This is a genomic window from Pseudomonas sp. NBRC 111140 (assembly GCF_001320885.1).
In the GTDB taxonomy this organism is placed as follows: Bacteria; Pseudomonadota; Gammaproteobacteria; order Pseudomonadales; family Pseudomonadaceae; genus Aquipseudomonas; species Aquipseudomonas putida_P.
In genome coordinates, this window is record NZ_BCBQ01000041.1 from 1 (window position 1) to 48495 (window position 48495).

Sequence of the window (48495 nt, forward strand, 5' to 3'; positions counted from 1 at the left end):
CCGGTATCCAGACCCTGGTCAGCCTGTCGGCGCCCACTGGCCTTGCCCTGCAATGGGCACGCAAGCACAACCTCAACCTCATCCATTTGCCCAAGCACAGCGCACCGCGGGTCTACAGCCCAGCGGCGGAGTCGTAACAGCCGTGACCTCGTACCAGCACCTTCCGGACAACGCCCCAGCCTCTACCCCTCGCTACAAGCCCTACCACGGCCCCGCCGGTGGCTGGGGCGCACTGCGCAGCGTGGCCAAGGCCTGGGTCGGCAGCGATAACGCACTGAAGAACATTCGCGCCCTGCTCAAAACCAACCAGAACGGCGGTTTCGACTGCCCCGGCTGCGCCTGGGGCGACTCGCCGGAAAACGGCATGGTCAAGTTCTGCGAGAACGGCGCCAAGGCGGTGAACTGGGAGGCGACCAAGCGCCGTGTCGATGCGGCCTTCTTCGCCCGTTACAGTGTCACCTCGTTGCTGCAGCAGAGCGATTACTGGCTGGAATACCAGGGGCGCCTGACCGAGCCGATGGTCTACGACGCACCCAGCGACCGCTACCTGCCTATCCGCTGGGAGGCCGCATTCGCCCTGATCGCCCGCGAGCTGAACAAGCTGGCCAACCCGGACCAGGCCGAATTCTATACCTCGGGGCGCGCCAGCAACGAAGCGGCGTACCTGTACCAACTGTTCGTGCGCGCTTACGGCACCAACAACTTCCCCGACTGCTCGAACATGTGCCACGAGGCCAGCGGCGTGGCCCTGGGGCAAAGCGTCGGGGTTGGCAAGGGCACCGTCACCTTCGACGACTTCGAGCATGCCGATGCGATCTTTGTCTGGGGCCAGAACCCCGGTACCAACCACCCTCGCATGCTCGACCCGCTGCGTGATGCGGTGAAACGTGGCGCCCAGGTGGTGTGCGTAAACCCGCTCAAGGAACGTGGCCTGGAGCGCTTCCAGCACCCGCAGAACCCGCTGGAGATGCTGACCAACAGTGACCGGCCAACCAACACCGCGTTCTTCCGCCCGGCGCTGGGCGGCGACATGGCGATGCTGCGCGGCATGGCCAAGTTCGTCCTGCAATGGGAACGCGAAGCCCAGGCCAAAGGCGAGCCGGCCGTGTTCGACCATGCCTTCATTGCCGAGCATGGCCATGGCGTCGACGAGTACCTGGCAGTGGTGGATGCCACGCCGTGGGAACACATCCAGGCGCAGTCCGGCCTGACCCTGGCCGACATCGAGCTGGCCGCGCGCATGTACTGCCGTGGCAAGCGGGTGATCATGTGTTGGGCAATGGGCATCACCCAGCACCGCCATTCAGTGCCGACCATCCAGGAAATCGTCAACCTGCAGATGCTGCGCGGCAACATCGGCGCGCCAGGCGCCGGCCTGTGCCCGGTGCGCGGCCACAGCAACGTGCAGGGTGACCGTACCATGGGCATCAACGAGCGCCCGCCGGTGGCCCTGCTTGACGCCCTCGAAAAGCGCTTTGGCTTCCCCGTGCCCCGGCACAATGGCCACAACACCGTCGAAGCCATCCACGCCATGCTCGACGGCCGCGCCAAAGTATTCATCGGCCTGGGTGGCAACTTCGCCCAAGCCACGCCAGACACCGAGCGCACCGCCCAGGCATTGCGCAACTGCGAGCTGACCGTGCACATCAGCACCAAGCTCAACCGCAGCCATCTGGTCCACGGCAAGCAGGCGCTGATCCTGCCGTGCCTGGGCCGTACCGACATCGACCTGCAGGCCGACGGGCCACAAGCGGTGACAGTGGAGGACTCGTTCAGCATGGTGCACGCCTCCAACGGCCAGCTGAAGCCGCTGTCGACGCAAATGCGCTCGGAACCGGCAGTCGTTGCCGGCATCGCCGCCGCCACCCTGGGCAAGCAACCGGTGGACTGGCACTGGCTGGTGGCTGACTACGACCGAATCCGCGATCTGATCGGCGATACCATCGCCGGCTTCAGCGGTTTCAACCAGCGCCTGCAACACCCAGGTGGCTTCTACCTGGGTAACAGCGCCGCCAGTCGCGAATGGAAGACCAGCACCGGTCGCGCCAACTTCAAGGCCAACCTGCTGCCGGATTCGCTACTCGATGAGCGCGTGCGCGCCAGTGGCCAACTGCCGGACCTGATCATGCAGTCCATGCGCTCGCACGATCAGTACAACACCACCATCTACGGCCTGGACGACCGCTACCGGGGCGTGCGCGGCCAACGTGAGGTGCTGTTCGCCAACGAAGCCGACATCATCCGCCTAGGCTTCCAGCCAGGGCAGAAAGTCGACATCGTTTCGCTGTGGGGAGATGAACATGTGCGCCGGGTGCAAGGCTTTACCTTGCTGCCTTTCGACATCCCGGCCGGGCAGGCGGCGGCGTATTACCCCGAGGTGAACCCGCTGGTGCCGCTGGAGAGCATTGGCGATGGCAGCCACACACCGACATCGAAGTTCATCGCGATCAAACTGGAGCGCGCGCGGGACGACGGGCGCATCCTGTAAAAACGAAAAAAGCCCTGTTCCGTTGGGGTTCAGGGCTTTGTCATAAAGGTCTCAGACAGCCGAAAATCGATAAAGTTTCACAGCAAATACAGTAACTTAGAGAATTGTGTACAACTCGTGTTACTCGTCGGATTTCCGTTGCCAGCCAGGCCGCTTAGCCTCAAATTCGCCTCGTCATCCCTATGAGGCTCTCTTGATGAAGAAGTACTCCTCGATTCTGTTGTTGTCTTTCAGCTTGCTCAGCGGCGTTGCCATGGCAGGCGGCACCACCGAGGCCGGCATTGGCGGCGCATTGGGTGGGGTACTGGGCTCAGTGGTGGGCAACTCCATCGGCGGTAGCACCGGCGGCGCCATTGGTGCCGGCCTGGGCGGCGCGGCAGGCGGTGCCCTGGGCGCGGACAAGCGCCAGCGCGGTGAGGCCGCTATCGGCGGCGCACTGGGCGCGGCAGGCGGTAACGTGGTAGGTCGCTCGGTGGGCGGCACCACCGGTAGCTACATTGGCGCGGCAGCCGGCGGTGGTGCCGGTGGCGCACTGGGTAACTACATGGGCAACAAGGCCGACGAAGACGAGCGTCATGACGATCGCCGCTACCGTCGCGGCTACGACGACCGTCGCCACTACGACCGTGGCCACCATTACGGCCACCGCAAGCACAAGCGCCACTGGCGCGACTGATGCCTGAGGGCCTCGCCCCGGCAGCAAAAGCCCCGCCCCTTGTGGCGGGGCTTTTTTATGCCTGTGGCTCCAGTACAAGGCCGGACAGGATCGCCTGAAGCGCCTCTGGCAGTGCCACAGGCCGGCCACTGGCACGCTCGATGAACACCTGCACCACCGTGCCCGCCGCACACGCCTCTGATTCGCCTGGACGGTAAAGCGCCAAGCGGTACTCCACCGTGCTGCCCGCCAGGCGCGTCACTCCCAACCCCACCTCCAGCACGTCCGGGAAGCCCGGTAGTGCGTAGAAGTCCGCCGCCGAACTGACCACGAAGGCCGCCAGTTCGCCGTCACGCAGGTCCAGTTCGGCCTGTTCGACGAAAAATGCCTGGATGGCGGTTTCGAAAAAGCCATGCACGGTAGCCCCGGCGATATGGCCGTTGATGTCGTTGTCCGAAGGGCGGGTGAGGACGGTGTGGAAGTGGGAGAAGGCAGTGCGCTGAGGGGATTCGGTCATCTGTCTGGCTCTTGTCTTCGCAATTGATGCTGACAGTGAATCAGAAAATCCAGGTTTGCGCTGCCTGCGCTCCCCTGTGGGAGCGGCCTTGCTGATTTGCAGGAACAAAAAAGCCGCCCCTGGGGGCGGCTTTCTCGTTGCGGCTGGCTCAGCTTACAGCTGTGGACCAGCGGCCTTGATGGCGTCGGAAACTTCGAACTTCTTGAAGTTTTCGATGAACAGCTTGGCCAGGCCTTTGGCGGCCTCGTCGTAGGCAGCTTTGTCAGCCCAGTTGGTGCGCGGGTTGAGCAGCTCGGTTTCAACGCCCGGAACAGCCTTCGGCACGTCCAGGTTGATGATGTCCAGGTGCTCGGTTTCGGCACCGACCAGCGCGCCGCTCTGGATCGCAGCGATCACGGCACGGGTGGTCGGGATGCTGAAGCGCTTGCCAACGCCGTAGCCACCACCGGTCCAGCCGGTGTTGACCAGGTAAACCTTGGAGTTGAAGCCGTTGATGCGCTTGATCAGCAGCTCGGCGTACTCGCCAGCCGGGCGCGGGAAGAACGGTGCGCCGAAGCAGGTGGAGAAGGTCGACTTGATGCCGCCGCCCGAACCCATTTCGGTGGAACCGACCAACGCGGTATAGCCGGACAGGAAGTGGTAGGCCGCCTGCTCGTTGTTCAGGATCGAAACCGGAGGCAGTACACCGGTCAGGTCGCAGGTCAGGAAGATGACTGCGTTAGGCTCGCCGCCCAGGTTCGCTTCGGAGCGCTTGGCAACGTGCTCCAGCGGGTAGGCCGCACGGCTGTTCTGGGTCAGGCTGACATCGGTGTAGTCGGCGTGCTTGTTGGCGTCGAGCACGACGTTTTCCAGCACCGCGCCGTGCTTGATGGCTTTCCAGATGACCGGCTCGTTCTTCTCGGACAGGTCGATGCACTTGGCGTAGCAGCCACCTTCCATGTTGAAGACAACGCCTTCGCCCCAACCGTGCTCGTCGTCACCGATCAGGTAACGGCTTTCGTCGGCAGACAGGGTGGTCTTGCCGGTGCCGGACAGGCCGAAGAACAGGGTCACATCACCTTCTTCACCGATGTTGGCCGCGCAGTGCATTGGCAGCACGTCGGCAGCCGGCAGCAGGAAGTTCTGCACCGAGAACATGGCTTTCTTCATTTCACCGGCGTAACGCATGCCAGCGATCAGCACCTTCTTCTGGGCGAAGTTGATGATCACGCAACCGTCGGAGTTGGTGCCGTCACGCTCAGGCTCGCAGACGAAGTTGGCGACGTTCAGGACCTGCCACTGGTCGCGGCCAGCCGGGTTGAACTGCTCCGGGTTGATGAACAGGCAACGGCCGAACAGGTTCTGCCAGGCAGTCTGGGTGGTCATCTTCACTGGCAGGTAGTGCTCGGCAGCCGCCCCTACGTGAACATAGGAAACGAAGTGATCCTGGGCGTTGTTGAACGCCTCGACGCGAGCCCACAGGGCATCGAACTTGTCGGCCGGGAACTTGCGGTTGATCGGGCCCCAGGAAATGGCGTCCTGGGTGGAAGGTTCTTCGACGATGAAACGGTCAGCCGGCGAACGGCCAGTACGGTGACCGGTCTCTACGACCAGTGCGCCAGTATCGGCTAGTACGCCTTCACCGCGTTGCAGCGCTTCTTTTACCAGCTCATCGACGCTCAGGTCGGTGTACACGGTGTTGTTGGCTTGCGTCATGAGATACCCCATCCGGCCCGAGGCCGAGTGCTCCAAACGTTTTGTAGTTGTCTTGAAAAAACTACTACAGCGAAAAAAGTGGCCGGATTATGCCAGAAACGCCCAAAAAAAGTAGGCCCCTCCTGTCAGAACTGCGCTTTTGCGCAATTCGACAGGAGATTGTCCTGTGATTAACCGTTTCAGTGGCGAGTTTCTGAGGCCACGTCAGTGCCGCCACCAGCAAACAGTTGCGCTACATCGCTGGCATCGAAGAAATAGCGCTCGTTGCAGAACTGGCAATCGATCTCCACCGTCCCACCGCACTCTTCTACCAGCGCCTTGGCATCGTGCTCGCCCAGGCTGACCAACGCATTGCCGGAGCGCTCGCGCGAACAGCTGCAATTGAAGCGCAGCGGCTGGATATCGAACAGGCGCACGGCATCTTCGTGGTACAGGCGGTGCAACAGGGTTTCGTTGCCTTCGGCCCACTCTTCGGGCTTGAGGGTCTTGGCCAGGGCCACCACGTGCTGCCAGCTGTCCTCACGCTCTTCATCATCCGGCTGGCGATCACGCGGCAGCTGCTGCAGCAACAAGCCACGGGCCTTGCCGCCTTCGGCATTGAGCCAGAAGCGCGTATTCAACTGCTGCGACTGAATGAAGTAGTTGGTGAAGCATTCCGACAGGTTGGCGCCATCGAGGTCGACGGTACCCTGGTAGCGCTGGCCCTTGACCGGGTCGATGGTCAGGGTCAGGTGGCCGTCGGGCATCAGTTGCGACAGGCTGGCATCCGCCGGGATCTGCTCTGCTTCGTAGCGGGCCATGCCGCGAATTTCGCGGTCACCGGAGCATTCCACCATCAGCAGCGGAATCGGCCCTGCCGAGCGCGCCTGCAAAATCAGCAAGCCATCGAACTTCATCGCGCCGACCAGCAAGGCGGTGGCGGCCATCAGTTCGCCGAGCAATGCCTTGACCGGCTGTGGGTACTCATGGCGCGCCAATACTGCGGCGTAGCTGTCATCCAGAGACACCCACTCGCCGCGCACATCGCGCTCGTCGAAGATGAAACGTTGGGTGAAATCGGTATCAGGCAAATCGCTCATAGGTTTTGGCTATCTAAAAATGATGACAAAATGGTTACAAGGGTTATCGGAAACCTGCGAGAACCCGTGACAGAGCGCTCACAAGGCGCTCCGATTCCTGTTTGCAATAGAGGTATTTTATGGACAATCGACCACTGTTCCAAGCAAGGTGGTCTTTGGGGCCATTGGCAGCCTGTACGCTGCTTCCCATCGCTCTACTGTGTTTCTGGTTATGGCCCATTGGCCAGATCCTGTGCCTGACTTTCGACGAGTGGCTGTTTCACAGCCTGAATGCGCCGCTGGCCGACAACACCACTTGGCGCTACATCTGGACCGTCGGCAGCCTGCGCCCGTTCGACATCGTCGTCGGCCTGATCCTGCTGACAGTGCTCATCCGTGGTGACTGGGTGTTCAAGGCAGCGCAAGTTCGCCAGGCATTTTTCGGCTTTCTGGTCACGCTACTCCTCTTAGTGGTGATTCGCGCACTGTTTTCCAAGTGGGTGGATGCAGCCGGCTGGCAACACAAGAGCCCGTCGATGATCTTCGACGACGTCGTGCACCTCAGTGACTACTACCCCAACCTGGAGAAGGCCTGGGAGCTCAAGGACCGTTCCAGCAAGAGCTTCCCGGGCGATCACGCCTCGGTGTTGCTGATCTGGGCGCTGTTCATGAGCGTGTTCTGCCGCCGCCTGGTGCAGTACCTGGTGGTCTGGGGGCTGGCGCTGCTGTTCATGCTGCCGCGCCTGGTAGCGGGCGCTCACTGGGGGCAGGATGACTACATTGGAGGTTTACTGATGGCGGTGCTGGCGTTGGGCTGGAGCTATTACACGCCGCTGGCGGCCAAGGGCAGCGAGGCGCTGATGCGTTGGACGGCGCCACTGTTCACGATCGCGGCCAAGTTACCGTTGGTCGGCAAGTTGGCGGTAGTCCGCTAAACCCTGGGGCTGCTGCGCAGCCCATCGCGACACAAGGCCGCTTCCACGTCGAATGGTGTGCGCAGGTCCATTGTGTCGCGATGGGCCGCAAAGCGGCCCCGGCTATTCAAAGCTCCCATGCAACTGGTGAATCTGCCGCCGCTGCTTTTTGGTCGGTCGGCCATCGGTAGTCACCCCCATCGCCCCCGCCTTACGCAGGTCGGCCGCCTGCTCACGGCGACGCACACTTTCTTCGGTTTCCTCGTACAGCGTCTGCGCCTCTGGCGCCCCACGCCGCACCACCGACAACGCTTTCACCACCACAGTACGTTCATCGAACCCGGTGCGCAGCACGAACTCGTCGCCCACCCGCGGTTCTTTGCCCGGCTTGCATCGCTCGCCCCGGCAATGCACCTTGCCGCTTTCGATCGCGGCCTTGGCCAGCGCTCGCGTCTTGTAAAAGCGCGCCGCCCACAGCCATTTGTCCAGACGAACCTTATCGTCGTCTTCGGCTTTTTGTGCCATCCCGTTACCTCGGATTCTGTCTTTCATCGAACTGTACTACCTTCACATACGGATGCAAAAAGTCCCCGCCGTGCTTACAGTTCACCACCTCATTCGCAGGGTGTGCTTCGTGAAGACATTTGACCATTTGACTGTGATCGGCCTGCGCGAGTGGGTCGCCTTGCCTGACCTCGGCGTGGCCGGGCTGCGCGCCAAGATCGACACCGGTGCCAGCACCTCCAGCCTGCACGCCACAGAGGTGGAACCGTTCGAGCGCGATGGCCAGCCCTGGGTCCGTTTCACCGCGCACCTGGGCTCGGTGGTGCAACTGCGTCACCGCCGCTGCGAGGCGCCGCTGGTCACCATGAAAACCATCAAAAGCTCCAACGGCCAGGCCCAGACCCGCTATGTCATCCGCACGTCACTGGCGCTGGGCGATGGTGTGTGGGAGGTGGAGTTCACCCTGGCCTGCCGCAAGAATATGCGCTACCGCCTGTTGCTTGGTTCCAAGGCCCTCATACACGGCCAATTGGTGGTCAACCCCGGCCTGAAATACGTACAAGACAAACCGGCCTTCCCGGCCACCCTTTCCCCTGTCACAGGTGCTGCATGAAGATCGCTGTGCTGTCGCGCAATCCGCGTCTGTATTCCACCCGCCGCCTGGTCGAAGCCGGTATCCAGCGTGGCCACGAAATGGTGGTGATCGATACCCTGCGGGCCTACATGAACATTGCCAGCCACAAGCCGCAGATCCACTATCGCGGCAAGCCGCTGGAAGGCTTCGATGCGGTGATCCCGCGCATCGGTGCTTCGGTTACCTTCTACGGCTGCGCAGTACTGCGCCAGTTCGAAATGATGGGCGTGTACCCACTCAACGAGTCGGTGGCCATTGCCCGCTCACGCGACAAGCTGCGCTCGTTGCAGTTGTTGTCGCGGCGCGGCATCGGCCTGCCGATCACAGGCTTCGCCCACTCGCCGGACGACATCCCCGACCTGATCCAGATGGTCAACGGTGCCCCTTTGGTGATCAAGGTGCTGGAAGGCACTCAAGGCATCGGCGTGGTGCTGTGCGAAACCACCCAGGCGGCCGAGTCAGTGATCGAAGCGTTCATGGGCCTCAAACAGAACATCATGGTTCAGGAGTACATCAAAGAGGCCGGTGGCGCCGACATTCGCTGCTTCGTAGTGGGCGACAAGGTGATTGCCTCGATGAAGCGTCAGGCCAAGCCGGGCGAGTTTCGCTCCAACCTGCACCGTGGTGGCGTTGCCAGCCTGATCAAGATAACCCCTGAAGAGCGGATTACCGCGATTCGCGCGGCCAAGGTGATGGGGCTGAGCGTGGCGGGCGTGGATATCCTGCGCTCCAACCATGGGCCGCTGGTGATGGAGGTGAACTCGTCGCCGGGGCTGGAAGGCATTGAAGTGACCACCGGCAAGAACGTGGCCGGGATGATCATCGAACACCTGGAGAAGAATGGCGGGCCGAATCAGACCCGGACCAAGGGCAAAGGCTGAGATTTTTGGGGCCGCTTTGCGGCCCCAGCAATCACACGGCATTACGCGGTAGCAGCAGCCCCAATGGCAGCCTGACCCGCGCTTCGATCCCGCCACCAGACCGGTTACGCAATTCCACATTCCCGCCATGCTGCGCCGCGATCCGTTTGACGATCGCCAGCCCCAGGCCTGTGCCCTTGCCACCCCGCGCCCGGTCACCTCGAATGAACGGGTTGAAGATGGTTTCCAACTCCGACTCGTCGATCCCGGTGCCGCGGTCCAGCACGCTCAGCACCACGTACGGCGCACTTTCGTCACCCGACACATAGGCCGCCACCTCGACCCCCTTGCCAGCATGGTGCAAGGCGTTGCCGATAAGGTTGCCCAACATGCGCTTGAGCGAAACCCGGCGCAGCGGGAACGGTGGAATCGGCTCCAGGCACAGGCGCACGCGCTCTTGTGGCTGGTTGTACGGCGCCACCACCTCGCGTACCAGGTCAGCCAGGTCGACCTCTTCCACCGGTTCGTCACGGCCATCGCGGATAAACGCCAGGAACTGATCGAGAATCGCGTCCATGTCCTCGATATCGCGGACCATGTCGTCACTCAAATCGCTGTCGCTGTTCAGCAGTGACAACGACAGCCGCAGACGTGTCAGCGGTGTGCGCAGGTCATGGGAAACCCCAGCCAACATCAGCTCGCGCTCGCGCCCGGCCTGCTCGACATCCTCGGCCATCTGGTTGAAGGCCTTGTACACCTCGGTCATCTCGCTGGGCGTATCGCTGATCGGCAGGCGCACACTGCGCCCCTGGCCAAGCTGGCGAGCGGCAAACACCAGGCGCTTGAGCGGCTGGTTCAGCTGGCGCACGAAAATCCACGCCGAAGCGGTAGACAACAGGCCGATGGCCAGGAACCAGCCCAGCACGTTCCAGATTTTCTGCCCACGCAACGGGTGCGGGTACAGCGGCACTTTCAGCCAACCAGGCCCAAGGCTTGGCGCGTTGACCCACAACGCTGGCGGCGCGTGAATGCGCAGCCGAACTTCGGTGTCGTCACCCAGTTCGGCCTGCATCTGCCGTTGGTAGATTTCGCTGTAGGGCCAGTGCTGCTCCCCTTCGGGCACGCCCGAGCCGGTCACGCGGATAAGGCCTGCCGCCTCGGCGATCTTGTCGCGGTTTTCTTCGTCGGCGGCCCAATAGGCGCGCAAGGTCAGCGCCACCCCGTGGCTGTACTGACGGTCGACCAGCACGTCCTCGTTCATCAGCAGGTAGACCAGGGTCAGCGCCTTGGAGAACAGGACGACGATCAACACCAGCCACAGGGTGCGGGCGAAGAAGCTTTGCGGAAACCAGACCGGTGTTTTCATGAAGGGCGCGGCATCATTTACCGGCGTTTCCGTCCGGTACGAACACGTAGCCCACGCCCCATACGGTCTGGATGTAACGCGGCTTGGACGGGTCCGGTTCGATCATGCGGCGCAGGCGCGAGATCTGCACGTCGATGGAGCGCTCCAGTGCATCCCACTCACGGCCACGGGCCAGGTTCATCAGCTTGTCGCGGGTCAACGGCTCGCGGGCGTGCATCACCAGGGCCTTGAGTACGGCGAATTCACCGGTGGTGAGCATGTGCACTTCGTCGCCACGCTTGAGTTCGCGGGTGGCCAGCGAAAGCTCGTAGTCGCCGAAGGTGACCGACTCGTCTTCGCTGCCCGGCGCACCCGGTACGCTGGGCGCCTGGCGACGCAGCACAGCCTTGACCCGCGCCATCAGTTCGTCCGGGTTGAAGGGTTTGCCCAGGTAGTCGTCGGCACCCAGTTCCAGGCCTTTGATGCGGCTGAGCTCATCGCCCTTGGCGGTCAGCATGATGATCGGGATCTGGTTGTTCTGCTGGCGCAGGCGCTTGCACGCAGACAGGCCATCCTCACCTGGCAGCATCAGGTCGAGTACCACCAGGTTGAACACTTCGCGCTGCAACAGACGGTCCATCTGCTCGGTGTTGGGCACCGCGCGGGCACGGTAGCCCTTGCTGGTGAAGAAACGTTCCAGCAGGCTGCTCAGCCCCGGATCGTCGTCGACGATGAGAATCTTGTCACCTTCAGCGGTGTTTGGCGTGCCGGTCATGAATAACTCCTCTGATTTCGCCGCGCATTATGGCGTAGCCATTGCTGCACGTTGCGTGAGCATTGTTAGCAGATTTTTCCCCCGGCGCCAGTTCCGGCTGGCCGGGCGCCATCACCGCAAGGCGTTTGCGATGGGTATAATGCGCGCCTTTCATCCAGCGCCGCCGGGCGAAAAGCCCACAGGCGACCCCCGTATTCACAAATGTCAGGTGGTTTACATGGACAGCATCAACAGCCGTATCGCCGAGGAACTGGGCGTACGCCCCCAGCAGGTCGAGGCGGCCGTGGGCCTGTTGGACGAAGGCTCGACCGTGCCCTTCATCGCCCGTTACCGCAAGGAAGTGACCGGTAGCCTGGACGATACCCAGTTGCGCCATCTGGAAGAACGCCTGCGCTACCTGCGCGAACTCGACGAGCGCCGCGCCAGCATCCTGTCCAGCATCGAGGAGCAGGGCAAACTGACCCCGGAACTGGCCCGCGAGATCAAGCTGGCCGACACCAAGACGCGCCTCGAAGACCTGTACCTGCCGTACAAGCAGAAGCGTCGCACCAAGGGCCAGATCGCCCTGGAAGCCGGCCTTGGCGAGCTGGCCGACGGCCTGTTCAACGACCCCACCCTGGCACCGGAAAGCGAAGCCGCACGCTTCGTCGACGCCGAAAAGGGCGTGGCCGACGTCAAGGCGGCACTGGAAGGCGCCAAGTACATCCTGATGGAGCGCTTTGCCGAAGACGCCGCCCTGCTCGACAAGCTGCGCAGTTTCCTCAAGCAGGAAGCCGTGCTCAGCGCCCGCCTGGTGGCCGGCAAGGAAGAAGAAGGCGCCAAGTTCCGCGATTACTTCGCCCACGACGAACTGCTGCGCACTGCGCCGTCGCACCGTGCGCTGGCCATCTTCCGCGGGCGCAATGAAGGTGTTTTGAGCGCATCGCTCAAGGTCGGCGAAGAGCTGCCCGGTACCCTGCACCCATGCGAACTGATGATCGGCAGCCACGTCGGCATCGAAAACCGCGGCCGCCCGGCCGACAAATGGCTGGGCGAAGTGGTGCGCTGGACCTGGAAGGTCAAGCTGTATACCCACCTGGAAACCGACCTGTTCGGCGAGCTGCGGGACAACGCCGAAGGCGAAGCGATCAACGTGTTCGCCCACAACCTGCACGACCTGCTGCTGGCCGCCCCGGCTGGCCCACGTGCTACCCTGGGCTTCGACCCGGGCCTGCGCACAGGCTGCAAGATCGCCGTGGTCGATGCCACCGGCAAGCTGCTGGACTACACCACGGTCTACCCGCACGCGCCGAAGAACGACTGGGACCGCACCCTTTCCATCATGGCTGCACTGTGCGCCAAGCACTCGGTGGAGCTGATCGCCATCGGCAACGGCACCGCCAGCCGTGAAAGCGACAAGCTGGTGGCCGAGCTGGTTAAAAAATACCCAGCACTGAAAATCACCAAGATCATGGTCTCCGAAGCCGGCGCGTCGGTGTATTCGGCCTCGGAACTGGCCGCCCGCGAGTTCCCGGACCTGGACGTGTCGATCCGTGGTGCCGTGTCGATTGCTCGCCGCCTGCAGGACCCGCTGGCCGAGCTGGTGAAAATCGACCCGAAATCCATCGGTGTCGGCCAGTACCAGCACGACGTGTCCCAGCTGAAACTGGCGCGTGGCCTGGACGCCGTGGTCGAGGACTGCGTGAACGCCGTGGGTGTGGACGTGAACACCGCCTCGGTGGCGCTGCTGACCCGTATCTCCGGCCTCAACGCCACGCTGGCACAGAACATCGTTGCCCACCGCGATGCCAACGGCCCCTTCGCCACCCGTGCAGCGCTGAAAAAGGTCAGCCGCCTGGGTGAAAAAACATTCGAGCAAGCCGCCGGCTTCCTGCGTGTGATGAACGGCGACAACCCGCTGGACGCCTCTGCGGTGCACCCTGAGGCCTACCCGCTGGTGCAGCGCATCGCCGCCGACACCGAGCGCGACATTCGCTCGCTGATTGGCGACAGCAGCTTCCTCAAGCGTTTGGACCCGAAGAAGTTCACCGACGAGTCCTTCGGCCTGCCGACCGTCACCGACATCCTGCAAGAGCTGGACAAGCCTGGTCGCGACCCACGCCCCGAGTTCAAGACCGCCACCTTCCAGGACGGCGTCGAAGACCTCAAGGACCTCGAACCCGGCATGATCCTGGAAGGCGTGGTGACCAACGTCACCAACTTCGGCGCCTTCGTCGACATCGGTGTGCACCAGGACGGCCTGGTACACATCTCGGCACTGTCGGAGAAGTTCATCAAAGACCCGCGTGAAGCGGTCAAGGCCGGCGATGTGGTCAAGGTCAAAGTCATGGAAGTGGATATCCCGCGCAAGCGCGTCGGCCTGTCCATGCGCATGAGCGACACCCCCGGCGAAAAGGTCGAAGGCAACCGTGGCGGCAATCGTGGCAATGGCGGCAACCGCCAGCAGCAGGCCCCGCGCCAGCGTGAAACCACCACTGCCGCACCGGCCAACAATGCCATGGCCTCCCTGTTCGCCAACGCCAAGCAGTTGAAGAAGAAGTGATGGACGTACCGCGCGAATACGTCGAAAGCGCCTTCAGCCAACTGCTGGGCTGCCGCCTGCAACGCCTGGATACCGGTGTTGCCGAGGTGGCCCTGGCCCTCGAGCCGCATTTGCGCAACCGTGGCCAGAAGCTGCACGGCGGGGCCATCTTCAGCCTGGTGGACATCGCCATGGGCCTGGCCTGCTCGGCCAGCCATGGCTTTGACCAGCAAAGCGTCACCATCGAGTGCAAGATCAACTACATGCGCGCCGTCAGCGACGGTGACGTGCTGTGTACCGCCCGTGTACTGCACGCCGGGCGGCGCACCCTGGTGGTCGACGCTGACGTAGTCCAGGGCGACAAGCTGGTGGCAAAAGCGCAAGGAACCTTCGCGGTTCTCTAGCTCACCAAGCCGTATCTGCGGTATTTTCAGCAGTGCGCTGGCACTGCTGGATCCGCGTAAACCAGGCGACAACGCCAGTTCCTTTCTTCCTACCCTTGTAGACCGTTATCTCTACCCCCATATTGGGGCGACTGACGCGTGAAGGAATACATCTTGAGCGACCTCCTCAACCGCCGCCTGAGCCTGCTCGGCGCCAATCTCCCCCTGCTCAAGCAGTGCCTGCACGGCATTGAGCGCGAATGCCTGCGCGTGACCGACGAAGGTCGCCTGGCCCAGACCCCGCATCCAGACGCACTGGGATCGGCGCTGACCAACGAGCAGATCACCACCGATTATTCCGAGTCGCTGCTGGAGTTCATCACCCCAGCCCTGCCCGACCCGGCCAAGGTGCTCGAAAGCCTCGAAGAGACCCACCGTTTCGTCTACAGCAAGCTGGGCGACGAATACCTGTGGAGCCCGTCGATGCCGTGCACGCTACCGGCCGAGGAGGACATCCCGATCGCCGAGTACGGCACCTCGAACATCGGCAAGCTCAAGCACGTCTACCGCAAGGGCCTGGCCCTTCGCTACGGCCGCACCATGCAGTGCATTGCCGGTATCCATTACAACTTCTCGCTGCCCGAGGCGCTTTGGCCCCTGCTGCGCGAAGCCGAAGGCAGCACTGAAGACGACCGCGACTACCAGTCGTCGGCCTACATCGCGCTGATCCGCAACTTCCGCCGCTACAGCTGGCTGCTGATGTACCTGTTCGGCGCCTCGCCGGCCCTGGACAAAGGCTTTTTGCGTGGCCGCCCGCACCAGCTCGAAGAGCTGGACGCCGAGACCCTGTTCCTGCCCTACGCCACCAGCCTGCGCATGAGCGACCTGGGCTACCAGAGCAACGCCCAGGCCGGCCTTACGCCGTGTTACAACAACCTGGCCAGCTACACCGACAGCCTGCGCAAAGCAGTGGGCACGCCCTACCCGCCTTACGTTGAAGTCGGCACGCATGTGGACGGCGAGTGGGTGCAGCTGAACACCAACATCCTGCAGATCGAAAACGAGTACTACTCGAACATTCGCCCCAAGCGCGTCACCTACACCGGCGAACGGCCGATCCAGGCCCTGACCTCGCGGGGCGTGCAGTATGTAGAGGTGCGTTGCCTGGACATCAACCCGTTCCTGCCCGTGGGCATCGACCTGACCGAAGCGCGCTTCCTCGATGCGTTCCTGCTGTTCTGCGCCCTGGAAGAAAGCCCGCAGCTGGACAACGGCGAGTGCGGCCAGTGCACCGACAACTTCTTGACCGTGGTCAAGGAAGGCCGTCGTCCGGGGCTCGAGCTGCACCGCGATGGCCAGCCTATCGGCCTGAAAGACTGGGCCAGCGAGCTGATCGAGCGTATCCGCCAGTTGGCCGACCTGCTCGACCAGGCCCAAGGTGGCGAAGCCCACGCCAAAGCCCTGGATGCCCAGCAGGCCAAGGTCGACGATACCTCGCTGACCCCATCGGCCCAGGTGCTGGCACGCATGACCGAACATGACGAAAGTTTCGTCCAGTTCTCGCTGCGCCAAAGCCGTATCCACGCCGAAACATTCCGCGAGCAACCGCTGAGCAGCGAAAAGCAGCAGGCATTCGAAACGCTGGCCCGCGAGTCGCTTGCCAGGCAATCAGAGCTGGAGCAAGACGAAGTCGGCGACTTTGACCTGTTCGTCGGTGCTTACCAGGCCAGCATCCTGGCAATCAGCAACTGATGAACCGCACCGCCACCCCACGCAAACCGCGCGCCAGCAGCCAAGCCAGGATCGAAGCGATCCTGGCGGCTGCGCGCGAGCTGCTGGCCGAACAAGGGGTAGCGGCACTGTCCATCTACAGCGTTGCCGAGCGGGCACAGATTCCACCGTCGTCGGTGTATCACTTCTTCGCCAGCGTACCTGCGTTGCTGGAAGCACTGACGGCCGACGTACACCGTGCGTTTCGCGAGGCCTTGAGTGCCCCCATCGACAGCCTTGCCTTCACGACCTGGCACCAACTGTCGCGGCTGATCGAGCAACGCATGCTCGCCATCTACAACGAAGATGCTGCTGCACGCCAGTTGATCCTCGCCCAGCACGGGCTGAGTGAAGTGGTGCAGGCTGACCGCCAGCACGATATGGAACTGGGCGAACTGATGCACAGCCTGTTCGACCGGCATTTCCAGCTGCCGGCGATGCCGGGCGATGTGGATGTGTTCGCGCTGGCCATGGAGCTGAGCGACCGTGTCTACGCTCGCTCAATGCAGCTGTTCGAACAGATCACGCCGCGCATGGCGGAAGAAGGCATGCGCGTGTTCGAAGCCTACCTGTCACTCTACCTGCCCCCCTTCCTGCCCAAGCGCAATGGCGCCTGACCCTAAACATCTACCACCCAGCACAACCAAGTGATCGTTTCAATGAGGCTTGCGCTAGCGCGCCCCCTCAAAGAGACCATTGCTCATGCCCACAGCCAGCAGTTCGCAAACCGATTACGTCAAAGCATTACCCCTGACAGACACAGACACCTTCGACCGCCAGCTAGCCGGCAGAGGCAACATGCTGGAGGCAGCCAGACCCGCGCAGCGTCGTGCCGCCACTGCATTACGCAACCTGTTGAACGGTGCCCCCACCGTGAAACAAACACTGCAAGCCACGCTACACGCTCACCTCGGCATCGACCCCTACACCTGCGGGCTGCAAGACGGCGACAGCCAGGTCACCCTGATGACTTTTGCCGCACGCCTGCTGGCCAGCCCACTATTCGCCACCGCCTATACGACGTGGACCACATGGGGGTTGGACGACTCACAGGCGCAAACGAAATGGGCTGGCAGTGACTGGCTCAGCGAACTCGGCCCTGTAGTGAATGCAGCCCACTTTCAAGCCACCCATGACTACTGGAACGGCCGGATGCCGGGTACAACCCTCTCGCGCCAAAAACATGCAAGCAACCTGCTGCGCCAACACTTTAAGAGCAACCTGGATATGGCGTTTGGCACCGGCAAACTGGACATCGATAACTGGCAACAAGGCCATCAGCCTGACTTGCAATATGCTCAACTGGACTGCCAGCTTCCTAATGGCGCGAGCCTTACCAGCACGGCGGCATTGCTGATTGCACCTCAGCCGAAAGGTTCACGCTGGCTGATGTACAGGCCGGGCGCGCAAACCCCGCTACTGACGTTCGACAATCAGCAAAGCCTGCGCAACTGGGTGCATCAGAACCATTTCTGGTTCTGGTCAGATCCGAGGTATTCGATCACCACGGGCTCGAACGAAAACGTCATCGTCTCACCGATCGCGAACGATGGCTTCAGCGTGTTATTGGATGAGCACCTGCTGCGCATCCAGGCAATTTCCGACCATTTTTTATTCAAGGCCAGCAAAGAGCCTGCAACTCAGCCCCTGGATTGGAGTGACCTGCAGGATTGGGAAGCACAGCGAGGTTCGATCATTTCAGATTCCCTCGACGCCACGACCGACAACACCATTGACGACCTGATCGCTGCCGATGCCGCACTGGCGAACGAAGAGCTGCATTTTGACAGCCTTGAGCAGTACCTGCCGACAAGCTGGCGGCGGCAGCGCATCGAGCGCCAGGAAGCACTGCTAGAGCAGTATCTGGGAGACGATACAGAGCCCTCCTCGGTGGAAGTTACCTGGCTGCGAGAGCAACTGGAGCAGTTGGTTAAGCTTCAGGATTCGCTGAACCTCTTCCTGCTGGAGCTTCCCGACCAAGTCGCTGCCGATGACTGGCAAGCGCCTCATGAGGAACAGACTCGCATAGCGCGAATCAGCCATGAACTATCTCAGGGCTTGCTGCTGGAGGCATGCTTGCAGCACGCCATGGGTGAGCTTTCAGCCACCCACCTGGGCTGGGTGGAAGCGCTCGTTGACAGACCCAGGCCAAGCCTCCAGCGCCCTGTGCAAGCCAGCACCCTCATGCTGGGCACCGGTGATCGTAGCTGGGCGCTATCTGGCTACATGACATTCCGCGCAGCCGTCGGGGACACTGACGACACCTTGGACTATTCACTGCTGCTATACCGCCCCGGTCAACAGGGTGGCCTGATGGCTTTCGAGGATGAAGCCACGCTCACCAGACACCTGCTGGCAACGCTGTGCGGCGCCTGGCCAGACGCGATACTGGACTCGGTGCACGCAGCGGATGCGGTGCAACTGCTAGAGGCACTCTCCAATGCGCCCGCAGTCACACTCGATCAAACGCCCATTCCCGCGCACTTCATGCAGCACTGCGTGCAAACCATCGTCGAGTCACTACCCGCGAACACATCACGAGAGCAAGCCCGGCAGCGGCTGTGCATGAGTGAGAACCAGGCCAGGGCCATCGCCTTGGAGCGGTTCGCTGAGCTGAACCGCAGCAGCCGTGTCCAGACACTTCTCATGCCACTGCAGCACCTTGGTGCCGATGAGCTCACCGAATTGATTGCCCAGGTGAGCGCATACCAAGACGCCGTCCGCGCCGCGGGTGAACTGCTGAAAGTAAGCCTGCCATCGCGCCAGCAGTTCACATGGCACATGCTGGAACACCACGTGTGCAATGAGTTCGGCCTCCAGACCATGCCGAACATAACCCTGAACATTGCCAACAGTGTCACGGTAAAAAAGCAAGTGACCGGCCAATCCGCAGCGGGCGGCGCAGGTTCACGCGACGTGCCAGTGTTCAGCGAGGCGCGCAGTGATGTCAGCCTTGAATCTTTCATCCTCGTGGCGCTTGACGATGAGCGACGGCTCTTGCTGGATAATGCAATCATCACGCTCGATCCGGCCACCCACCCGACGCTGCAGCAAGCACTCACGCCCGCTTACATTGCCGAGCTGATCACCCGGCTAGACGCCGCCGGCAGCTATGAAAACCGCATCGTCAATGCATACCTGGGCTTCGAGCAAGAAACCCCTTGGCAAGTTGAGTGGCGCCACGAAACGCTTCGTGCTCCCTACGCGTATCGGCTGCGCTTGTTGGCACTGTGCAAACCGGCCAGCCTCGATGCTGATGGGCAGCGACTGCTGGAAACCTTCTGCCGCGAACAGGTCAATGCTGTTTCTGCCAGAACGGTTCAATACCTGTCCCTGGTGCTTAGGCCAGGAACCGCAGCAGACGGCTCCAGCGACAGTGTGGGGTTGTCGGCCATACATGTCATAACAGACGCCAATGGCCCAGTGCTGTTGTACATGCCTGGCGCGCCCAATGGCAGTGTCGTTAGCCAGCATGCCAGCACCAGCGCAGCGTGCGAGGCGTTACAGCGCATGGCGCTGGACCCGAAGATGGCCCGCTACCTCGCAACCCAGGCCCAGTCCGGCAACCCAGACCATCATGAAAGTTACATCAACACTGCGCTGCAACAGGGCTTCCGGGTGTTCATAGAGATGGGCGCGTCGCGCTCGGAAACCTTGCCCACGCATGAGTGCCGTCAGGACATGGGCGACCTCATCCGCAGCCACCGCGCGACGTCGCGCAGCCAGGCCGACATGGTGCTTGCAGCGCCCGACGTTTTCGATCGTTACTTCTTCCTGGGGCTGAGGCTCGTGCTTGGCCTGTTGCCCGGCGCAGGCACGGCCTTGGCGCTGTACGATGGCTGGCACACGGCGAATGCTGCGATCACGGCTTTTGCCAAGGGCAACCTGGAGACAGGCATCCAACACCTGGTCAGCCTGCTGCAATCGCTGACCGACGCCATCCTCACGCTCGCGCCGTTGGCAGCCAGCCAACGCAACCCTGCAACTGCAGCGCGTCTGCTTACCCAGCGACGCCAGCGCCTTGATCCGCTGCGGCCAATTACCAGTACTCGCAAGGCGCCTCCTAGCCCGTTCACCGGTTATGAAGCAGGATTGCCTGCTGGCCCAATGGTGCGTTCCACACTGCCGCAGGGTGCTGGCGTGTTCGAGCATGTGGCCACAGGACAACGCTATATTTCCCGCAACAACGCCTGGTATGCAGTGACCTGGGACCCCGCTTACTTCACCTGGAGGCTCAAGCCACAGGGTCTTCGTACCTATCGGCAACCCGTGCGCCTGAGTGAGCAGGGCGTTTGGGGGACACCAGGCAGGCTGAGCGGCTTGCTGGTCGACAATGGCCTAGCGGGCGGCGGCGGCGTACTTACCACCCTTTACGAGAATGGTGTTGCCTACTGGCGTGTGCTGCTTCGCCGCCAACCCCAGCAGTTGACCGGCATGGCGCTGGCACACGACATCAACGACGAACTGAAACGCATCGTCACACGCATGCGCGCAAAACATGAGGCCTACCGCTCGGCCAAGCGAGTAGTGGCCGAAGGGGGGGCACTGAGCGACGCTCAGCAGGCAGTAATCGCCAATGCACGCCAGCAGCTGAGCGATGAGTTGATGCAGAACATCGAGTTCAATGCGCGCAGCCTTGCTCGCCTCAAGGAGCAGCGCTCGACGCTGAGCAGATCGGACTACACCCGGTTCACCTCACTGTGCGAGGCCAACATCAGTGAGATGAGCGTACTCGATATGCATCTGGTGGCCGACCGCTTCACCTTGGCCACGCAACAGTCAATGCGTGCAACCAGTGCCATCCAGGCCCTGCCACTGCCCTCGGTACCCACCCATGTGGTGAGGCGCGCCACGCAGGACTCGCTGCGGGCGAACCAGGAAATGATCGAAACGCTGCAGGAGGTGGAGCGCCTGGCCATTCGTCATCATGCCAGGTGCAACCAATTGCAGGGCAAAGCACTGACCGATTACCTGGCAAAAGTCACAGGCACGGGCCTGACCCTCGATGTAGCCAATACCCGGCTCGTTCGAGCGTCCATCCTGTCGTCGACACTGTTCACCGCAAACGCCGTTGAACACCCACAAATGGCGGCATTCATGGCGCACTTCAACGAACAGGGGGCAGCCTTGCGCAGCACGCTTTTCAGCCATCTTCAACTACAAAGGGCCGGCCTTAGCCGAGCTCAGGAGCGCACCTTCCTGGCCAGCGTGCAAGGCCGCTATACGCGCTTTATTGGCCATGTAACCGCATGGCAAGACACGTTCCAGGACTTGCTGTCGACCAACGAAACACGCTCGTTGCGCCAGTTGATGCGCCAGCTTGTCAGCGATATTGAGGATAGTCTCAATAGCGTCACTGCAAACCGGCAGCGCCCTGCGGTACAGCCCGCTCGCGGTCCAAGCCGTCCACGCCTGTTCGAAACCGCCGAGGGGCCGCTTATCGGCAACGAGTACGTCGAACGGGGGCAGACACGCATGCGCATCAACCACCCCAACTCGGATCAACCTCATACGGTTTATGCCAGGAACGAGGCGGGAGAATGGCTGTTATCCACGCCCGAGCGTGCGGCCCCCACCGAGACGATGTCGAGCCTTGTGGAAACCGCTACTGCCCGGCTGGACGATATCCCGAGGCAACAAACCCGGTTGCGCCAGTACCAGACACCTCAAGCAGTGCCCGTCGACCTGGAGGACATCGCTCAAGGCCATGCACAGCAACTGCGTTTCATCGCCGACAGGATTCGGCAGAAAGCAGGTGGCACGCTCAACCCAGAGCAAACCGCGCTGACGCATAGGCTGGAAACGACCGCCCAGCAGGTACAAGCATTTGGTCGCCAGCTACGAACGGCCCAGACCAAAGCAACCGGCAAACCCACCGTGGGCTATCTGGAAGACCTGCTTGAACAGAATGAAGTGGAAATCGTTTGGTCACGCACACTGAAGCCGAAGACGGACCGCAAGGGCAACCCTGTCGAATACCTGGAGGAGTACCGCATCAATGACCTGGGTACCCAGCAGCCATTGTGGTACGCGCACTTTCACTTCCGCCAGCAACCGGCACAAGGCTTCACTCGGCTTGAAGCAGGTCACCTGAAACTGGCCAGTGAACGCGACATCGGGGAAGGCGCGTGGCGTGGCAGCATGAGCGAGGCACAAGCCAACAGGCTATTCGGCAACCTGCGGCCGGCCAGCTGACAATACATCACCCCCAGAGCTGCAAAACAGCCCTGGGGGTGAATGCTTACAACTTGGCAATGGACACTTCAGTCGACTTCACAAAGGCAATCACTTCGCTGCCAACCTGCAGCTCCAGCTCCTTTACAGAGCGGGTGGTGATGACCGAAGTAACGATACCCGAGGCCGTCTGCACGTCGATTTCCGACAATACTGGCCCTTCGAGGATTTCTTTCACGGTGCCTTTGAACTGGTTGCGGACGTTGATGGCTTTGATGGTCATGATGTTATTCCTTCTCTATGGCTTCAGTCTGGTAAGTGGGTCATTCAGTGCGCCCAACGCAACTGCGTGGGCAGAGGGGCTACAGGATCCGGCTCGGGCGCAGTGCCCGGGGCCGACAGAACACGGTTGAGCACTTCGCTTTCCAGTGCCGCCAGGCGGTGTGAACCACGCGCCCGAGGCCGCGCCAGGTCGACGGTGAGGTCGAGCCCGACTTCGCCGTCCTCGATCAGGATCACCCGGTCAGCCACGGCAACCGCCTCACTGACGTCGTGGGTGACCAGCAGCACGGTGAAGCCATGCTGACGCCACAGGCGTTCGATCAATTGCTGCATCTCGATACGGGTCAATGCATCCAGCGCGCCGAGCGGCTCATCCAGCAACAGCAGGCGCGGCTGGTGAATCAAGGCGCGGGCCAACGCCACGCGCTGCTTCTGGCCACCCGAGAGGGCTGCCGGCCATTCATTGGCGCGATCGGCCAGGCCTACCGCCTCCAATGCATCCAGCGCACGCGGGCGCCAATCGCCAGACAGGCCAAGGCCAACGTTGTCGATTACCTTCTTCCATGGCAGCAGGCGTGCGTCCTGGAACATCAGGCGAGTCTCTTCGCGAGCCTCTTCCAGCGGCGCAGCGCCGGCCAGCAACTGGCCGGCTGTGGGCTGGTCGAGCCCGGCCAGCAGCCGCAGCAAGGTGCTCTTGCCGCAGCCGCTGCGGCCGACGATGGCCACGAACTGGCCGGCCGGAATGTGCAGGTCGATGCCCTTCAACACTTCGCGCTGGCCAAAGGTTTTGCGCAGGCCATTGGAGGCCAGCGGGATGCCACGCAACAGGCGTGGCGGCTGTTCCTTGAGCACGGTCATGCGCCCTCCTTCTTGGCCACTTGGTAGGCTGGGTGCCAACGCAGCCACACGCGTTCCAGGCCACGAGCGGCGAGGTCGGCGAGTTTGCCGAGCACGGCATACAGAACGATGGCCAGCACCACCACGTCGGTCTGCAGGAACTCACGGGCGTTCATTGCCAGGTAACCGATACCGGCGTTGGCCGAGATGGTTTCGGCAACGATCAACGTCAGCCACATGAAGCCCAGAGCGAAGCGCACGCCCACCAGGATCGAAGGCAGCGCCCCCGGCAGGATCACCTGGCGGAACAGGCCGAAGCCGGACAAGCCGTAGCTGCGTGCCATTTCCACCAGCGCCGGGTCGACGTTGCGGATGCCGTGGTAGGTGTTCAGGTAGATCGGGAACAACGTGCCTAACGCGACCAGGAAGATCTTTGCCGACTCGTCGATACCGAACCACAGGATCACCAGTGGGATCAGCGCCAAGTGCGGCACGTTGCGGATCATCTGCACCGAGCTGTCGAGCAGGCGTTCGCCCCAGTTCGACAGGCCGGTGATGAAGCCCAGCACCAGGCCGATGCTGCCGCCGATGACGAAGCCCAGCCCGGCACGCCAGCCACTGATGGCCAGGTGGGTCCAGATTTCGCCGCTGCGCACCAGCTCGACACCGGCGCTGACCACTGCGCTGGGCGCCGGCAGAATGCGCGTCGACAGCCAGCCAGCACTGACCGCCAGCTGCCAGGCTGCCAACAGCAGCACCGGCAACGCCCAGGGCGCCAGGCGCTGGGCCAGGTTGGAGGAAGTTGCACGACTCATGGCCCGGCCCTCAGCTCTGCGATACGGACTTGGGCAGGATGTCGTTGGCCACCATCTCGCCGAACGGGCTCACGTAACCACCGGTCTTTGGTTGCTCCGGGCGCTGCACATCCAGGTGCGGGAACAGCAGTTCGGCCACGCGGTACGACTCTTCCAGATGTGGATAACCGGAGAAGATGAAGGTATCGATACCCAGCTCGGCATATTCCTTGACCCGCGCCGCCACAGTCGGGCCATCGCCTACCAGCGCGGTTCCCGCCCCACCACGTACCAGCCCGACACCCGCCCACAGGTTGGGGCTGACTTCCAGGTTGTCGCGGTTGCCGCCGTGCAGGGCAGCCATGCGCTGCTGGCCCACCGAGTCGAAGCGCGCCAGCGAGGCCTGGGCGCGGCTGATGGTGTCATCGTCCAGGTGCGAGATCAGGCGGTCGGCGGCAGCCCAGGCTTCTTCGTTGGTTTCCCGCACGATCACATGCAGGCGGATACCGAAGCGCACTTCGCGGCCTTGGGCAGCAGCTTTTTCACGCACTTGGGCGATTTTTTCAGCAACGGCGCTCGGTGGCTCGCCCCAGGTCAGGTACAGCTCGACCTGTTCGGCGGCCAGGTCCTGTGCGGCCTCGGACGAACCGCCGAAATACAGTGGCGGACGTGGTTGCTGAATCGGTGGGTAGAGCAGCTTGGCGCCCTTTACCTGGATGTGTTTACCGTCGTAATCGACGTTTTCGCCTTCCAGCACCTTGCGCCAGATACGGGTGAACTCGACCGAGGCTTCGTAGCGCTCCTGGTGGTTCAGATGCAGGCCGTCACCGGCCAGCTCGTCAGGGTCGCCACCGGTTACCAGGTTGAACAGCGCACGGCCATTGGACAGGCGATCCAGGGTTGCCGCCTGGCGGGCCGCTACGGTCGGCGAAATGATGCCCGGGCGCAGGGCCACGAGAAACTTCAGTCGCTGTGTCACCGGGATCAGCGACGCTGCCACCAGCCAGGAGTCCTCGCAGGAACGGCCGGTAGGGATCAGCACCCCACCAAAGCCCAAGCGGTCGGCGGCCTGCGCAATCTGCTGCAGGTAACCGTGATCGACCGCACGAGCGCCGTCGGAAGTGCCCAGGTACTTGCCGTCACCGTGGGTTGGGAGGAACCAGAAAATGTTAAGGCTCATTGGAGTTGTCTCCTCAAGGGTGGCTCAAGCCGGAGCGTCGCCCCGGCACAGGCGAAACAATCAAGGCGCGCTAGCGACCTTGGCCGGGGGTGTCCAGATCACGTCCTTGATGCTCAGCGGCTTGGGTATCAGCTTGAGCGCCTGGAAGGTGTCGGCGATCTTCTGTTGCGCAGCCACTACCTCTGGCGTCAGTGGCGCGGCACCATAGCCTTGACGCTTGACCGAGGTCAGGGTGATGTCGGCGGGCAGGCCGAGCAGCGGTGCGACCTGGTCGGTCACTTCCTGCGGGTTGGCCTGGGACCACTCGCCCACGGCGCGCACTTCCTCGATCACCGTGTTGATCACTGCCGGGTGCTGGGTCGCGTAGTTGCGGGTGGCCAGGTAGAACTGATGGTTGTCGACCAGGCCCTTGCCGTCACGCAGGGTGCGCGCTTGCAGCTGTTGTTCGGCGGCGGCCTGGTAAGGGTCCCAAATCACCCAGGCATCGACGCTGCCACGCTCGAACGCCGCGCGGGCATCGGCCGGGGGCAGGTAGACCGGCTGGATATCGCTGTATTTGAGGCCGGCGTCTTCCAGGGCGCGCACCAACAGGTAGTGCACGTTGGAGCCTTTGTTGAGAACGACTTTTTTGCCCTTGAGGTCCTTCACCGACTGGATCGGCGAGCCCTTCGGCACCAGAATCGCCTCGCTGTGCGGCGCAGGCGGCTCGTAGGCCACGTAGAGCAGATCGGCACCAGCGGCTTGGGCGAACACGGGCGGGGTTTCGCCTGTTACGCCGAAATCGATGGACCCGACGTTGAGCCCTTCGAGGAGCTGCGGGCCACCGGGGAATTCGGTCCACTGCACCTGCACGCCCTGCTCGGCCAGGCGCTTCTCCAGCGTGCCCTTGGCCTTGAGCAGCACCAAGGTGCCGTATTTCTGGTAACCGATACGCAGGCTTTCGGCCTGGGCTTGAGTAATGGCGCCGAAGGACACAGCCGCCGCAAACAGGGCGACCAGACCGCGACGCAAGAAGACAGTGCGCATGGCGCTCTCCTGTGCGAATGAGGTTCGGGTTGCACCTGCTTGCCTCGTTGTCGGGCGAGTAAGGTGGTGTAGCGGGTAGTGCCGTTCAGATGCTCCAGCGAGCGCTGATCAAGCGTTCGTTCAGTACGCCAGGCGCCACGGGGCGCGGCCGGCGGGCCAGGGCAACGTGGAAGGTTTCCAGCGAGTCGTGCAGGCGCTCTTCAAGTGCGGGTACCAACTGTGCCGGCCGGGCGCCTTCTGCGTAGGCAACCTGGCTGTCGTCGGCGAAGATCCCTTGCAGGGTCTCTTGCGCCTTGAGTGCCGACAGCACCGGCTTCAATGCGTAATCCACCGCCAGCATGTGGGCGATGCTGCCACCGGTGGCGATTGGCAACACGATCTTGTGGGCCAATGCGCGTTCGGGCAGCAGGTCGAGCAGTGTCTTCAATGCCCCGGCGAACGATGCCTTGTACACCGGGGTAGAAACGATCAGGCCATCGGCCTGGGCCACCAGTTGCTGGAAGTGCTGCACCTGCGGGCTGTCGAAACGGGCATGCAGCAAGTCTTCGGCGGGGAAGTCACGCACCTGGAAGGTCACCACTTCAACGCCACGGTTCTGCAGCCACTGGCGCGAACGCTCGAGCAGCACGCCGGAGCGTGAACGGGAACTTGGGCTACCACCGATTGATACCACCAGCATTGCAGCGCTTCCTTGTGTTCTGTTGGAGCAGACATTAACAGCTGGCATATATATCTAGAAATCATATTTTTTCATTTGTTTATTCCATAAAGTGCTTTGTAGGGTTTGAGATCTTAGGGCCGCTTTGCGGCCCATCGCGACACAAGGCCGCTCCTACAAAGGACCGCGACCTGCATGTAGGAGCGGCCTTGTGTCGCGATGGGCTGCGCAGCAGCCCTAGGCCTCAAAAAGCCTGCAGGCATAAAAAAGGGCCGTCGAAACGGCCCGAAAATCCCTGCTTGGCTAAGAGCGATGCAACGAGGAATCCATTAGCGATTTGGCTGAGGGGTTAGCCGCAGATAGGGTTTGACCGCCCGGTAACCTTTGGGGAAGCGCTGCTTGATCTCTTCCTCATCTTTGAGCGAAGGCACGATCACCACCTCGTCGCCGTCCTGCCAGTTACCTGGCGTGGCGACCTTGTGGTTGTCGGTCAACTGCAGCGAATCGATCACTCGCAGGATTTCGTTGAAGTTGCGCCCGGTACTGGCCGGATAGGTGATGGTCAGGCGCACCTTTTTGTTCGGGTCGATGACGAACAGCGAGCGCACGGTCAGGGTGTCGCTGGCGTTCGGGTGAATCAGGTCGTACAGGTCGGATACCTTGCGGTCGGCGTCGGCGATGATCGGGAAATTGACCACGGTGTTCTGGGTTTCGTTGATGTCCTCGATCCAACGGTGGTGCGAGTCCACCGGGTCCACCGACAGGGCGATGGCCTTGACCCCACGCTTGGCGAAATCGTCTTTGAGCTTGGCCGTCAGGCCCAGCTCGGTGGTGCACACCGGGGTGAAGTCGGCCGGGTGAGAGAACAACACCCCCCAGCTATTGCCCAGCCACTCGTGGAAGCGGATCTTGCCTTCGCTGGAATCCTGTTCGAAATCGGGGGCGATATCGCCGAGTTTGAGGCTCATGGGCTGCGGCTCCTTGGCTGGGTTCTGTACCGTATGGGTTCAATGTGCCTGCATTCGGTTAAAAACAAAAAGAATAAATAACGATTTATTTATAACCATAATGCATACGAATGTGCAGGCACAAAAAAGCCTCGCACTAGGCGAGGCTTCTTGTTCAGCTACGGCTTACAGGAAGTTGTAAGTGTAGTTGAAGATCAGACGGGTCTGATCCTGGTCAGCCAGCGAGCTGGTGCCGGTGCCACGGTATACGCCGTGACGCAGGCTGGCGCCCAGGCCCTTGAAGGTGCCTTCCTGGATAACGTAGTCGACGCGAGCGTCACGTTCCCATTCGCTGAAAGTACCGCCGCCAACGGCGTTCTTGCCGTCTTCACCTTTCAGGTAGGCAACCGAGGCTTTCAGGCCCGGCACGCCCAGGCGAGCGAAGTCGTAGGCGTACTGACCGAAGGTGGTGTTTTCACCGGCCTTGGCGAACTGGTTGATCATGCTGTCGGTGAACAGGTAGAAGCTGGAACCACCGGCGCCTTCGTTGCGGCCGTTGCCGTCAACCACGCTGCCCTGGTTCAACCAGACGAAGCCACCGTCGTCATTGACGCGCTGGTGGCCGAGCATCAGCGAGTGGCCACCCAGGGTGTAGGTGAACATCGCGGACCAGGTCTTGTTGTCGACCTCGCCAGTGTTCTTGGCGTAGCCACCGTTGTTGTTGAAGCGGTAGCCGGCTTCGCCGTTCTTGCCGTCGCTGCTGCTGTCGAAGTAACGCAGGTCAGTCTTGAACGACTGGTCCTGGTCGATCTGGAACACGTGGGTCAGGCCCAGGAAGTGCTGCTTGTAGTAGTCTTCCAGGTTCGAGTAGTAGTACTGCAGGGTCAGGTCTTTGGTGAGCTTGTAGTCCAGGCCGCCGTAACGGAACTTGTTGCTGTCCTGGGTACCACCGTTGACCGACAGACCCGTACGGTTGCTCGACGCACGGCCCATGGCGTGGGTCAGCTGACCGGCGTTGATGGTCAGGTTGTCGATTTCCTTCGACTGGATGGTGCCACCCTCGAAGGTTTGCGGCAGCAGACGGCCATCGTTGGAGACCAGGATCGGCAGGTTCGGCGCCAGGGCGCTACCGAAGTGCACCTCGGTCTTCGAGAAGCGGGCCTTGGCGTTGGCGCCAACACGCGCCCACTGGCTCACAGCCGAACCGTCGGTGTCGCTTGGGAAGAAGCTGCTGTTGTCAGGGTGCTTGCCACGGCCACCGTCCAGGTGGATACCCCACAGGGCCTGGGCATCGACACCAAAACCAACGGTGCCTTCGGTGAAGCCGGAGATGTAGTCGAGCTTGAAGCCCTGACCCGATTCGCGGTTGTCTGCACCGCCGTCACGGTTGTCGTTGTTGAAGTACATGGTGCGCGAGCTGAGCGACAGTTTGCTGTCTTCAACGAAACCGGCAGCGCCTGCTTGTTGGGCGAGAACCCCCAGTGCCACGGCCAGAGCCAGGCTGGACTTGTACATGTTTTGCTCCTCTACGTTCTAATTCTTGTGTATCTCTGGCGGAAGGGTCTGCTGCCCCGCTCACCGTGGATTGGCGATTTAGTCCCAAAGCGTGACCATTAAGTCAATCGTTTCTAAACGTTTCGCGACTTTGGTCTAAGACGCCACCTGCGCTACAGGATAATGACAATCCTATAAATCCAAAATGACCGTTTTATGAATTCGTAAGATTTTTACGGAATATGGTTGGAACCTTTACTGCCATTCGTTGTAGCAGCCGCACAATTCATAACTTTTGGTTATTTGCAAACGTTTGCTCATAACCTAATACCGTATCGTTCTATAGGGACGAAAAAGCCTAGCAGGCTCCGCTGATTTCGCCATTGAGCGAAACCACCGCGTCAGAGCGCCCAGCCGCTTAAAGCATTTGTCTCCTAAGCTAATGCAAAAAAGTTATTTATTTTAACTTTATTAGATCATTTAGCCTTCTCGTCATCCAGCCCCCAATTGCCTGACGAGAGGTTCAACCATGATCCCGCACGCTCCGCTGCGCCTGTTCGCTGCCCTGACCCTCGCCAGCACCAGCTGGTTAGCCCAGGCTGCCGACCTGACCGTGGCCTACCAGACCACCGTTGACCCAGCCAAAGTGGCCCAGGTGGATGGCGACTACGAAAAGGCCAGCAAGGCCAGCATCGACTGGCGCAAATTCGACAACGGCGCCGACGTGATCACCGCAGTGGCCAGCGGCGACGTGCAGATCGGCTACCTGGGTTCCAGCCCACTGGCCGCGGCTGCCACCCGCAAGCTGCCGGTCGAGACCTTCCTGATCGCCACGCAGATTGGTGCCGGTGAGGCGCTGGTCGCTCGCGACAGCATCAAGACCCCGCAGGACCTGGTCGGCAAGAAAGTCGCCGTACCGTTCGTTTCCACTGGCCACTACAGCCTGCTGGCGGCCCTGAAAAGCTGGAACATCGACCCTTCCAAGGTACAGATCCTCAACCTGGCCCCACCGGCCATCATTGCTGCCTGGAAGCGCGGCGACATCGACGCCACCTACGTATGGGACCCGGCCCTGGGCGTGGCCAAGGAAAATGGCAAGGTACTGATCACCTCCGGCGAACTGGCCCAGAAAGGCGCGCCAACCTTCGACGCCTGGATCGTGCGCAAGGACTTCGCTGAGAAACACCCTGATGTGGTCAAGGCGTTTGCCAAGGTCACGCTCGATGCCTACGCCGACTACCGCAAAGACCCGAAAGCCTGGCTGGCCGACAAGGCCAACGTAGACAAGCTGGTGAAGCTGTCCGGCGCCAAGGCCAGCGACATCCCGGTGCTGCTGGAGGGCAACGTCTACCCACTGGCTGCGGACCAGGCCAATGCCCTGGGCGCGCCGACCACCCAAGCACTGACCGATACCGCCAACTTCCTCAAGCAGCAAGGCAAGGTCGAAGCCGTGCTGCCGGACTACTCGCCGTACGTCAGCGCCAAGTTCCTTCCAAACTGATCCGGAGCCCGTCATGGCCTTGCTCGAACTGGAGCGCATCAGCGCACAGTACCCTGGCGCCAGCACCCCGGTGCTGGCCGACATCAACCTGAGCCTGGGGCCTCGCCAGTTGCTGGTGGCCCTGGGGCCTTCGGGCAGCGGCAAGACTTCGCTGCTCAACCTGATCGCCGGCTTCGTCGCCCCCAGCGGCGGGCGCATCACCCTCGACGGCTTACCGGTGCAGGGCCCAGGTGCCGAGCGCGGTGTGGTGTTTCAGGACGATGCCCTGCTGCCATGGCAAAACGTGCTGGGCAATGTCGCCTTCGGCCTCGAACTGGCCGGCGTGCCCCGCGCTCAGCGTGAGGCCAAGGCCCGTGAAATGCTCGCCCTCGTCGACCTCGCGGGCTTCGGCGAACGGCGCATCTGGCAGTTGTCCGGTGGCCAGAAACAGCGGGTGGGCCTGGCCCGCGCGTTGGCGGCCGACCCTCGGGTATTGCTGATGGATGAACCGTTCGGCGCCCTCGACGCCTTCACCCGCGAGCAGATGCAGGAACTGCTGCTGCAGGTCTGGCAGCGCACCGCCAAGCCGGTGTTCCTGATTACCCACGACATCGAAGAAGCCGTGTTCCTCGCCAGCGAGCTGGTACTGCTGGCCCCCAACCCTGGGCGCGTGGTGGAACGCCTGCAACTGGACTTCGGCCAGCGCTACGCCGCTGGCGAATCGGCCCGGGCCATCAAGTCCGACCCTGCCTTCATCGAAACCCGCGAGCATGTGCTGGCGCGGGTATTTTCCCAACGCCAAAGCCTGCAGGAGCCCGCATGAGCAGCCTGGACCTGCCGGTCGCCGGCAAACACGACACCCAAGCCCGGCCAGCCGCCAAGCTGCGCCGCCCACTGTCCACCCGCTGGATCAGCACCCTGACCCTGACCAGCCTGCTGCTGGCCTGGTGGCTGGTGACGGCCGCCGGCTGGATCGAGCCGCTGTTCCTGCCCTCGCCCGGCGACATTCTGGCCAGGGCCTGGACACTGCTCACCCAAGGCTACATGGACGCCAGCCTGTGGCAGCACCTGGGCGCCAGCCTGGGCCGCATCGGCTTGGCCCTGCTGGCCGCCACCCTCACCGCCATCCCGGTGGGCATCGCCATCGGCTACAACCGCGTGGCGCGCGGCATTCTCGACCCGCTGATCGAGTTCTATCGGCCGATCCCACCGCTGGCCTACCTGCCGCTGATCGTCATCTGGTGCGGTATCGGCGAGCTGTCCAAGGTGCTGCTGATCTACCTGGCCATCTTCGCCCCCATCGCCATTGCCACCGCCACCGGTGTGCGCACGGTCGACCCGGCCAAGCTGCGGGCGGCGCAGTCGCTGGGTGCGACCAAGGCCCAGCTGATCCGCCATGTGATCCTGCCCAGTGCGCTGCCCGACATCCTTACCGGCATCCGCATCGGCCTGGGCGTCGGCTGGTCGACCCTGGTCGCCGCCGAACTGATCGCCGCCACCAGCGGCCTGGGCTTCATGGTGCAGTCGGCGGCGCAGTTCCTGGTCACCGACGTGGTGGTGCTGGGCATTCTGCTGATCGCCCTGATCGCCTTCGCCCTGGAAATGAGCCTGCGTGCCCTGCAACGCAAACTGGTGCCCTGGCATGGGCAGAGCCACTGATTGCCGACTGACCACGCCGGCAACCCGGCGCCTAGCACGAGAAAAGACATGAGCCTGACCATTACCCCCCTCAGCCCGGCCCTTGGCGCCCAGATCAGCGGCGTGGACATCAGCCGCGATATCAGCGCGCAAGCGCGTGACGCCATCGAACAGGCATTGCTGCAGCATCAGGTGCTGTTCTTCCGCAACCAGCCGATCAACCCGGAGCAACAGGCGCGCTTTGCCGCCCGCTTCGGGGACCTGCACATCCACCCGATCTACCCGAACGTGCCAGAAACCCCGCAAGTGCTGGTGCTCGATACGGCAGTGACCGATGTGCGCGACAACGCCGTGTGGCACACCGACGTGACCTTTCTGCCGACCCCGGCGCTGGGCGCGGTGCTCAGTGCCAAGCAACTGCCGGCCTACGGTGGCGATACCCTGTGGGCCAGCGGCATTGCGGCGTTCGAAGCCTTGTCGGCGCCGCTGCGTGAGATGCTAGACGGGCTGACCGCCACCCACGACTTCACCAAGTCGTTCCCGTTGGAGCGCTTTGGCACCACGCCAGAAGACCTGGCGCGCTGGGAGGCCACGCGGCGCAACAACCCACCGCTGTCGCACCCGGTGGTGCGCACGCACCCGGTGAGCGGGCGCAAGGCGTTGTTCGTCAATGAAGGGTTTACGACGCGCATCAATGAGCTGAGCGAGCTGGAAAGCGATGCACTGCTGAGGCTGCTGTTCGCCCATGCGACACGGCCGGAGTTCAGCATTCGCTGGCGCTGGCAGGAGAATGACGTGGCGTTCTGGGACAACCGCGTGACCCAGCATTTTGCGGTGGATGATTACCGGCCGAACCGGCGGGTGATGCATCGGGCGACCATCCTGGGTGATGCACCCTTCTAACAGAAATTCATCAACAGCCCCGGCCTCTTCGCGGGTAAAACCGCTCCCACAGGGGTGGCACCGGTTTTGAAGCCTGCGCTGTACCTGTGGGAGCGGGTTTACCCGCGAAGAGGCCGGTACAGGTTATTACCGAACCAGATGCAAGTACTGCATGTGCCGCTCGTATTGGTCGAGGATGTCGTTGATGATCTGCTCCTTGCTGTAGCCCACCAGGTCATAGTTCTGGCTGCCTTCGCTCAGGTGCACCTCCGCCCGATAATAACGGCGGTTCTTCAACTCCTGCGTCCCCAGCCCACCCAGGGCGAACGATGGCGTGAAATAACCACGCATCTGCACCTGGTAAATGAACGGCTGTTCCTCGCCATGGCCAATCTTCAAGCTGACGTTGTCGTGGCTCGGGTCGTCCTGGGTAATCAGCACCAGGCCCTTCTGCTCGAACACTTCCCGCACGTCGGCAATCGCCGGGCGCACCACGTCATCCATGAAACGGTACACCTCATCACGCGACGGGAAATGCACCGCCTGGCTCAGGCGCTGGCGCCAGCCGCCACGGCCGCGACGTGACTGGGCAAACGGCGCCAGCGAGTGCATCTGCGCGATCTGCCGCTGCGACTCGAGGTAGAACGCCTTGTGCAGCCCCCACATCATGCACAGCAGAATCAGCGAGAACGGCAACGAAGTCAGCACCACCGCCGACTTCAGCGAATCGATACTGCCGGCGAACAACAGCGCGCTGGTGATCAGCGCAGTCATCGCGCCCCAGAAGATGCGCAGCCAGTTCGGCCCATCCTCGTCGGCTTCGCCGCCCTTGGCCGACAAGGTCGACAGCACCACGGTGCCCGAGTCGGCCGAGGTAACGAAGAACACGAAGCTGATGAACACCGTGGTGGCGATCACCGCCTTGCTCCAGGGGTAGGTCTCCAGCAGCAGGTACAGGCTCATCGACGGGTTATCCAGGGCCGACTGTCCCAGCGCGGTCATGCCGTGGTTGATCACCTGGTCCAGCGCGCTGTTGCCGAAGATCGACATCCACGCCAGGGTGAAACCGAGCGGAATCAACAGCACGCCAAAGACGAACTCGCGGATGGTGCGGCCACGGGAGATACGGGCGATGAACAGCCCCACGAACGGCGCCCAGGCAATCCACCAGGCCCAATAGAACACTGTCCAGCCACCCAGCCAGTCGCGGTTTTCACCGTAGGCATACACGTCGAAGCTCTTGCGTGGCAAAGCGCCCAGGTAGTCGCCCAGGTTCTGGATGAGCGTATTGAACAGGTGCTGGGTAGGCCCGGCGAACAGCACGAACAGCAGCAGTGCGCAGGCCAGGAACAGGTTGATGTCGCTCATCACCCGCACCCCCTTCTCCACCCCGGCGACAGCCACGGCCACGGCCGCGCCCATCATCAGGGTGATGAGGATCACCTGCACCCACTGGCTGTGGCTGATGCCGAACAGGTAGTCGAGGCCGGCGTTCAGATGCAGCACCCCAAAGCCCATGTCGGCGCCCAGGCCGAACACCGTGGCGATGATGCCGAAGCCGTCCACCGCGTAGCCGATCGGGCCGTTGATGCGTTTGCCGATCAGCGGGTACAGCGCCGAGCGCAGGGCCAGCGGTAGGTTGTGGCGGTAGGCGAAGTACGCCAGCGCCATACCGACGAAGGCGAAGACGCCCCAGCCATGCAGGCCCCAGTGCAGGAACAGAATCTGCATTGCCTGACGCCCGGCCTCGGCCGTGCCCGCTTCGCCCTGGGGCGGCTGCAGCATGTGGGTCAGCGGTTCGGAGACGCAGAAAAAGAACAGGGTGATGCTGATACCGGCGGCAAACAGCATGCCGGCCCACGACAGGTAACTGAACTCGGGTTCGTCGTGGTCGGCACCGAGCTTGATCTTGCCGTAGCCAGACAAGGCGGTGACCACCACGAAGACCAGGTACAGCGTCATCGCCAGCATGTAGTACCAGCCGACCGTGTTGGCCGCCCAGTTCTGCGCCGCCAGCAACCAGTCACCTGCCGCTTGCGGGTTGGAGATGACCACCAGGCCAAAGATGAGGATGAAACTAGCCGCGAAGTAGAACACCGGGGGGTTCATGCGGATCTTGCCATTGGCAAGGGAAGGGTTCGGTGCACTCATCGGGCGTGCACCTCGTCGAATGACGTAAGGTTCGGAATGAACGGGTTCAGCAAAGGAATCCTCCTGTTGAACACCGGCAGCGGACCAGCGTTTTTTCATTGAACAAGCGTTCAAGTTAAACATGGATCGGATTTCAATGCGAATTGGGCCGCTGATTGGCGTCCTTCTGAACCGGCCCTTTCGCGGGTTTACCCGCTAAGGGCCGGTTAAGGTCAAGCAAATGCCAGATCAGTTCTTGTCCTGGCAATCCAGCTGCAAGTTGGCCTGGGTGATGTTGCTTTCAGCCGGCACACTGCGGGTCAGCCACACATTGCCGCCAATGGTCGAGCCTTTGCCGATGGTAATGCGCCCCAGCACCGTGGCCCCGGCATAGATCACCACATCGTCCTCGACGATGGGGTGGCGCGGCAGGCCTTTGTGCAGGGTCCCCGACTCATCGCTTGGGAAGCGCTTGGCGCCCAGAGTAACCGCCTGGTAGATGCGCACGCGCTCGCCGATGATCGCAGTTTCGCCAATCACCACGCCGGTGCCGTGGTCGATGAAGAAGCTCGGGCCGATTTGCGCCCCTGGGTGAATGTCGATACCCGTGGCCGAATGCGCCAGCTCCGAACTGATCCTCGCCAGCAGCGGCAAGCCGGCCTGGTAAAGGTGGTGCGCCAGGCGGTGGTGGATGATCGCCAGGATCCCTGGGTAGCACAGCAGTACTTCATCGACGCTGCGCGCCGCCGGGTCGCCGTGGTAGGCGGCCAGCACATCGGTGTCGAGCAGTACGCGCAGCTCCGGCAACGCAGCCGCGAAGCCCTGGATCAGGCTTAGCGCGTGAGCGTCTACACCTGCCAGCTCAGCCTTGCTTTGGCGAGCGGCATAGCGCAACTCCAGACGCGCCTGGGCCAGCAAGGCGGTCAGTGCGGCATCCAGAGTATGGCCGACGTAGAAGTCTTCGCTTTCTTCGCGCAGGTCCACAGGCCCAAGGCGCATGGGGAACAACGCACCGCACAGTTGCTCCAGAATCTGCCGCATCGCCTCGCGCGATGGCAGTTCGCGCCCGCCCTGCTCACCAATGCTGCGGCCATTGCGGGTGCGCCATTGCTCACGGGCGCCGCGCAGGCCAGTAACGATGTTCTGCAACTGCCAGTGCGCGGATGAAGGTTGTTCGCTCACGGTTTTCTCCTGCCGTATGGGCCATCTCATTTTTTGCCAGGCCCGCGAAGAAACCAGGCCTGCCTACATGCAATCCACTCTACGGCAAATCCGACCCTTGGAAAAAACAACGCTTTATTCCATCCTGCGCTAAGTCAGGCATAAGCCGCGATGACGGCGTGGGGATCGTCGCCTACCCTCAAAGCAGCCAGCACCTGGCAAAAAGCAAAAAGGGAATAACAAAATAATTTTTTAGTATTTCCTGGCCTAAGCAGCCAACCCTATAGTCGCCACCTCACTACTTACACAACAAGCGCGGGGCTCTGACATGTCGAAATTCGCCAAACCGCTACTCAACGCCAGCCTGGCCCTCCTGCTGGGTGCCGGCCTGCTCGGCCAGGCCTTCGCCGGCGAGCAATTGAAGACTATCCAGGAAAAAGGCGTGATCAACGTCGGCCTGGAAGGTACCTACCCACCGTTCAGTTTCCAGGATGAGAACGGCAAGCTGGCCGGCTTCGAGGTGGAGCTTTCGGAACTCCTGGCCAAGGAGCTGGGGGTCAAGGCCAAGATCCAGCCAACCAAGTGGGACGGCATCCTTGCCGCGCTGGAGTCCAAGCGCCTGGACGTAGTGGTCAATCAGGTGACCATCTCCGAAGAGCGCAAGAAGAAATACGACTTCTCCGAGCCCTACACCGTTTCCGGTATCCAGGCCCTGATCCTGAAGAAGAAAGCCGAGCAGCTGAACATCAAGTCGGCGCAAGACCTGGCCGGCAAGAAAGTCGGTGTGGGCCTGGGCACCAACTACGAGCAGTGGGTCAAGCAGGATGTCCCGAAAGCCGAAGTGCGTACCTATGAAGACGACCCGAGCAAGTTCGCCGACCTGCGCAACGGCCGCATCGACGCCATCCTGATCGACCGCCTGGCCGCGCTGGAATACGCGCAAAAAGCCAAGGACACCGAGCTTGCCGGCGATGCCTTCTCGCGCCTGGAAAGCGGCGTAGCCCTGCGCAAGGGCGAGCCTGAGCTGCTGGCAGCGATCAACAAGGCCATCGACAAGCTCAAGGCTGACGGCACGCTGGCCAAGCTGTCCGAAAAATACTTCGGTGCCGATGTCACCAAATGATCGCTGAAAGCCTGCAACTCGTTGTCGACTCCACGCCCTTCCTGCTGAAGGGCGCGGGTTATACAGTGCTGCTCAGTGTCGGCGGCATGTTCTTCGGCCTGCTGCTGGGCTTTGCCCTGGCGCTGATGCGGCTGTCGAAGATTTTGCCGCTGAACTGGCTGGCGCGGGTCTACGTGTCGTTCTTCCGCGGCACGCCGCTGCTGGTGCAGCTGTTCGTGATCTATTTCGGCATGCCACAGATTGGCATCGAGCTCGACCCGATACCTGCCTCGCTGATCGGCCTGTCGCTGAACATGGCGGCCTACATCTGCGAAATCCTGCGTGCGGCGATTTCCTCGATCGACCGGGGCCAGTGGGAAGCTGCCGCCAGCATCGGCATGACCCGCGTCCAGGCCATGCGCCGGGCGATCCTGCCACAGGCCTTGCGCACCGCCCTGCCACCGTTGGGTAACAGCTTCATTTCGCTGGTCAAGGACACCGCCCTGGCGGCGACCATCCAGGTGCCCGAGCTGTTCCGCCAGGCGCAGCTGATTACCGCACGTACCTTCGAAGTGTTCACCATGTACGTGGCAGTCGCCGTTATCTACTGGGTGCTGTGCAGCATCCTTGCGCACTTCCAGAACCGCATGGAAGCGCGGGTCAACCAGCATGACCAGGAGCAATGAGCATGATTGAAGTCAAAGGCCTGACCAAACGGTTCAAGGGCCAGACCGTGCTCAACGGTATCGACCTGACCGTGCAGCCCGGCGAAGTGGTGGCCATCATCGGCCCCAGTGGCTCGGGCAAGACCACCTTCCTGCGCTGCCTGAACCTGCTGGAAACCCCCGATGCCGGGCAGATCCAGATCGGCGCCATCAGCATCGATGCCAACCGCCCGCTGGGTGGCCAGCAAGGTGCGATTCGGCGTTTGCGCCAGCAGGCCGGGTTCGTGTTCCAGAACTTCAACTTGTTCCCTCACCGCACCGCCCTGGAGAACGTGATCGAGGGGCCGGTGATCGTCAAGAAGACGCCTCGCGAACAGGCCATCGAGCTTGGCCGGCGTCTGCTGACCAAGGTCGGCCTGGCGGGCAAGGAAGACGCCTACCCACGGCGCCTGTCCGGCGGCCAGCAGCAACGGGTGGCCATCGCCCGCGCCCTGGCCATGGAGCCGGAGGTGATCCTGTTCGACGAACCGACGTCGGCGCTGGACCCGGAGCTGGTGGGTGAAGTACTGGCGACCATCCGCGGCCTGGCCGAGGAAAAGCGCACCATGATCATCGTCACCCACGAGATGAGCTTTGCTCGGGATGTGGCGAACCGGGTGATCTTCTTCGACAAGGGCGTGATCGTGGAACAGGGTGAAGCCAAGGCGTTGTTTGCGGCGCCCAAGGAAGAGCGTACCCGGCAGTTCCTGCGCAAGTTCCTCGGTACCGCGGCTTCCGAATAAGCCTGCTCGGCCCTATTCGCGGGTTCACCCGCGAATAGGGCCGGCACATCTGTAGCAAATCCCTCCTTCTATACATATTCCAAATTGTTAGTTCATAAACAATTTATAAAGCATTAGGGTATATAAACCGGACCACCGGACCAGCACACATTTGTCGCGATCAGCTGTAGCGGCACAACTATTTTGTGAGGTCAGGAATGGTCAGGATCACAATCACCCCAGTGCGTATCGCCAGGGCATTGAGTGCAGCCAAGGAGCGGTACTGATGTCCAGCCAGCCAAATACCCAATTCCACAGCGATCTCGACAGCTCGCCCCTGCTGCTGCCGGCCAAGGTACTGCGCAATGACGCCGAAGCCCTGCAAGCGGCCCGCGAACTGGCCGAGGTTGCCCGCGAGCAAGCTGCCCGCCGCGACCAGCAACGCAAACTGCCTTGGGCCGAGATCGAGCTGTTCACCCGCAGCGGCCTGGGTAGCATCAGCGTACCCAAGGCCCACGGCGGCCCGGACGTATCGTTCGAAACCGTAGCCGAGGTTTTCCGCGTGATCAGCGCCGCCGACCCGGCCCTGGGGCAGATCCCGCAGAACCAGTTCGGCATGTTGCAACTGATTCGCCTGACGGCCACCGAGGCACAGCAGGCGCTGATCTTCCGCAGCGTGCTCGACGGCTGGCGCATCGGTAATGCCGGCCCCGAACGCGGCACCAAGGACACGCTCACCCTCAAGGCCCGGATCACTCGCGCTGGCGACAGCTATCGCATCAGCGGCGAGAAGTTCTACTCCACCGGCGCCCTGTTCGCCCACTGGGTGGCGGTGAAAGCCCTCGACGACGAAGGCCGCCAGCGCCTGGCATTCGTGCGCCGGGGCAGCCCGGGGCTGCGCATCGTCGATGACTGGTCCGGGTTCGGCCAGCGCACTACCGCCAGCGGCACTGTACTGCTGGACCAGGTACCAGTAGACGCCGAGCTGGTGATCGACAACTGGCGCCAGCGCGATATCCCCAACATCCAGGGCGCGGCTTCGCAGCTGATCCAGGCGGCGATCGACGCCGGCATTGCCGAAGCGGCAATCGACGATGCAATCACATTCGTGCGCGAAAAGTCCCGCCCATGGATCGAGGCCAACGTGGACCGTGCCAGCGACGACCCTTATGTGATTGCAGACATTGGCCGCCTGAAGCTCGAACTGCATGCCGCCGAAGCACTGCTGCGCAAAGCCGCGCGGGTACTCGACGAGGTCAATGCCGCGCCAATCGACGCCGCCAGCGCGGCACGCGCCTCGATTGCGGTGGCCGAGGCCAAGGTACTGACCACCGAGGTCGCCCTGCAGGCCAGCGAGAAGCTGTTCGAGTTGGCCGGCAGCCGCGCCACCCTCGCCGAGTTCAACCTCGACCGCCATTGGCGCAATGCCCGGGTGCACACCCTGCATGACCCGGTGCGCTGGAAGTACCACGCGGTGGGCGCGTACCACCTCAACGGCACCCTGCCTGCGCGGCATTCCTGGATCTGATTTTTTAGGCCTTGGGGGCTGCTTTGCAGCCCATCGCGACACAAGGCCGCTCCTACACGGGATCGCGTACCGACATCGGGTCGCGCCCCCCTGTAGGAGCGGCCTTGTGTCGCGATGGGCCGCAAAGCGGCCCCAATGGCCCCGGAGAACAACATGACTACAAATATCATCACCAGCGACACCGAAGCCCTGAATGTCGCCGAAGACATCGCCCAGCAACTGCGCCGCGACAGCGCCCTGCGCGACCGCGAGCGCCGCCTGCCGCACGCCGAACTGGAGCTGTTCACCCGCTCCGGCCTATGGGCCATCAGCGTGCCCAAGGCCTTCGGTGGCGCCGGCGTGTCCAATGTCACCCTGGCCAAGGTCATCGCCCGTATCGCCCAAGCCGACGGCTCGCTCGGGCAGATCCCGCAAAACCATTTCTACGGCCTGGAAGTACTGCGAGTAAACGGCACCCCCGAGCAGCAACAGCGGCTATACGCCGAAGTGTTGGCCGGCCGCCGCTTTGGCAATGCCCTGGCCGAGTTGGGCACCAAGACCGCCAACGAACGCACCACCCGACTGAGCCGTGACGGCGATGGCTTCCGCATCAACGGCCGCAAGTTCTATTCCACCGGTGCCATCTACGCCCAGCGCATTCCCACCTCGGTCGTCGACGACCAAGGCGTGCAGCAACTGGCCTTCGTCCCAGCCGACAGCCAGGGCTTGCAAGTGATCGATGACTGGAGCGGATTCGGCCAGCGCACCACCGGCAGCGGTTCGGTGGTGTTCGACAACGTGTACGTCAGCGCCGCCGACGTGGTGCCGTTCCAGAGTGCCTTCGAGCGCCCCACCCCGGTCGGGCCGTTGGCGCAGATCCTTCATGCCGCAATCGACACCGGCATCGCCCGCGCGGCTTATGAAGATGCCCTGCACTTCGTACGTACCCGCAGTCGTCCGTGGGTCGACTCCGGCCTGGACAAGGCCACGGATGACCCGCTGACGTTGAAAAGCTTCGGCCACCTGGCGATCCGTTTGCACGCCGCCGAGGCCCTGCTGGAGCGCGCCGGTGAATACCTCGACCGCGCCCGCGACGACAGCACCGCCGACAACGTCGCCGCCGCCTCCATCGCCGTGGCCGAGGCACGCGCCATCAGCACCGAGATATCGCTTGCTGCAGGTACCGCGCTGTTCGAACTAGGTGGCAGCCAGGCAACCTTGGCCGAGCACAACCTCGACCGCCACTGGCGCAACGCCCGTGTGCACACCCTGCACGACCCGGTGCGCTGGAAGTACCACGCCATCGGCAACTACTACCTCAACGATGCCAACCCGCCACGTCGGGGGACCATCTGATGGCCAAGCAGATTCTGCTCAATGCCTTCAACATGAACTGCATCGGGCACATCAACCACGGCCTGTGGACCCATCCACGGGACACCTCGACCCAATACAAGACCCTGGACTACTGGACCCACCTGGCACGCCTGCTGGAGCGCGGCCTGTTCGACGGGTTGTTCATCGCCGATATCGTCGGTACCTACGACATCTACGGGCAGTCGCTGGACGTGCCCCTCAAGGAGTCGATTCAGCTGCCGGTCAACGACCCGCTGCTGCTGGTTTCAGCCATGGCTGCGGTCACCCGCCACCTGGGTTTCGGCCTTACCGCCAACCTCACCTACGAGGCGCCGTACCTGTTCGCCCGGCGCCTATCCACCCTCGACCACCTGAGCAATGGCCGAATCGGTTGGAACATCGTCACCGGTTACCTCGACAGCGCGGCCCGAGCCATGGGCCTTGAGCAACAACCCGAGCACGACCGCCGCTACGACCAGGCCGACGAATACCTGCAGGTGCTGTACAAGCTGCTGGAAGGCAGCTGGGCCGACGACGCCGTGGTCGCAGACCGCACGCAGCGCGTCTATGCCCAACCCGACAAGGTGCGCAAGGTCAGCCACCACGGCGAGTTCTACAACGTCGAGGGCTATCACCTGTGCGAGCCCTCGCCGCAGCGCACCCCGGTGCTGTTCCAGGCCGGCAGCTCGCCGCGCGGCCTGGCTTTCGCTGGCAACCATGCCGAATGCGTGTTCATCAGTGGCCAGGACAAGGCCGCCACCCGCGCCCAGGTCGACAAGGTGCGCGCAGCCGCCCAGGCTGCCGGTCGCGACCCGCAAGCAGTCAAGGTGTTCATGGGCATCACGGTGATCGTCGCGGCCACCGAGCAAGCGGCCCAGGCCAAGCATGCCGAATACCTGCGCCATGCAAGCCCCGAGGCCGGCGTCGCGCACTTCGCCGCATCCACCGGCATCGACTTCGCCGCCTACGCGCTGGACGAGCCAATCGCCTTCAACCAGGGCAACGCCATCCAGTCGGCCACCCGCCAGTTGCAGGACAACGCCTGGACCCGCCGGCGCCTGCTTGAACAGCACGCCCTGGGTGGCCGCTACGTCACCCTGGTCGGCGCTCCCGAACAGGTGGCCGAACAGTTGATTGCCTGGATCGACGAAACCGGGCTGGACGGCTTCAACCTGACCCGCACCGTCACCCCGGAAAGCTTCGAGGACTTCATCGACCTGGTCGTCCCGCAACTGCAGCAGCGTGGCCGCTACAAGACCGCCTACGCCGAAGGCACCCTGCGCGAGAAGCTGTTCCAGGCCGACCACCCGCACTTGCCCGTCAGCCACCCTGGCTCGGCTTATCGTTTTACCCCAACCCCTGCCCCGACTGGAGCCCTGCATCATGCTTGAGAAACTGTTCCGGCCCGTCGCGGCCATTGCCTTCACACTGGGCCTGTCCGCCAGCGCCCTGGCAGCCGAACCGCTGAAGATCGGCACCACCTCGGCCTTTGCCATTCCGCTGGAAGCCGCAGTGGAGGAAGCACACAAGCAAGGCCTGGAAGTGAAGCTGATCGAGTTCAGCGACTGGATTGCGCCCAATGTCAGCCTCAACAGTGGCGACATCGACGTGAACTACTTCCAGCACATCCCGTTCCTGGAAAACGCCAAAGCCGCTGCGGGCTTCAACCTGGTGCCCTACGCCTCGGGCATCATCAACAACGTTGGCCTGTACTCGAAAACGTACAAAAGCTTCGCCGACCTGCCAGAAGGCGCCAGCGTGGCCATCGCCAACGACCCGATCAACAGCGGCCGGGGCCTGCAACTGCTGGCCAAGGCCGGGCTGATCACCCTGAAGCCAGGCGTTGGCTACAAGGCCACCGAGGACGACATCGTCACCAACCCTAAAAAGCTGAAAATCCTGCAGGTCGAGGCGGTTCAGCTGGTGCGCGCCTACGATGACGCCGACCTGGTGCAGGGTTACCCGGCCTACATCCGCCTGGCCAATACCTTCGATGCCACCTCGGCGTTGCTGTTCGATGGCCTGGAAAACAAGGAATACGTGATCCAGTTCGTCATCCGCCCACAAAGCAAGGACGACCCACGCCTGGCCAAGTTCGTCGACATCTACCAGCACTCGCCTGTGGTACGCGCAGCGTTGGACAAAGCCCACGGCAAGCTCTACCAAGCTGGCTGGGAAGGCTGACATGAGCCAGGCCAGCGCGCTCAGGGCGCCTACCCCACAACCATTGCCGCCAACGGTCAAGGAACAGGCTCTGCGCCCGGAAGTCAATGAAGCCCATGTGCGCTTCATCGGCCTGGGCAAGACCTACCCTGGCCAGGCACAACCGGCCTTGCAAGGCATCGACCTGAACATCCGCCATGGCGAGATTTTCGGCATCATCGGCCGTAGCGGCGCCGGCAAGTCTTCACTGCTGCGTACCATCAACCGCCTGGAGCAACCCAGCCAGGGCCGGATACTGATCGACCAGGTAGACATCGCCCCCTTCGACGAGGACCGCCTGGTGGCGCTGCGTCGGCGCATCGGCATGATCTTCCAGCACTTCAACCTGATGTCGGCCAAGACTGTATGGCAGAACGTCGAGCTGCCGTTGAAGGTGGCCGGCGTGGCCAAGGCCGAGCGTCAGCACAAGGTGCGCGAGTTGCTGGAGCTGGTCGGTTTGCAGGAAAAGCACCATGTGTACCCGGCGCAGCTGTCCGGCGGGCAGAAACAGCGCGTGGGCATTGCCCGAGCGCTGGTGCACGACCCCGAGATCTTGCTGTGCGACGAGGCCACCTCGGCGCTGGACCCAGAGACCACGGCCTCGATCCTTGAGCTGCTGCGCGACATCAATCAGCGCCTGGGCCTGACCATCGTGCTGATCACCCACGAAATGGCGGTAATCCGTGATATCTGCCATCGGGTGGTGGTGCTAGAGCGCGGTGAGGTGGTCGAGCAGGGCGAAGTCTGGCGGGTGTTCGGTTCTCCCCGCCACGAGGTCACCCGCACCCTGCTCGCACCCTTGCAGGCCAGGCTGCCAGCCGCATTGCAAGCCAGCCTGCAGGCCAGCCCGGCGAGCCATGACAGCGCCGTGGTGCTGAAACTGACAGTGCTCGGTGAGCCAGAGCTGTCTGCCCTGTTCCAAGACTTGGGCGGGCGTGTGCGCCTGCTGCAGGGTGGCGTGGAAACCATCGGCGAGCATGCCCTGGGGCAGTTGATCCTGTCGGTGCAACACTCGCCGCACGACACCCATCAATTGCTGGAACGTGCCCGCCGCTGGGCCGAGGACGTGGAGGTGCTGGGCCATGTGGTTTGATCGTCTGCTGGAAGGCTTGCTCGATACCCTGCTGATGGTCGGCGTTTCGTCGCTGATCGCCCTGCTGATGGGCGTACCGATGGCGGTGCTGCTGGTCACCAGCGACAAGGGCGGGATCTTCGAGGCGCCGCTGCTGAACCGGGTGCTGGGCGCCTTCGTCAACCTGTTCCGCTCGATCCCGTTCCTGATCCTGATGGTCGCGCTGATCCCCTTCACCCGCCTGGTGGTAGGCACCACCTACGGCGTGTGGGCGGCGGTGGTGCCGCTGACCATCGCCGCCACGCCGTTCTTTGCGCGGATTGCCGAGGTCAGCCTGCGCGAGGTCGACCATGGCTTGGTGGAGGCCGCACAGGCCATGGGCTGCCGGCGCTGGCACATTGTCTGGCATGTGCTGCTGCCCGAGGCACTGCCGGGCATCGTGGGGGGGTTCACCATTACCCTCGTGACCTTGATCAACTCTTCGGCGATGGCTGGGGCGATTGGTGCTGGAGGGTTGGGGGATATCGCCTACCGGTATGGCTACCAGCGTTTCGACAGCCAGATCATGCTGACCGTGATTGCCTTGCTGGTGGCGTTGGTGGCGTTGATCCAGCTGGGCGGGGACCGCCTGGCGAAGGGCTTGAACAAGCGTTGACTGCCGGGGGCTGCTTTGCAGCCCGATCGCGACACAAGGCCGCTCCTACAGACGACCGCATACCCATGTAGGAGCGGCCTTGTGTCGCGACCGGGCCGCAAAGCGGCCCCAAGCTCTCAATCCCAGCGAAGATCCCCAGCCGGCACCGGCCGCCCGAACCAGTACCCTTGGCCCAATTGACACTGCTCCTGCAGCAGGAAACTGGCCTGCTCGGCCTGCTCAATGCCCTCGGCATGCACCTGCATGCCCATGCTGCGGGCCAGGGCGATGATCACCCGCACGATCGCGATGTCATCCTCATCCAGCGGCAAACCGGCAACGAAGCCCTGGTCGATCTTCAGCTTCTGCACGGGCAAACGCTTGAGCCGCAACAGCGACGAATACCCGGTGCCGAAGTCGTCGATGGCCAGGGTCACCCCCAGCTCGCGCAAACGGTGCAGCTGCTCCAGCGCCACCTCAGGGTCTTCCATCACCGCGCTTTCCGTCACTTCCAGCTCCAGCAAGGCTGGGGGCAGGCCAGTTTCATGCAAAACCGCGGCGACTTGCCGGTACAGCTCATGCTGGCCAAACAGGCGGCTGGATATGTTCACCGCCACAAAGGCCAGCTGCCTGCCTTCGGCCTGCCACTGCACCATTTGCCGGCAAGCCTGGCGCAGCACCCAGGTATCGATTTCGGCAATCAGCCCGGTGCGCTCGGCAATCGGGATGAACTCGCCCGGCGGCACCAGGCCCCGCTGGGGATGCTGCCAGCGCACCAACGTCTCGACCCCGACCTGTCGGCCTGTCGCCAGGTCATGTACCGGCTGGAAATACACCCGCAGCTCATCCTGCTCCAGGGCCCGGCGCAGCTCTCCAGCAGTCTCGACCCGGTGTTGGGCGTGGGCAGTCAGCTCTTCGGTGTACAGCGCATAGCAGGCCCGCCCGTTGCTTTTGGCCTTGTACAACGCCGCGTCGGCATTACGCAGCAACTGTTCGGCGCCCAACGCATCGCTGGGGAACAGGCTGATACCGACGCTGGCACTGATGAACAGGCGATTTTCCTCGCACAGGAACGGCTCGCGCATACGCTCGATGATGCACTGCGCCAGCTTGCCCGCCTGGCCGACCTGTTGGCAGTTCTCGGCCAGCACAGCGAACTCGTCGCCGCCCAGCCGCGCCAGGGTCACGCCGCTACCCAGCACCTCACCCAGGCGCTCGCCCACCCGTTTCAGCAACTGGTCACCGATGGTGTGGCCAAGGCCATCGTTGATGCTCTGGAAGTGGTCCAGGTCCAGCAGCAACAGCGCGCAACCACGCTTGTTGGCCTGTGCCGCCGCCAATGCCTGCTCGACCCGGTCGGTGAACAGCAGGCGGTTGGGCAGGCCCGTCAATGGGTCGTGGTGGGCCAGGTAGGCCAGCTCCTGTTCTGTATGCTTGATCGCACTGATGTCACTGAACACCGCCACGTAATGGCTGAGCTCACCATCGTCATCGCGAATGGCACATATGGTCTGCCACTGCGGATAAATTTCGCCGCTCTTGCGTCGGTTCCAGATTTCACCGCTCCACTCGCCCTGTTCGGCCAGGGTGGCGAAGATCTGCTGGTAGAACGCAAGGCCATGGCGACCGGACTTGAACTTGCTCGGGCGCTGGCCCATCACCTCGTCCTGCTGATAGCCGGTGATGCGCATGAAGGCACGGTTGACGTGCACGATCAGGCCCTGGCGGTCGGTGACCAGTACACCTTCGAGGGTACTGTCGAACACTGCGGCGGCCATGCGCAGCCGCTCGCGATCCTCGCAGCGCAAGCGCGCACCAGCACCGATGAAGTTCAGCAGCCGTACCCTGGAAACGTAGATCAGTACGGCACTGAACAACACCCACAGCACGATGTTGATCTGCCGCCCCACGGTCAGTGCCAGGGGGTCGTCAGTCATGCCGTGCAGCATCACCTCGGCGAGCGCCAGCCAGAGGATCGAGAGCACCACATACAGCGCAGCCATGCGCAAGGCGTCGCGAACGGAAACAGACATGTCGGGTGGGATTGCCCATCAGAAAAGAATGGGCATTATAAAGGCTCTGGCGCACTGTGGGAGCGGGTTTACCCGCGAAGATGGCAACGCGGTGGATGGCACCGGCTCTGCCGGTGTTCGCGGCTGAAGCCGCTCCCACATGGATTGCGTGAAATATCGCGTCGTCAGCTTTGACTGGTTTTATTTCCCTGCCAAGGGATAATCAGCCCCTCCTCCTGCATTCCGAGGGTTTTTACACCTATGTGGTACAACGGCCTGCTCGACTTGTCGGCCTGGCAACTGGTGGGCATCACTTTGTTGATGACCCACGTGACCATTGTCAGCGTCACGGTCTACCTGCATCGCTACTCCGCGCACCGGG

General features: G+C 62.5%; 41 protein-coding genes and 1 pseudogene. 25 read left to right on the forward strand and 17 right to left on the reverse strand.

What is annotated here, in order from left to right; all coding sequences use genetic code 11:
* The 3 genes from APH42_RS29865 to APH42_RS14985 form a co-directional block, all read left to right on the forward strand.
* On the forward strand, window positions 1–137 hold a 137-nt coding region (locus APH42_RS29865; protein WP_177336854.1), incomplete at its 5' end, for a formate dehydrogenase accessory sulfurtransferase FdhD.
* A 5-nt stretch (window positions 138–142) separates the two neighbouring features.
* Window positions 143–2488, forward strand: a complete 2346-nt coding sequence (locus APH42_RS14980) for an FdhF/YdeP family oxidoreductase (protein WP_060493638.1) — start codon at window positions 143–145, stop codon at window positions 2486–2488.
* 196 nt (window positions 2489–2684) lie between these two features.
* Window positions 2685–3164 carry a glycine zipper domain-containing protein gene (locus APH42_RS14985; protein WP_012270060.1) on the forward strand — a complete coding sequence of 160 codons (480 nt, stop codon included), beginning with the start codon at window positions 2685–2687 and terminating at the stop codon, window positions 3162–3164.
* Between the two features lie 55 nt (window positions 3165–3219).
* Here APH42_RS14985 and APH42_RS14990 read toward each other — a convergent pair whose 3' ends face one another.
* From APH42_RS14990 to hslO, 3 genes are all read right to left on the reverse strand, one after another.
* The gene (locus APH42_RS14990) at window positions 3220–3660 is read right to left on the reverse strand and encodes a thioesterase family protein (RefSeq protein WP_012270059.1); all 441 of its coding nucleotides are present in this window, start codon (window positions 3658–3660) and stop codon (window positions 3220–3222) included.
* A 153-nt stretch (window positions 3661–3813) separates the two neighbouring features.
* Entirely contained in the window at window positions 3814–5355 is a 1542-nt protein-coding gene (locus APH42_RS14995) for a phosphoenolpyruvate carboxykinase (protein ID WP_012270058.1), read from the reverse strand.
* Window positions 5356–5534: 179 nt separating this feature from the next.
* Complete coding sequence (gene hslO / locus APH42_RS15000) at window positions 5535–6434, reverse strand: Hsp33 family molecular chaperone HslO (RefSeq protein ID WP_060493639.1); 900 nt, start codon at window positions 6432–6434, stop codon at window positions 5535–5537.
* A gap of 119 nt (window positions 6435–6553) precedes the next feature.
* On the opposite strand from hslO, the gene APH42_RS15005 reads away from it, so the two are divergent.
* Window positions 6554–7348: a phosphatase PAP2 family protein gene (locus APH42_RS15005; protein WP_060493640.1), complete on the forward strand. Its 795-nt coding sequence runs from the start codon at window positions 6554–6556 to the stop codon at window positions 7346–7348.
* A 102-nt stretch (window positions 7349–7450) separates the two neighbouring features.
* On the opposite strand, the gene APH42_RS15010 is transcribed toward APH42_RS15005, so the two are convergent.
* On the reverse strand, window positions 7451–7852 hold the full coding sequence (locus APH42_RS15010) for an RNA-binding S4 domain-containing protein (RefSeq protein WP_060493641.1): 402 nt from the start codon (window positions 7850–7852) through the stop codon (window positions 7451–7453).
* A 109-nt stretch (window positions 7853–7961) separates the two neighbouring features.
* Here APH42_RS15010 and APH42_RS15015 point away from each other — a divergent pair, with 109 nt between their 5' ends.
* Together APH42_RS15015 and rimK are read left to right on the forward strand one after the other, a co-directional pair.
* Window positions 7962–8444 (forward strand): ATP-dependent zinc protease, encoded by a 483-nt coding sequence (locus APH42_RS15015; protein ID WP_041166351.1) that lies wholly within the window; start codon window positions 7962–7964, stop codon window positions 8442–8444.
* Window positions 8441–9346, forward strand: a complete 906-nt coding sequence (gene rimK, locus APH42_RS15020; RefSeq protein WP_008099005.1) for a 30S ribosomal protein S6--L-glutamate ligase — start codon at window positions 8441–8443, stop codon at window positions 9344–9346. The genes APH42_RS15015 and rimK overlap by 4 nt, the downstream gene beginning before the upstream one ends.
* A 31-nt stretch (window positions 9347–9377) precedes the next feature.
* Here the strand turns inward: rimK and APH42_RS15025 are convergent, their stop codons facing one another.
* Together APH42_RS15025 and ompR are read right to left on the reverse strand one after the other, a co-directional pair.
* A complete protein-coding gene (locus APH42_RS15025) occupies window positions 9378–10691 on the reverse strand; it encodes an ATP-binding protein (protein WP_012270053.1) in 1314 nt (437 codons plus the stop codon).
* A 13-nt stretch (window positions 10692–10704) separates the two neighbouring features.
* Window positions 10705–11445: a two-component system response regulator OmpR gene (gene ompR, locus APH42_RS15030; RefSeq protein ID WP_012270052.1), complete on the reverse strand. Its 741-nt coding sequence runs from the start codon at window positions 11443–11445 to the stop codon at window positions 10705–10707.
* 217 nt (window positions 11446–11662) lie between these two features.
* Here ompR and APH42_RS15035 point away from each other — a divergent pair, with 217 nt between their 5' ends.
* The 5 genes from APH42_RS15035 to APH42_RS15055 all read left to right on the forward strand — a co-directional run bounded on the left by APH42_RS15035 (window position 11663) and on the right by APH42_RS15055 (window position 22314).
* Window positions 11663–13987, forward strand: coding sequence for a Tex family protein (locus APH42_RS15035; protein ID WP_060493642.1), 2325 nt, complete (start codon window positions 11663–11665; stop codon window positions 13985–13987).
* On the forward strand, window positions 13987–14370 hold the full coding sequence (locus APH42_RS15040) for a PaaI family thioesterase (protein ID WP_060493643.1): 384 nt from the start codon (window positions 13987–13989) through the stop codon (window positions 14368–14370). Before APH42_RS15035 ends, APH42_RS15040 begins: the two co-directional genes overlap by 1 nt.
* Before the next feature lie 153 nt (window positions 14371–14523).
* The gene (gshA, locus tag APH42_RS15045; protein WP_171577235.1) at window positions 14524–16101 is read left to right on the forward strand and encodes a glutamate--cysteine ligase; all 1578 of its coding nucleotides are present in this window, start codon (window positions 14524–14526) and stop codon (window positions 16099–16101) included.
* Window positions 16101–16736: a TetR/AcrR family transcriptional regulator gene (locus tag APH42_RS15050; RefSeq protein WP_060493644.1), complete on the forward strand. Its 636-nt coding sequence runs from the start codon at window positions 16101–16103 to the stop codon at window positions 16734–16736. Before gshA ends, APH42_RS15050 begins: the two co-directional genes overlap by 1 nt.
* 181 nt (window positions 16737–16917) lie before the next feature.
* The gene (locus APH42_RS15055) at window positions 16918–22314 is read left to right on the forward strand and encodes a dermonecrotic toxin domain-containing protein (RefSeq protein WP_156352770.1); all 5397 of its coding nucleotides are present in this window, start codon (window positions 16918–16920) and stop codon (window positions 22312–22314) included.
* A 46-nt stretch (window positions 22315–22360) separates the two neighbouring features.
* On the opposite strand, the gene APH42_RS15060 is transcribed toward APH42_RS15055, so the two are convergent.
* The 8 genes from APH42_RS15060 to APH42_RS15095 form a co-directional block, all read right to left on the reverse strand.
* The gene (locus tag APH42_RS15060) at window positions 22361–22576 is read right to left on the reverse strand and encodes a molybdopterin-binding protein (protein WP_008095172.1); all 216 of its coding nucleotides are present in this window, start codon (window positions 22574–22576) and stop codon (window positions 22361–22363) included.
* Between the two features lie 44 nt (window positions 22577–22620).
* Window positions 22621–23433 carry an aliphatic sulfonates ABC transporter ATP-binding protein gene (ssuB, locus tag APH42_RS15065; RefSeq protein ID WP_012270046.1) on the reverse strand — a complete coding sequence of 271 codons (813 nt, stop codon included), beginning with the start codon at window positions 23431–23433 and terminating at the stop codon, window positions 22621–22623.
* The gene (gene ssuC / locus APH42_RS15070; protein ID WP_012270045.1) at window positions 23430–24227 is read right to left on the reverse strand and encodes an aliphatic sulfonate ABC transporter permease SsuC; all 798 of its coding nucleotides are present in this window, start codon (window positions 24225–24227) and stop codon (window positions 23430–23432) included. The genes ssuB and ssuC overlap by 4 nt, the downstream gene beginning before the upstream one ends.
* 10 nt (window positions 24228–24237) lie before the next feature.
* The gene (gene ssuD, locus APH42_RS15075) at window positions 24238–25386 is read right to left on the reverse strand and encodes an FMNH2-dependent alkanesulfonate monooxygenase (RefSeq protein ID WP_012270044.1); all 1149 of its coding nucleotides are present in this window, start codon (window positions 25384–25386) and stop codon (window positions 24238–24240) included.
* 60 nt (window positions 25387–25446) lie between these two features.
* Window positions 25447–26412, reverse strand: a complete 966-nt coding sequence (locus APH42_RS15080; protein WP_012270043.1) for a sulfonate ABC transporter substrate-binding protein — start codon at window positions 26410–26412, stop codon at window positions 25447–25449.
* A gap of 85 nt (window positions 26413–26497) precedes the next feature.
* Entirely contained in the window at window positions 26498–27091 is a 594-nt protein-coding gene (ssuE, locus tag APH42_RS15085) for an NADPH-dependent FMN reductase (protein WP_012270042.1), read from the reverse strand.
* Window positions 27092–27399: 308 nt separating this feature from the next.
* Window positions 27400–28038 (reverse strand): peroxiredoxin, encoded by a 639-nt coding sequence (locus APH42_RS15090; RefSeq protein ID WP_012270041.1) that lies wholly within the window; start codon window positions 28036–28038, stop codon window positions 27400–27402.
* A 165-nt stretch (window positions 28039–28203) separates the two neighbouring features.
* Window positions 28204–29532 carry an OprD family porin gene (locus tag APH42_RS15095; protein ID WP_012270040.1) on the reverse strand — a complete coding sequence of 443 codons (1329 nt, stop codon included), beginning with the start codon at window positions 29530–29532 and terminating at the stop codon, window positions 28204–28206.
* 508 nt (window positions 29533–30040) lie between these two features.
* Between APH42_RS15095 and tauA the strand changes: the two genes are divergently transcribed.
* From tauA to tauD, 4 genes are read left to right on the forward strand one after another with little or no spacing between them, the layout of a single operon-like run.
* On the forward strand, window positions 30041–31012 hold the full coding sequence (gene tauA / locus APH42_RS15100) for a taurine ABC transporter substrate-binding protein (protein ID WP_060493646.1): 972 nt from the start codon (window positions 30041–30043) through the stop codon (window positions 31010–31012).
* A 13-nt stretch (window positions 31013–31025) separates the two neighbouring features.
* Window positions 31026–31814 (forward strand): taurine ABC transporter ATP-binding subunit, encoded by a 789-nt coding sequence (gene tauB, locus APH42_RS15105; protein WP_012270038.1) that lies wholly within the window; start codon window positions 31026–31028, stop codon window positions 31812–31814.
* Window positions 31811–32650: a taurine ABC transporter permease TauC gene (tauC, locus tag APH42_RS15110; protein WP_012270037.1), complete on the forward strand. Its 840-nt coding sequence runs from the start codon at window positions 31811–31813 to the stop codon at window positions 32648–32650. Before tauB ends, tauC begins: the two co-directional genes overlap by 4 nt.
* A gap of 48 nt (window positions 32651–32698) precedes the next feature.
* Complete coding sequence (gene tauD, locus APH42_RS15115; protein WP_060493647.1) at window positions 32699–33532, forward strand: taurine dioxygenase; 834 nt, start codon at window positions 32699–32701, stop codon at window positions 33530–33532.
* Window positions 33533–33658: 126 nt separating this feature from the next.
* Here the strand turns inward: tauD and betT are convergent, their stop codons facing one another.
* Together betT and epsC are read right to left on the reverse strand one after the other, a co-directional pair.
* Window positions 33659–35620: a choline transporter BetT gene (gene betT, locus APH42_RS15120; protein ID WP_171577237.1), complete on the reverse strand. Its 1962-nt coding sequence runs from the start codon at window positions 35618–35620 to the stop codon at window positions 33659–33661.
* A 270-nt stretch (window positions 35621–35890) separates the two neighbouring features.
* Window positions 35891–36823: a serine O-acetyltransferase EpsC gene (gene epsC, locus APH42_RS15125; RefSeq protein ID WP_012270034.1), complete on the reverse strand. Its 933-nt coding sequence runs from the start codon at window positions 36821–36823 to the stop codon at window positions 35891–35893.
* Window positions 36824–37130: 307 nt separating this feature from the next.
* Here epsC and tcyJ point away from each other — a divergent pair, with 307 nt between their 5' ends.
* From tcyJ to APH42_RS15170, 9 genes are all read left to right on the forward strand, one after another.
* Window positions 37131–37925 (forward strand): cystine ABC transporter substrate-binding protein, encoded by a 795-nt coding sequence (tcyJ, locus tag APH42_RS15130; protein WP_012270033.1) that lies wholly within the window; start codon window positions 37131–37133, stop codon window positions 37923–37925.
* Entirely contained in the window at window positions 37922–38590 is a 669-nt protein-coding gene (gene tcyL, locus APH42_RS15135; protein ID WP_012270032.1) for a cystine ABC transporter permease, read from the forward strand. Before tcyJ ends, tcyL begins: the two co-directional genes overlap by 4 nt.
* A 2-nt stretch (window positions 38591–38592) precedes the next feature.
* The gene (gene tcyN, locus APH42_RS15140; RefSeq protein WP_060493648.1) at window positions 38593–39351 is read left to right on the forward strand and encodes an L-cystine ABC transporter ATP-binding protein TcyN; all 759 of its coding nucleotides are present in this window, start codon (window positions 38593–38595) and stop codon (window positions 39349–39351) included.
* A 265-nt stretch (window positions 39352–39616) separates the two neighbouring features.
* Window positions 39617–40858 (forward strand): SfnB family sulfur acquisition oxidoreductase, encoded by a 1242-nt coding sequence (locus tag APH42_RS15145; protein WP_060493649.1) that lies wholly within the window; start codon window positions 39617–39619, stop codon window positions 40856–40858.
* A gap of 153 nt (window positions 40859–41011) precedes the next feature.
* Window positions 41012–42193 carry an SfnB family sulfur acquisition oxidoreductase gene (locus APH42_RS15150; protein ID WP_012270030.1) on the forward strand — a complete coding sequence of 394 codons (1182 nt, stop codon included), beginning with the start codon at window positions 41012–41014 and terminating at the stop codon, window positions 42191–42193.
* Window positions 42193–43584, forward strand: a complete 1392-nt coding sequence (locus tag APH42_RS15155; RefSeq protein WP_060493650.1) for an LLM class flavin-dependent oxidoreductase — start codon at window positions 42193–42195, stop codon at window positions 43582–43584. The genes APH42_RS15150 and APH42_RS15155 overlap by 1 nt, the downstream gene beginning before the upstream one ends.
* Window positions 43577–44377 (forward strand): MetQ/NlpA family ABC transporter substrate-binding protein, encoded by an 801-nt coding sequence (locus APH42_RS15160; protein WP_012270028.1) that lies wholly within the window; start codon window positions 43577–43579, stop codon window positions 44375–44377. The genes APH42_RS15155 and APH42_RS15160 overlap by 8 nt, the downstream gene beginning before the upstream one ends.
* Before the next feature lies 1 nt (window position 44378).
* On the forward strand, window positions 44379–45488 hold the full coding sequence (locus APH42_RS15165) for a methionine ABC transporter ATP-binding protein (RefSeq protein WP_012270027.1): 1110 nt from the start codon (window positions 44379–44381) through the stop codon (window positions 45486–45488).
* A complete protein-coding gene (locus APH42_RS15170) occupies window positions 45478–46122 on the forward strand; it encodes a methionine ABC transporter permease (RefSeq protein ID WP_060493651.1) in 645 nt (214 codons plus the stop codon). Before APH42_RS15165 ends, APH42_RS15170 begins: the two co-directional genes overlap by 11 nt.
* 116 nt (window positions 46123–46238) lie before the next feature.
* On the opposite strand, the gene dibA is transcribed toward APH42_RS15170, so the two are convergent.
* A complete protein-coding gene (gene dibA / locus APH42_RS15175) occupies window positions 46239–48134 on the reverse strand; it encodes a phosphodiesterase DibA (protein ID WP_012270025.1) in 1896 nt (631 codons plus the stop codon).
* Between the two features lie 240 nt (window positions 48135–48374).
* On the opposite strand from dibA, the pseudogene APH42_RS29870 reads away from it, so the two are divergent.
* Window positions 48375–48495, forward strand: a pseudogene (locus APH42_RS29870) (acyl-CoA desaturase); the annotation flags it as partial.

Coding starts and splice junctions, on each gene's coding strand:
- APH42_RS14985 (WP_012270060.1), top strand. CDS start 2,685: ATGAAGAAGTACTCCTCGATTCTGTTGTTGTCTTTCAGCTTGCTCAGC.
- APH42_RS14990 (WP_012270059.1), bottom strand. CDS start 3,660: ATGACCGAATCCCCTCAGCGCACTGCCTTCTCCCACTTCCACACCGTC.
- APH42_RS14995 (WP_012270058.1), bottom strand. CDS start 5,355: ATGACGCAAGCCAACAACACCGTGTACACCGACCTGAGCGTCGATGAG.
- hslO (WP_060493639.1), bottom strand. CDS start 6,434: ATGAGCGATTTGCCTGATACCGATTTCACCCAACGTTTCATCTTCGAC.
- APH42_RS15005 (WP_060493640.1), top strand. CDS start 6,554: ATGGACAATCGACCACTGTTCCAAGCAAGGTGGTCTTTGGGGCCATTG.
- APH42_RS15010 (WP_060493641.1), bottom strand. CDS start 7,852: ATGGCACAAAAAGCCGAAGACGACGATAAGGTTCGTCTGGACAAATGG.
- rimK (WP_008099005.1), top strand. CDS start 8,441: ATGAAGATCGCTGTGCTGTCGCGCAATCCGCGTCTGTATTCCACCCGC.
- APH42_RS15025 (WP_012270053.1), bottom strand. CDS start 10,691: ATGAAAACACCGGTCTGGTTTCCGCAAAGCTTCTTCGCCCGCACCCTG.
- ompR (WP_012270052.1), bottom strand. CDS start 11,445: ATGACCGGCACGCCAAACACCGCTGAAGGTGACAAGATTCTCATCGTC.
- APH42_RS15035 (WP_060493642.1), top strand. CDS start 11,663: ATGGACAGCATCAACAGCCGTATCGCCGAGGAACTGGGCGTACGCCCC.
- APH42_RS15040 (WP_060493643.1), top strand. CDS start 13,987: ATGGACGTACCGCGCGAATACGTCGAAAGCGCCTTCAGCCAACTGCTG.
- APH42_RS15050 (WP_060493644.1), top strand. CDS start 16,101: ATGAACCGCACCGCCACCCCACGCAAACCGCGCGCCAGCAGCCAAGCC.
- APH42_RS15055 (WP_156352770.1), top strand. CDS start 16,918: ATGCTGGAGGCAGCCAGACCCGCGCAGCGTCGTGCCGCCACTGCATTA.
- APH42_RS15060 (WP_008095172.1), bottom strand. CDS start 22,576: ATGACCATCAAAGCCATCAACGTCCGCAACCAGTTCAAAGGCACCGTG.
- ssuB (WP_012270046.1), bottom strand. CDS start 23,433: ATGACCGTGCTCAAGGAACAGCCGCCACGCCTGTTGCGTGGCATCCCG.
- ssuC (WP_012270045.1), bottom strand. CDS start 24,227: ATGAGTCGTGCAACTTCCTCCAACCTGGCCCAGCGCCTGGCGCCCTGG.
- ssuD (WP_012270044.1), bottom strand. CDS start 25,386: ATGAGCCTTAACATTTTCTGGTTCCTCCCAACCCACGGTGACGGCAAG.
- APH42_RS15080 (WP_012270043.1), bottom strand. CDS start 26,412: ATGCGCACTGTCTTCTTGCGTCGCGGTCTGGTCGCCCTGTTTGCGGCG.
- ssuE (WP_012270042.1), bottom strand. CDS start 27,091: ATGCTGGTGGTATCAATCGGTGGTAGCCCAAGTTCCCGTTCACGCTCC.
- APH42_RS15090 (WP_012270041.1), bottom strand. CDS start 28,038: ATGAGCCTCAAACTCGGCGATATCGCCCCCGATTTCGAACAGGATTCC.
- APH42_RS15095 (WP_012270040.1), bottom strand. CDS start 29,532: ATGTACAAGTCCAGCCTGGCTCTGGCCGTGGCACTGGGGGTTCTCGCC.
- tauA (WP_060493646.1), top strand. CDS start 30,041: ATGATCCCGCACGCTCCGCTGCGCCTGTTCGCTGCCCTGACCCTCGCC.
- tauB (WP_012270038.1), top strand. CDS start 31,026: ATGGCCTTGCTCGAACTGGAGCGCATCAGCGCACAGTACCCTGGCGCC.
- tauC (WP_012270037.1), top strand. CDS start 31,811: ATGAGCAGCCTGGACCTGCCGGTCGCCGGCAAACACGACACCCAAGCC.
- tauD (WP_060493647.1), top strand. CDS start 32,699: ATGAGCCTGACCATTACCCCCCTCAGCCCGGCCCTTGGCGCCCAGATC.
- betT (WP_171577237.1), bottom strand. CDS start 35,620: ATGAACCCCCCGGTGTTCTACTTCGCGGCTAGTTTCATCCTCATCTTT.
- tcyJ (WP_012270033.1), top strand. CDS start 37,131: ATGTCGAAATTCGCCAAACCGCTACTCAACGCCAGCCTGGCCCTCCTG.
- tcyL (WP_012270032.1), top strand. CDS start 37,922: ATGATCGCTGAAAGCCTGCAACTCGTTGTCGACTCCACGCCCTTCCTG.
- tcyN (WP_060493648.1), top strand. CDS start 38,593: ATGATTGAAGTCAAAGGCCTGACCAAACGGTTCAAGGGCCAGACCGTG.
- APH42_RS15145 (WP_060493649.1), top strand. CDS start 39,617: ATGTCCAGCCAGCCAAATACCCAATTCCACAGCGATCTCGACAGCTCG.
- APH42_RS15150 (WP_012270030.1), top strand. CDS start 41,012: ATGACTACAAATATCATCACCAGCGACACCGAAGCCCTGAATGTCGCC.
- APH42_RS15155 (WP_060493650.1), top strand. CDS start 42,193: ATGGCCAAGCAGATTCTGCTCAATGCCTTCAACATGAACTGCATCGGG.
- APH42_RS15160 (WP_012270028.1), top strand. CDS start 43,577: ATGCTTGAGAAACTGTTCCGGCCCGTCGCGGCCATTGCCTTCACACTG.
- APH42_RS15165 (WP_012270027.1), top strand. CDS start 44,379: ATGAGCCAGGCCAGCGCGCTCAGGGCGCCTACCCCACAACCATTGCCG.
- APH42_RS15170 (WP_060493651.1), top strand. CDS start 45,478: ATGTGGTTTGATCGTCTGCTGGAAGGCTTGCTCGATACCCTGCTGATG.
- dibA (WP_012270025.1), bottom strand. CDS start 48,134: ATGTCTGTTTCCGTTCGCGACGCCTTGCGCATGGCTGCGCTGTATGTG.